General features: G+C 72.0%; 53 protein-coding genes (1 of these 53 running past the window's edge). 31 read left to right on the top strand and 22 right to left on the bottom strand.

Annotation, left to right across the window (positions count from 1 at the left end):
- Together DEJ00_RS02845 and DEJ00_RS02840 are read left to right on the top strand one after the other, a co-directional pair.
- Positions 1-878 carry the 3' portion of a M1 family metallopeptidase gene (locus tag DEJ00_RS02845; RefSeq protein ID WP_258373507.1) on the top strand. It extends 451 nt beyond the left edge of the window, so the window shows 878 of its 1,329 coding nt (coding positions 452-1,329); its start codon lies off the left edge, out of view; its stop codon occupies positions 876-878.
- A 92-nt stretch (positions 879-970) separates the two neighbouring features.
- Complete coding sequence (locus DEJ00_RS02840; protein WP_258373506.1) at positions 971-4,087, top strand: DEAD/DEAH box helicase; 3,117 nt, start codon at positions 971-973, stop codon at positions 4,085-4,087.
- Positions 4,088-4,091: 4 nt separating this feature from the next.
- Here the strand turns inward: DEJ00_RS02840 and DEJ00_RS02835 are convergent, their stop codons facing one another.
- Complete coding sequence (locus DEJ00_RS02835) at positions 4,092-4,361, bottom strand: helix-turn-helix domain-containing protein (protein ID WP_111056453.1); 270 nt, start codon at positions 4,359-4,361, stop codon at positions 4,092-4,094.
- Positions 4,362-4,393: 32 nt separating this feature from the next.
- Between DEJ00_RS02835 and map the strand changes: the two genes are divergently transcribed.
- A complete protein-coding gene (gene map / locus DEJ00_RS02830; RefSeq protein ID WP_111056452.1) occupies positions 4,394-5,161 on the top strand; it encodes a type I methionyl aminopeptidase in 768 nt (255 codons plus the stop codon).
- On the opposite strand, the gene DEJ00_RS02825 is transcribed toward map, so the two are convergent.
- Together DEJ00_RS02825 and DEJ00_RS02820 are read right to left on the bottom strand one after the other, a co-directional pair.
- Positions 5,145-5,699 (bottom strand): 4'-phosphopantetheinyl transferase superfamily protein, encoded by a 555-nt coding sequence (locus DEJ00_RS02825; RefSeq protein WP_181440073.1) that lies wholly within the window; start codon positions 5,697-5,699, stop codon positions 5,145-5,147. The genes map and DEJ00_RS02825 overlap by 17 nt on opposite strands.
- Before the next feature lie 72 nt (positions 5,700-5,771).
- Positions 5,772-5,975 (bottom strand): hypothetical protein, encoded by a 204-nt coding sequence (locus tag DEJ00_RS02820; RefSeq protein ID WP_017885770.1) that lies wholly within the window; start codon positions 5,973-5,975, stop codon positions 5,772-5,774.
- Positions 5,976-6,258: 283 nt separating this feature from the next.
- Here DEJ00_RS02820 and DEJ00_RS02815 point away from each other — a divergent pair, with 283 nt between their 5' ends.
- The 5 genes from DEJ00_RS02815 (at position 6,259) to DEJ00_RS02795 (ending at position 11,629) form a co-directional block, all read left to right on the top strand.
- Positions 6,259-8,097: a TPM domain-containing protein gene (locus tag DEJ00_RS02815; protein WP_181440072.1), complete on the top strand. Its 1,839-nt coding sequence runs from the start codon at positions 6,259-6,261 to the stop codon at positions 8,095-8,097.
- Between the two features lie 122 nt (positions 8,098-8,219).
- Complete coding sequence (locus tag DEJ00_RS02810; protein WP_027465798.1) at positions 8,220-8,945, top strand: PspA/IM30 family protein; 726 nt, start codon at positions 8,220-8,222, stop codon at positions 8,943-8,945.
- Between the two features lie 44 nt (positions 8,946-8,989).
- Complete coding sequence (locus DEJ00_RS02805) at positions 8,990-9,811, top strand: arginase family protein (RefSeq protein ID WP_027465799.1); 822 nt, start codon at positions 8,990-8,992, stop codon at positions 9,809-9,811.
- Positions 9,812-9,866: 55 nt separating this feature from the next.
- Positions 9,867-11,270 (top strand): NAD(P)/FAD-dependent oxidoreductase, encoded by a 1,404-nt coding sequence (locus DEJ00_RS02800; protein WP_027465800.1) that lies wholly within the window; start codon positions 9,867-9,869, stop codon positions 11,268-11,270.
- A gap of 2 nt (positions 11,271-11,272) precedes the next feature.
- Positions 11,273-11,629: a Fe-S oxidoreductase gene (locus DEJ00_RS02795; protein WP_175330772.1), complete on the top strand. Its 357-nt coding sequence runs from the start codon at positions 11,273-11,275 to the stop codon at positions 11,627-11,629.
- 275 nt (positions 11,630-11,904) lie between these two features.
- Here the strand turns inward: DEJ00_RS02795 and DEJ00_RS02790 are convergent, their stop codons facing one another.
- Positions 11,905-12,723 (bottom strand): ABC transporter ATP-binding protein, encoded by an 819-nt coding sequence (locus tag DEJ00_RS02790; protein WP_111056362.1) that lies wholly within the window; start codon positions 12,721-12,723, stop codon positions 11,905-11,907.
- Positions 12,723-13,628: a siderophore-interacting protein gene (locus DEJ00_RS02785; protein WP_258373504.1), complete on the bottom strand. Its 906-nt coding sequence runs from the start codon at positions 13,626-13,628 to the stop codon at positions 12,723-12,725. Before DEJ00_RS02785 ends, DEJ00_RS02790 begins: the two co-directional genes overlap by 1 nt.
- Positions 13,629-13,694: 66 nt before the next feature.
- On the opposite strand from DEJ00_RS02785, the gene DEJ00_RS02780 reads away from it, so the two are divergent.
- The 6 genes from DEJ00_RS02780 to DEJ00_RS02755 are packed head-to-tail and all read left to right on the top strand — an operon-like array spanning position 13,695 to position 19,778.
- A complete protein-coding gene (locus DEJ00_RS02780; protein WP_181440071.1) occupies positions 13,695-14,705 on the top strand; it encodes an alpha/beta fold hydrolase in 1,011 nt (336 codons plus the stop codon).
- On the top strand, positions 14,702-16,246 hold the full coding sequence (locus DEJ00_RS02775) for an ABC transporter substrate-binding protein (protein WP_111056359.1): 1,545 nt from the start codon (positions 14,702-14,704) through the stop codon (positions 16,244-16,246). Before DEJ00_RS02780 ends, DEJ00_RS02775 begins: the two co-directional genes overlap by 4 nt.
- A 46-nt stretch (positions 16,247-16,292) precedes the next feature.
- Positions 16,293-17,246: an ABC transporter permease gene (locus DEJ00_RS02770; RefSeq protein WP_071404591.1), complete on the top strand. Its 954-nt coding sequence runs from the start codon at positions 16,293-16,295 to the stop codon at positions 17,244-17,246.
- Complete coding sequence (locus DEJ00_RS02765) at positions 17,243-18,160, top strand: ABC transporter permease (protein ID WP_111056358.1); 918 nt, start codon at positions 17,243-17,245, stop codon at positions 18,158-18,160. The genes DEJ00_RS02770 and DEJ00_RS02765 overlap by 4 nt, the downstream gene beginning before the upstream one ends.
- On the top strand, positions 18,157-18,996 hold the full coding sequence (locus tag DEJ00_RS02760; RefSeq protein ID WP_181440070.1) for an ABC transporter ATP-binding protein: 840 nt from the start codon (positions 18,157-18,159) through the stop codon (positions 18,994-18,996). The genes DEJ00_RS02765 and DEJ00_RS02760 overlap by 4 nt, the downstream gene beginning before the upstream one ends.
- On the top strand, positions 18,993-19,778 hold the full coding sequence (locus tag DEJ00_RS02755) for an ABC transporter ATP-binding protein (protein WP_111056357.1): 786 nt from the start codon (positions 18,993-18,995) through the stop codon (positions 19,776-19,778). The genes DEJ00_RS02760 and DEJ00_RS02755 overlap by 4 nt, the downstream gene beginning before the upstream one ends.
- Positions 19,779-20,003: 225 nt before the next feature.
- Here DEJ00_RS02755 and DEJ00_RS02750 read toward each other — a convergent pair whose 3' ends face one another.
- Positions 20,004-21,449: an amidase gene (locus tag DEJ00_RS02750; protein WP_111056356.1), complete on the bottom strand. Its 1,446-nt coding sequence runs from the start codon at positions 21,447-21,449 to the stop codon at positions 20,004-20,006.
- A 40-nt stretch (positions 21,450-21,489) separates the two neighbouring features.
- On the opposite strand from DEJ00_RS02750, the gene DEJ00_RS02745 reads away from it, so the two are divergent.
- On the top strand, positions 21,490-21,789 hold the full coding sequence (locus tag DEJ00_RS02745) for a hypothetical protein (RefSeq protein ID WP_027465808.1): 300 nt from the start codon (positions 21,490-21,492) through the stop codon (positions 21,787-21,789).
- Between the two features lie 36 nt (positions 21,790-21,825).
- On the opposite strand, the gene DEJ00_RS02740 is transcribed toward DEJ00_RS02745, so the two are convergent.
- A complete protein-coding gene (locus tag DEJ00_RS02740; protein ID WP_110864029.1) occupies positions 21,826-22,242 on the bottom strand; it encodes an HIT family protein in 417 nt (138 codons plus the stop codon).
- A 52-nt stretch (positions 22,243-22,294) separates the two neighbouring features.
- On the opposite strand from DEJ00_RS02740, the gene DEJ00_RS02735 reads away from it, so the two are divergent.
- Both DEJ00_RS02735 and DEJ00_RS02730 read left to right on the top strand, forming a co-directional pair.
- On the top strand, positions 22,295-23,968 hold the full coding sequence (locus DEJ00_RS02735) for an ABC-F family ATP-binding cassette domain-containing protein (protein WP_111056355.1): 1,674 nt from the start codon (positions 22,295-22,297) through the stop codon (positions 23,966-23,968).
- Positions 23,969-23,992: 24 nt separating this feature from the next.
- Positions 23,993-24,904: a L,D-transpeptidase gene (locus tag DEJ00_RS02730; protein ID WP_111056354.1), complete on the top strand. Its 912-nt coding sequence runs from the start codon at positions 23,993-23,995 to the stop codon at positions 24,902-24,904.
- Between the two features lie 22 nt (positions 24,905-24,926).
- On the opposite strand, the gene DEJ00_RS02725 is transcribed toward DEJ00_RS02730, so the two are convergent.
- From DEJ00_RS02725 to DEJ00_RS02715, 3 genes are read right to left on the bottom strand one after another with little or no spacing between them, the layout of a single operon-like run.
- A complete protein-coding gene (locus tag DEJ00_RS02725) occupies positions 24,927-26,222 on the bottom strand; it encodes a cytochrome P450 (RefSeq protein ID WP_111056353.1) in 1,296 nt (431 codons plus the stop codon).
- Positions 26,223-26,249: 27 nt separating this feature from the next.
- Positions 26,250-26,822: a gluconokinase gene (locus DEJ00_RS02720; RefSeq protein ID WP_111056352.1), complete on the bottom strand. Its 573-nt coding sequence runs from the start codon at positions 26,820-26,822 to the stop codon at positions 26,250-26,252.
- Positions 26,819-28,375: a GntP family permease gene (locus DEJ00_RS02715; RefSeq protein ID WP_220038835.1), complete on the bottom strand. Its 1,557-nt coding sequence runs from the start codon at positions 28,373-28,375 to the stop codon at positions 26,819-26,821. Before DEJ00_RS02715 ends, DEJ00_RS02720 begins: the two co-directional genes overlap by 4 nt.
- A 207-nt stretch (positions 28,376-28,582) precedes the next feature.
- On the opposite strand from DEJ00_RS02715, the gene DEJ00_RS02710 reads away from it, so the two are divergent.
- Positions 28,583-29,281 (top strand): FadR/GntR family transcriptional regulator, encoded by a 699-nt coding sequence (locus DEJ00_RS02710; RefSeq protein ID WP_181440069.1) that lies wholly within the window; start codon positions 28,583-28,585, stop codon positions 29,279-29,281.
- A gap of 133 nt (positions 29,282-29,414) precedes the next feature.
- Here DEJ00_RS02710 and DEJ00_RS02705 read toward each other — a convergent pair whose 3' ends face one another.
- The 5 genes from DEJ00_RS02705 to DEJ00_RS02685 all read right to left on the bottom strand — a co-directional run bounded on the left by DEJ00_RS02705 (position 29,415) and on the right by DEJ00_RS02685 (position 32,951).
- On the bottom strand, positions 29,415-30,020 hold the full coding sequence (locus DEJ00_RS02705; RefSeq protein WP_027465815.1) for a GNAT family N-acetyltransferase: 606 nt from the start codon (positions 30,018-30,020) through the stop codon (positions 29,415-29,417).
- Between the two features lie 9 nt (positions 30,021-30,029).
- A complete protein-coding gene (locus DEJ00_RS02700; protein WP_111056350.1) occupies positions 30,030-30,713 on the bottom strand; it encodes a uracil-DNA glycosylase in 684 nt (227 codons plus the stop codon).
- 5 nt (positions 30,714-30,718) lie between these two features.
- Positions 30,719-31,438, bottom strand: a complete 720-nt coding sequence (locus tag DEJ00_RS02695; RefSeq protein ID WP_111056349.1) for a Type 1 glutamine amidotransferase-like domain-containing protein — start codon at positions 31,436-31,438, stop codon at positions 30,719-30,721.
- Entirely contained in the window at positions 31,435-31,962 is a 528-nt protein-coding gene (locus DEJ00_RS02690) for a phosphoribosyltransferase (protein ID WP_051596753.1), read from the bottom strand. The genes DEJ00_RS02695 and DEJ00_RS02690 overlap by 4 nt, the downstream gene beginning before the upstream one ends.
- 215 nt (positions 31,963-32,177) lie before the next feature.
- Positions 32,178-32,951, bottom strand: a complete 774-nt coding sequence (locus tag DEJ00_RS02685; protein WP_111056348.1) for an SDR family oxidoreductase — start codon at positions 32,949-32,951, stop codon at positions 32,178-32,180.
- Positions 32,952-33,073: 122 nt separating this feature from the next.
- Between DEJ00_RS02685 and DEJ00_RS02680 the strand changes: the two genes are divergently transcribed.
- The 6 genes from DEJ00_RS02680 (at position 33,074) to DEJ00_RS02655 (ending at position 40,640) form a co-directional block, all read left to right on the top strand.
- Positions 33,074-34,162 carry an acyltransferase family protein gene (locus DEJ00_RS02680; RefSeq protein ID WP_111056347.1) on the top strand — a complete coding sequence of 363 codons (1,089 nt, stop codon included), beginning with the start codon at positions 33,074-33,076 and terminating at the stop codon, positions 34,160-34,162.
- Positions 34,163-34,442: 280 nt separating this feature from the next.
- The gene (locus DEJ00_RS02675; protein ID WP_071244821.1) at positions 34,443-35,774 is read left to right on the top strand and encodes a bifunctional o-acetylhomoserine/o-acetylserine sulfhydrylase; all 1,332 of its coding nucleotides are present in this window, start codon (positions 34,443-34,445) and stop codon (positions 35,772-35,774) included.
- A gap of 294 nt (positions 35,775-36,068) precedes the next feature.
- Positions 36,069-37,271 (top strand): homoserine O-acetyltransferase, encoded by a 1,203-nt coding sequence (locus DEJ00_RS02670; protein WP_111056346.1) that lies wholly within the window; start codon positions 36,069-36,071, stop codon positions 37,269-37,271.
- A gap of 133 nt (positions 37,272-37,404) precedes the next feature.
- Positions 37,405-38,562 (top strand): ATP-binding protein, encoded by a 1,158-nt coding sequence (locus DEJ00_RS02665; RefSeq protein WP_111056345.1) that lies wholly within the window; start codon positions 37,405-37,407, stop codon positions 38,560-38,562.
- Positions 38,559-39,881, top strand: a complete 1,323-nt coding sequence (locus DEJ00_RS02660) for a hypothetical protein (protein WP_111056344.1) — start codon at positions 38,559-38,561, stop codon at positions 39,879-39,881. The genes DEJ00_RS02665 and DEJ00_RS02660 overlap by 4 nt, the downstream gene beginning before the upstream one ends.
- A gap of 87 nt (positions 39,882-39,968) precedes the next feature.
- The gene (locus DEJ00_RS02655; RefSeq protein ID WP_017888182.1) at positions 39,969-40,640 is read left to right on the top strand and encodes a response regulator transcription factor; all 672 of its coding nucleotides are present in this window, start codon (positions 39,969-39,971) and stop codon (positions 40,638-40,640) included.
- 176 nt (positions 40,641-40,816) lie between these two features.
- Here DEJ00_RS02655 and DEJ00_RS02650 read toward each other — a convergent pair whose 3' ends face one another.
- From DEJ00_RS02650 to DEJ00_RS02635, 4 genes are all read right to left on the bottom strand, one after another.
- Positions 40,817-42,082 carry an MFS transporter gene (locus DEJ00_RS02650; protein ID WP_071404571.1) on the bottom strand — a complete coding sequence of 422 codons (1,266 nt, stop codon included), beginning with the start codon at positions 42,080-42,082 and terminating at the stop codon, positions 40,817-40,819.
- 124 nt (positions 42,083-42,206) lie between these two features.
- Positions 42,207-42,386, bottom strand: coding sequence for a hypothetical protein (locus DEJ00_RS02645; RefSeq protein ID WP_111056343.1), 180 nt, complete (start codon positions 42,384-42,386; stop codon positions 42,207-42,209).
- Positions 42,387-42,500: 114 nt separating this feature from the next.
- Entirely contained in the window at positions 42,501-42,809 is a 309-nt protein-coding gene (locus DEJ00_RS02640) for a thiamine-binding protein (RefSeq protein ID WP_111056342.1), read from the bottom strand.
- The gene (locus tag DEJ00_RS02635) at positions 42,806-44,110 is read right to left on the bottom strand and encodes a glycosyltransferase 87 family protein (protein ID WP_111056341.1); all 1,305 of its coding nucleotides are present in this window, start codon (positions 44,108-44,110) and stop codon (positions 42,806-42,808) included. The genes DEJ00_RS02640 and DEJ00_RS02635 overlap by 4 nt, the downstream gene beginning before the upstream one ends.
- Before the next feature lie 83 nt (positions 44,111-44,193).
- Here DEJ00_RS02635 and DEJ00_RS02630 point away from each other — a divergent pair, with 83 nt between their 5' ends.
- Positions 44,194-44,904, top strand: coding sequence for a YceI family protein (locus DEJ00_RS02630; RefSeq protein WP_111056340.1), 711 nt, complete (start codon positions 44,194-44,196; stop codon positions 44,902-44,904).
- Positions 44,905-45,191: 287 nt separating this feature from the next.
- Here the strand turns inward: DEJ00_RS02630 and DEJ00_RS02625 are convergent, their stop codons facing one another.
- The gene (locus DEJ00_RS02625; protein ID WP_111056339.1) at positions 45,192-46,052 is read right to left on the bottom strand and encodes an ADP/ATP-dependent (S)-NAD(P)H-hydrate dehydratase; all 861 of its coding nucleotides are present in this window, start codon (positions 46,050-46,052) and stop codon (positions 45,192-45,194) included.
- 24 nt (positions 46,053-46,076) lie between these two features.
- On the opposite strand from DEJ00_RS02625, the gene DEJ00_RS02620 reads away from it, so the two are divergent.
- From DEJ00_RS02620 to DEJ00_RS02605, 4 genes are all read left to right on the top strand, one after another.
- Positions 46,077-46,709 carry an HAD family phosphatase gene (locus DEJ00_RS02620; protein WP_027465829.1) on the top strand — a complete coding sequence of 211 codons (633 nt, stop codon included), beginning with the start codon at positions 46,077-46,079 and terminating at the stop codon, positions 46,707-46,709.
- Between the two features lie 9 nt (positions 46,710-46,718).
- Positions 46,719-47,801 carry an NADH:flavin oxidoreductase/NADH oxidase gene (locus tag DEJ00_RS02615; RefSeq protein ID WP_111056338.1) on the top strand — a complete coding sequence of 361 codons (1,083 nt, stop codon included), beginning with the start codon at positions 46,719-46,721 and terminating at the stop codon, positions 47,799-47,801.
- Between the two features lie 156 nt (positions 47,802-47,957).
- Complete coding sequence (locus DEJ00_RS02610) at positions 47,958-49,340, top strand: hemolysin family protein (RefSeq protein ID WP_027465831.1); 1,383 nt, start codon at positions 47,958-47,960, stop codon at positions 49,338-49,340.
- Entirely contained in the window at positions 49,337-50,374 is a 1,038-nt protein-coding gene (locus DEJ00_RS02605) for a hemolysin family protein (RefSeq protein ID WP_027465832.1), read from the top strand. The genes DEJ00_RS02610 and DEJ00_RS02605 overlap by 4 nt, the downstream gene beginning before the upstream one ends.
- Positions 50,375-50,470: 96 nt before the next feature.
- Here DEJ00_RS02605 and DEJ00_RS02600 read toward each other — a convergent pair whose 3' ends face one another.
- Complete coding sequence (locus tag DEJ00_RS02600) at positions 50,471-51,910, bottom strand: GuaB1 family IMP dehydrogenase-related protein (RefSeq protein WP_071406349.1); 1,440 nt, start codon at positions 51,908-51,910, stop codon at positions 50,471-50,473.
- A gap of 177 nt (positions 51,911-52,087) precedes the next feature.
- On the opposite strand from DEJ00_RS02600, the gene DEJ00_RS02595 reads away from it, so the two are divergent.
- Positions 52,088-55,834: a multifunctional oxoglutarate decarboxylase/oxoglutarate dehydrogenase thiamine pyrophosphate-binding subunit/dihydrolipoyllysine-residue succinyltransferase subunit gene (locus DEJ00_RS02595; RefSeq protein WP_181440068.1), complete on the top strand. Its 3,747-nt coding sequence runs from the start codon at positions 52,088-52,090 to the stop codon at positions 55,832-55,834.
- Between the two features lie 76 nt (positions 55,835-55,910).
- Here DEJ00_RS02595 and DEJ00_RS02590 read toward each other — a convergent pair whose 3' ends face one another.
- Positions 55,911-56,351, bottom strand: coding sequence for a GNAT family N-acetyltransferase (locus DEJ00_RS02590; RefSeq protein WP_027465835.1), 441 nt, complete (start codon positions 56,349-56,351; stop codon positions 55,911-55,913).
- A gap of 114 nt (positions 56,352-56,465) precedes the next feature.
- Between DEJ00_RS02590 and DEJ00_RS02585 the strand changes: the two genes are divergently transcribed.
- Complete coding sequence (locus DEJ00_RS02585) at positions 56,466-56,999, top strand: hypothetical protein (protein ID WP_111056337.1); 534 nt, start codon at positions 56,466-56,468, stop codon at positions 56,997-56,999.
- Positions 57,000-57,082: the final 83 nt, after the last annotated feature.

The following is a 57,082-nucleotide window of genomic DNA, read 5'->3' as shown; positions in this document are numbered from 1 at the left end:
ACCGGATCGAGATCGCGGCCGAGGCGGCGTACGACGTCCTGGCGAACGGGGAGCTGCTCGCCAAGGAGCGCGACCGCGTCGGCACCCGCTGGACCTACGCCACCACCGAGCCGATGGCGACCTATCTGGCGACCGTCCAGATCGGCCGGTACCGCACCACGAAGCTGCGCACGAGCGGGGTCCCCGTCACGCTGCACCACCCCGCCGACCTCGCCGCCGCCGCGAAGACCGACTTCGGCCAGGTGCCGGAAATGCTCGCGCTGTTCGGTGACCGGTTCGGCCCGTACCCGTTCGCGGCGTACGGCGTCGTGGTGACCGACGACGACCTGGAGATCCCGCTCGAGGCCCACGGTCTGGCGGTGTTCGGCCGGAACCACGTCGACGGCGAACACGGCACCGACCGCCTCATCGCCCACGAGCTCGCCCACCAGTGGTTCGGCAACTCCGTCACGGTCACCCGGTGGCAGGACATCTGGCTGCACGAGGGGTTCGCCTGCTACGCGGAGTGGCTGTGGTCCGAGGACCGCGGCGACGACACCGCCGACCAGCTGGCCGAGCGGTACCGGCAGGGACTGCTCGAGCAGCCGGAGGACCTGGTGATCGGTGACCCGGGCGCGAAGGACATGTTCGACGACCGCGTCTACAAGCGCGGCGCCCTCGCCCTGCACGCCGTCCGCCGCACGATCGGCGACGACGCCTTCTTCACCGGGCTGCGGAGCATCACCGAGCGGCACCGGCACGGATCCGTCACCGTGCCCGACGTGCTCCGTGCGTTCGCGGACGCCACCGGCCGCTCCGCCGCGGACGTCCGGGCGATGACCGGACCCTGGATCGACGAGGCGTCCGTGCCGGCGCTGCCGGCGCCGCGCGTCGACTAGCGGGCTCCCGCCGCGCACGACGACCAGCTCGCCGTGCAATATCGTCGAACGGGGCGGCCGTTGGTGAGCGGCCGGTGAAGGGGGACACGCTCGTGAGGCAGACCAAGGCGGGACGGGCTGACAGCGTCGTCGAGTTCTGGCGGATGTTGGAGCTGTTCAGCCCGCAACCGATACCGAAACGCCGTGGCCCGGGTGTCTCGGAGTGGACTCCAGGCAAGCGTCTCCCGTGGGAGTCCCGCCCTGACGATGATCGGGACCTCGTCCAGCACCACGTCGTCTACCTCGGTCCCTACCCACTCGCAGGCATCTACGACTGGCTGCATCAGGCGTTCTCCGACGCTCAGGATGCCTTCGATTCACGGCCACCTGGGGAGAGCGCTTGCGCGGCACTCGTGGTCGACGAACACGGATCACTGGTACCAGGCTCGCCGACACTGTCGTCAGCGCTCTGGGCCGTCGGACGTATCAGGGCCGGCGACGATCGGCCATCGGAGTGGGTCGAGGCGTTCTCGCCGGCCGCGGAGCAGTTCACGGAACGCGTGACGGATCTCGTCGGCGAGGATGAGGACGACGGAACCACGCCGATCATCGGCGCCACGGCGATGCGCGAACTCCTCGAGGCCGCACATGCGAGTGCCGGCGTCACCGGACTCTCACGACTCGCAGGGCAGGACGTCCGTATCCGAAGTGTGCCGGTGAAGCGGGCAGCGCCGGACCAAACGGTCGACTCCGACTTCCTCAACAGTTTCTTCCTCGGAGACCTCACCGTCGTCCGGAATGCGGTGGACGCTGGTGACGTCGGGGCAGCGCTCAGGTCGTACCTCACACCAGACGGCGCAGTGGACGAGGAGTCGCGACACGACGTAGCGGCCGATGTCCAGGCCGAGAACGACATGCTGGGTCCCTCGAAGATCCCACTCGGCCGGTGGCCGGCGTCGGCGACACACCACCTTGCGCGCAGTCAGCAGTTCGCCGTCAACCATCTGTTCGACGCTCTCGGGGACACAGGCGGAACCCGCGGTGTGAACGGCCCGCCGGGCACCGGGAAGACCACGATGCTCAGGGACGTCCTGGCGGGCAACGTCGTCGAGCGGGCCCGCACGCTCTCCCGCTTGCCAGACCCGAGTGCTGCTTTCTCACCGACCACGCACAGGTGGACGGCAGACCAGTACACCATGAGCGTTCCCGCCCTGATCCCGAGTCTCACCGGGTACGAGATGGTCGTGACGTCCGCGAACAACGCCGCCGTCGAGAACGTCTCCGAAGAACTCCCGTCGAGCGATGCCCTCGGCGAAGAGTTCGGAGACGCTGAGTACTTCGCGGACATCGCCACTTCCCTGCTGGACAAGCGGAAGGCGCCCGACAAGGACCCGCAGGCGTGGGGCCTCGTCGCCGCGAAACTCGGGAACAAGAAGAACCGGGGGCGATTCCACTCTGCATTCTGGTTCGGCGCCCGTGACGGCTCACGTCCCGGGCTCCAGGACATCCTGAAAGCGGTCAAGAACGGTGAGCGTGAACCGGCCGACTGGGCTCGGGCTCGCGAGGAGTTCAAAGCCGCTGAAGGCCTCGTCCAACGGCTCCTCGAGGAACGAGCCGCGGCAGCCCGACGGATCGCCGATCTCGAGTCCACGACTGCTTCCCTCCGCAGCCTCCGCGACCAGGAAGAGCGATCGCTGCACCAGCTCCGGCGCGCGCGGACAGCAGTTGCGGAACGGCAAGCCGTTCTCGAAGCTGCGCAACGACGTCAGTCCGAAGTGCAGCAGCGTCTGTATTCAATCATCGCGTTGCGTCCCGGTTGGGTGGAGGCACTCCTGACTCTCGGAAGGGCACCACGCGAGTGGCGAAGTCAGGTCACTCCCGTGGTGGCGGAGCAGACGCAACGTCGACGGGAAGTGGGGTCCGCCGACGTTGAGCACGCAAGTGCACAGCACACCGCCACGGTCTCTGACGAGCAACTCGGGGCAGTCCGCACCGCCATGGCGGATACGCAGACGACCGCCGACTCCCTCGCCTCCCTCTGTTCCGAGGATCGCACCCGGTACGGAGACGCGTACCCGCTCGACGACACCTCCGTGGACCGCTTCCACACGCGAGCACCGTGGCTCGACCCCGAGCTCGACCGTGCACGCTCGATGCTCTTCCTCCAGGCTCTGCGGCTGCATCGGGCCTGGTTGGAGAACACTGTCGACAAGACGCTGCCAGGGTTGCGCGCCGCCGTGTCGGTCGTCGCCGGAAGCGCACCAGCGGGGCTTTCACCAGAAGCCGCGAAGGCTGCCTGGCAGCTCTTCTTCATGGTGGTCCCGATGGTGTCGACCACGTTCGCGTCGATCAGTCGGATGTTCGGTGCACTCGGATCGGAAGCCCTCGGCTGGCTGCTCATCGACGAAGCGGGACAGGCCTGTCCTCAGTACGCGGTCGGGGCCATCTGGCGTGCACGGCGAGTACTCGCAGTAGGCGATCCGTTGCAGCTCACGCCCGTGGTCACGATGCCGGCCAAGGCACAGCGTGACATCGCCACCGCGTTCGGCCTGACCTCCCTGTGGATCCCACCCGCAGCCTCGGTGCAGACGCTCGCAGATCGGGTCTCACCGTTCGGCACCACCTTGGCCGTCGGAGACGACGACAAATGGGTCGCGGCGCCCCTCCGCGTGCACCGGCGGTGTGACGACCCGATGTTCTCGTTGTGCAATCGGATCGCGTACGGCGGCCTCATGGTGAGCGCTGTCCACCGTTCACTCAAGGGTCCTAGCGGTCCCGATCGCTTCGACGGCACGGCCGGCCCGATCATCGCGAGCAGCTACTGGGCGGACACCCCCGCAGAGACTCCTGGTTCGCATCTGCAGGAGCGAGAGTTCGAGCGCCTCGGGCTTGCCATGGAGTACCTGCAGACGCACGGCGTCGCCGCACACGAAGTCATCGCGGTCTCACCCTTCCGCGCCGTCGCGAATCGTCTCGAGAGCTTTTCGAGGGACTACCCCGGTATGCATGGTGGGACCGTGCACACCGCCCAGGGCCGCGAGGCTGAGGTCGTGTTCCTCGTGCTCGGAGGCGATCCTGATGCACCCGGCGCGAAGGCGTGGGCATCGGAATCGGTGAACCTCGTGAACGTCGCCGTCAGCAGAGCAAAGCGGCGGCTGTACGTCATCGGTGATCGCACTGCGTGGGCCGAGTTCCCGTTCTTCCGCGACCTCGCCGCCTCGCTCGGCTAGCCCGTCAGGCGATGTCCGCGGAGTCCGCCGGGTCGCAGCTGACCTCGGACCACACCGCGTCGAGCGACAGTCCGACCACGCTCGCGACCGACGCGATCGTCGAGAACGCCGGCGTCGCGATGCGGCCGGTCTCGATCTTCCGGAGCGTCTCCGGCGAGATCCCCGCGGCCAGGGCGGTGTCCACGATCGATCGCGGACCACGGGCACGACGGAGCAGCGCACCGAGGCGACGACCGCGCGCGACCTCGTCGGGGCGGAGTGGGAGACGGACCATGACCACATAGTAATACCGGTATGATCATCCGCGTGATCGAGATCCTGACCCCCGCCGAGGTCGACAAGGGCCGCGCCACCGGAGCCCTCGTCGGCACGATCCTGCAGACCCTGCGCGAACGCACCCGCGTCGGCACGAACCTGCTCGAGATCGACCGGTGGGCGAAGCAGATGATCGAGGCCGCCGGTGCCGACTCCTGCTACGTCGACTACGCACCCTCGTTCGGCCGTGGTCCGTTCGGCCACCACATCTGCACGGCCGTGAACGACGCCGTGCTGCACGGGCTGCCGCACGATCAGGTGCTGCACGACGGGGACCTGCTCACCCTCGACCTCGCGGTGTCCCTGGACGGCATCGCCGCCGACGCCGCGATCAGCTTCGTCGTCGGCACCCCGCGCCCCGAGGACCTCGCCCTCATCGACGCCACCGAACGCGCGCTGGCCGCGGGCATCGCCGCCGCCGGACCGGGCGCCCGCATCGGTGACCTGTCCCACGCGATCGGCACCGTCCTCGAAGCCGCGGGCTACCCGGTGAACGTCGAGTTCGGCGGACACGGCATCGGCTCGACCATGCACCAGGACCCGCACGTGTCGAACACCGGGCGCCCCGGCCGCGGCTACACGCTGCGGCCCGGACTCCTGCTCGCGCTCGAACCGTGGGTGATGGCGGACACCGACGTCCTGGTCACCGACGCCGACGGGTGGACGCTGCGGAGTGCCACCGGAGCGCGGACCGCCCACACCGAGCACACCATCGCGATCACCGAGGACGGCGCCGAGGTGCTCACGCTCCCCCGCTGACCGTCCCGACGACCTCGACGGACAGGCCACCCGCCGCGACGACGAGCACCACGTCCGGCGCGGGGGACAGCACGGTGAGCGGTTGTCCGACACCCTCGAACACGGCGGTGCCGGCGGCCACGTCGACCTCCACCGCGAGCGGGTCGACGCGCAGCCCGCGACCGTCGCGTTTCAGCACGGCCTCCTTGGCCGCCCACGCGGTGGCGAGGATCGCCGGGTCCCCGTCGGCGCGACGGAGTTCGTCCGGGGTGAAGGCGTCGAGCGGTGCGGCGGCGACCCGCGACACCCGTTCGACGTCGACGCCGAGCGCCGACGGCCCCACCGCGAGGGCGACGACCCCCGGTGCGCGCGCCAGGCTCACGCCGACCACTGTGCCCGCGACGCTCGCCCACGGACGACCGTGGTCGGTCCCCGCGCAGTGCGGGCAGACGCGCCCCGCGCGCACCGCAACCGGCTCGACGCCGGTCGCCGACGCGACGGCGGCGACCAGGGCCTCCCGGTCGTCCGCGCGGTCAGCAGCCGGCGTCCGGAGCGTCACCGTGACGGTCTGGAGGCGCGACCCACCGGCCGGGGCAGCGCCCGTCGGTCGTGTGGTCGCGCCCAGAGCGGATCAGGCGTGCGTCAGCGCGATGAGCGCGACGTTCATGGTGCTGTACTGCCCCTCGGAGCGGGTCGCCTGGCGGACTCGTCCGCGCAGGACCTCGTAACGGCCGTCGTGCTCGCGCACGAAACCGATCACCCCCGTCGCCGGAGTCGACACCCGGTGGTAGCCGTCCTCGAGCGGGACGACCTCGGTGCTCGTGGTGCGTTCCATCGTTCTTCCCCTTCCGTTCATCCTCGAACAGTGGCGCCAGCATACCCCGGTACGGGGGACAAGACGTCCACAGGAAGCACGGTCCGGAGCGTTCCCCCAGAGTCTGGCGGTGCCCCTGCGTGGCCTGGATAGACTCCGGGCGACAGCGCCTCGTGGCGCGGTCCGGTGCGGTGCCACGGGGTACCGACCGGCGACGGACGGAGGACGGATGCGAGCGGTCCAGCACGGATCGGGCACGGACGGATCGAGCGGGCGAAGGGGGACAACGCGGCTGTGGAGCCGTGTGACGGCGGCCCTGGTCGCGATGCTCATCGTCCTGGCTCCGGCAGCGACCGCACACGCCACGGCGCCCGTCGACCTGGGCGGCGCGTACGTCCTCGACGAGGCCGACGCGCTGACCGCCTCCCAGCAGTCGAAGGTCGAGCAGGCCGTGCAGGACCTGTACTCCGAGACCCAGACGCAGCTGTTCGTCGTGTTCGTGCCGTCCTTCACCGACCCCACCGACCACACCGAGTGGGGCCGGGCCGTGATGGAGCAGAACCAGATCGACACCGACGGCATCCTGCTCTCGGTCGCGGTCGACGAGCGCAACTACGACGTCCAGCAGACGAACGAGACCGCGATCTCCTCGTCCGACGTGGAGAACGCCGTCAACGACGCGCTGCTCCCCGAGCTCAAGCAGGGCGACTGGTCCGGCGCCGCCGTGGCCTTCGCCGACGGGCTGACCCAGTCGCAGGCCCCGGCGGACCTCACCTGGCTGTGGATCCTGCTGCTCGTCGTGGTCGTCGGGCTCATCGTCGTGGTCCTGGTCATCCGGACCCGGAACAAGCGCCGCACCGCCGCAGCGACCGAGGCGCAGGAGGCCTCGCTCGCCGACCTCGAACGCACCGCCGGCGGCGCCCTCGTCACCATCGACGACGAACTCCGCACCGCCGAGCAAGAGGTCGGGTTCGCGAGCGCGCAGTTCGGCCCGGACGCCGCCAAGCCCTTCGCCGACGCCGTGCAGGCCGCCCAGCGCGAGGTCCGCAAGGCCTTCACGATCCGGCAGCAGCTCGACGACGAGATCCCCGACACCCCCCAGCAGCGCGCCGAGTGGGCGAACCAGATCATCGTGATCTGCGAACGGGCGCACGCCGCGATCGAGGAGCAGACCGAGGCGTTCGACCAGCTCCGGTCGCTCGAGGACGGCATCGAGGACGCGGCCGCGTCGCTCGCCCAGGCGGTGGCCGCCGCACCGGCTTCGGTCGGAGCCGCCGCCGCCGCACTCGACCGCGTCCGCGCCCGCTACACCGGCCGCACCCTCGCCACCGTGGCGAACAACGTCGACCAGGCCCACCAGGTGCTCGCCTTCGCCACCGAACGCTCGAACGCCGCCACCGCCTCCATCGCCGCCGGCGACAAGGGCGAGGCGGTCGTCGCCGTGCGCGACGCCCAGCACGCGCTCGCCCAGGTGCAGCAGCTCACCGACGGCGCACTCGCCGCCGAGCAGTCCTTCGACGAGGCCACCGCCCGCGCCGAGGCGATGCGCATCGACATCCAGGGCGACGTCGCCGCCGCCCGCAGCCTGCGCTCGGGCGGCCCGGACCTCGCCGCCGCGGTCACCCGCGCCGAGGCCGTGCTCCGCCAGGGGCTCGACCCGAAGGACCCCGTGGCCGCCGTCGACGCGCTGACCCGGGCGAACACCGAGATCGACCAGGCCATCGCCGCGGCACGGGGTGCCGAGGAACAGCGTCAGCGCGCCACCCAGGCGCTCGACGCGGCCCTGCGCGACGCCCGGAACCGGATCAGCCAGGCTCGCGACTACGTCTCCCTGCACCGCGGCGGCATCGGCCCGACCGCCCGGACCCGGCTGTCCGAGGCCCAGCGTGCCTACGACGACGCCGTCGAGCTCGCCCCGAGCAACCCCGGCCAGGCACTCAACGCCGCCCGCGCGGCCGAGCAGTACGCCGCCGCAGCGATGGACGCCGCCAACGACGACCTCGGCGGCTGGGGTGGCGGCCAGGGCGGTGGCGGTGGTGGTGCCCAGCTCGGTGGCCTGGTCACCGGACTCGTCCTCGGCGGCCTGCTCGGCGGTCGCGGCGGCAGCTACGGCGGCGGCTTCTTCGGCGGCGGCCGCTTCTGACGGGCACGCTCCCCCGCTCCCGACACGACCGGACCCGACCGGAGCTGACCCGGCCTCCGGCACCCAGAACCAGACACGACCCGACAACACCGTCCACAGGACTTCCACGAAAGGGAACAGCAATGGCCAAGCAGACCATCTTCGGACGCATCTCCACCCTCGTGCGCGCGAACATCAACCAGATCATCGACGACGCCGAGGACCCGCAGAAGATGCTGGACCAGCTCGTCCGCGACTACACGAACAACATCGCCGACGCGAAGACCGCGATCGCGCAGACCATCGGCAACGTGCGCCTGCTCGAGCAGGACCACGAAGAGGACAAGAAGGCCGCCCTCGAGTGGGGCCAGAAGGCCGCCAACGCCTCCGCCGCCGCCGACAAGTACCGCTCCGAGGGCAAGTCGGCCGAGGCGGACAAGTTCGACAACCTCGCCAAGATCGCGATCGGCAAGCAGATCGCCGCCGAGCAGGAGGTCAAGGACGCGGAGCCGAACCTGGCGTCGCAGAACGAGGCCGTCGAGAAGCTCAAGACCGGTCTCGCCGGCATGGAGCAGAAGCTCGAGCAGCTCCGCGCGAAGCGGGACAACCTCGTCGCCCGCTCGAAGACCGCCGAGGCGCAGTCCCGCGTCAACGACGCCCTCGGCAACATCGACGTGCTCGACCCGACGAGCGACCTCGGCCGCTTCGAGGAGAAGGTCCGCCGCGAAGAGGCGAAGGTGCTCGGCCAGCAGGAGCTGCAGTCGTCCAGCCTCGACGCCCAGTTCGAGAGCCTCGAGGACGTCGGCAAGGACGCCGAGGTCGAGGCACGGCTCGCCGCGCTGAAGTCCGGCGGATCCTCGAGCATCTGACGAACGCCCTGACGACGCCGGACCCCAGCTGACAGACTGAGACGATGCACTTCCTCGTGGTCGGTCAGTGGCAGGGTTCGGCGTCGTCGCGCGCGATGCGGCTCGGGGACGGCGCGTCGGCGATCGCGGCCGACCTCCCCCGGGCGTCCACCACCGTGGTCGACGTCCCGGCCGGAGCGGGTGACCGCCTCGAGACCGCCGTCGCCCGCTACACCTCGGTGCTCGCCGTCGCCGAACGCGTCGCCGAGGAAACCGCCGTCGCCACCGAACCGGTGCTCGTCGTCGGCGGTGACGGCGCCAGTGTCCTCGGCGCGACCGCCGCCCTCGCACCGGACACCGCGTTCGTCCGCATCTCCGGGTCCAGCGGGTACCGCGCGCTCAACCGAGCCCAGCCCGTCGCCGCCGAGACCGCCGCCCTGCGCCTGCTGGTCGACCGCCCCGACGACCTGTTCCCCGGCCTGCCCGTGGTGCCGGCGTCCTCGGTCGTCGTCGCCGGGGTCCGCGGGGTCGAGGACGCCGAACGGGCCGCCCTCGACAAGGCCGGGATCGTGCACCTCGACGTCGACGCCGCCACCCCGGACGCCCTCGCCGCAGCGGTCGAGCGGACCGGTGCCGCCTCGGTCTTCGTGCACGTCGACCTCGACGTCCTCGACCCGTCCGAGGTTGACGGACTCCTCGAACCCGTCCCGTTCGGCCTCGACGGTGCAGCGCTCGTCGAGCGCATCCAGGCCGCGACGCGCGGCCGCCGCCTCGTCGGCGCCGCACTCACCGGATTCGCCCCCGTCGACCCGGACCGGGCGGTGGACGACCTCGGCGTGATCCTGCGCGTCGTCGGAGCGGTGACCAGCGCCTCCCGGGTGGGCTGACCACGGGCACGACGCGACCGGCGGACCCCCTGCCGGTCCGCGTACGCTCGGCAGCATGACGGACTACGACCTCATCGTGATCGGAGCCGGCGCTGTCGGCGAGAACGTGGCGGACTACGCCAGGAAGCGCGACCTTTCGGTCGCGATCGTGGAGGCCGAGCTCGTCGGCGGCGAGTGCTCCTACTGGGCGTGCATGCCCTCGAAGGCGCTCCTGCGCAGTGGACACGCCCTGGCCGCCGCCAAGCGGCTCGACGGTGCGAAGCAGGCCGTGACCGGCACGCTCGACGCCGCACACGTGCTCGCCCGCCGCAACTCGTTCACCTCCGACTGGAAGGACGACAGCCAGGTCTCGTGGCTCGAGTCCGCCGGCATCGACCTGATCCGCGGGCACGCCCGCATCACCGGCCCGAAGACCATCGACGTCGACGGCGAGACGCACACCGCGCGCGCCGCCGTCGCGGTCGTCACCGGTTCCCTGCACACGCTGCCCCCGGTGCCCGGTCTCGCCGAGGCGAAGCCGTGGGGCACCCGCGAGGGCACCAGCGCCCAGCAGGTCCCCGAGAGCCTGCTCGTCATCGGCGGCGGCGTCTCCGGCTCCGAGCTCGCAACCGCGTGGGCATCCCTCGGCGCGAAGGTCACCCTCGTCGCCCGGCACGGTCTGCTCGGCGGCATGGAGCCCTTCGCCGGGGAACTCGTTGCCGACTCCCTGCGCGAACTCGGCGTCGACGTCCGCACCGGCGTCAACCCGGTCCGGGTCGACCGCGACGAGCACGGTCTCGTCACCACGGAGCTCGACGACGGCACCACGGTCATCACGAGTGAGGTGCTCGCCGCCACCGGCCGCGCCGCCCACACGCGTGACCTCGGGCTCGAGACCGTCGGCCTGACCGCGGGCGACTGGCTCGACGTCGACGACACCATGCTCGTGCACGGCACCGACTGGCTGTACGCCGTGGGTGACGTCAACCACCGTGTCCTGCTCACCCACCAGGGCAAGTACCAGGCGCGCGCCGCCGGCGAGGCGATCGCCGCCCGGTACCAGGGCACGCCGCTGCACACCGAGCCGTGGGGTGCACACGTCGCCACCGCCGACCACGCCGCCTCGCCGCAGGTCACCTTCACCGATCCCGAGGTCGCGAGCGTCGGCCTGACCGAGGCGAAGGCCCGCGAGCAGGGGCTGAACGTCCGCGCGGTCGAGTACGACCTCGGTGCGATCGCCGGGTCCTCCCTGCAGGCCGACGGTTACACGGGCCGCGCGAAGATGGTCGTCGACGAGGACCGCGGGGTCGTCGTGGGCGTCACGTTCGTCGGCCAGGACGTCGCCGAGATGCTGCACGGCGCCACCGTCGCCGTCGTGGGCGAGGTCCCGATCGACCGCCTGTGGCACGCGGTGCCGGCCTACCCGACGATGAACGAGATCTGGCTCCGCCTGCTCGAGACGTACGGCCGCCCGGCCTGAGCGTGCGCAACCCGCTGCTCGACTCCCCCGTGTCCCGTGCGGGGTGGGTGTTCGCGACCGCCGTCGGGCTCGCCGTGGGCGTCCCCCTGTCGACCGGGCGGATCCGGGTGGAGGACGGGCTCGTGGTCTGCACGGGGCTGCCGCGCTGGGTCTTCCGGCGCGGCGGCACCTGCGTCGGTTCGGTGTACCTGACCCGCGACAACGACGGCCCGCGGGTGCTCCGGCACGAGCGGGTGCACGTCGAGCAGTGGCGCCGGTACGGCATGCTCATGCCGCTGCTCTACGCCGTCGCCGGGCGGGATCCCCTGCGGAACCGGTTCGAGGTCGAGGCTGGCCTGGAGGACGGCGGCTACCGCTGACGGGTGCGGCGGGTGCGGTGCGGGTGCGGGGGCGGCGTGGGTGCGGGTGCGGGTGCGACCTCGGCGGACGTGTCGGCCGGCGGCTCGGTCGGTCACAACACCCCGCCGGGAGCGCGGCGAGCGGTCGCAGACGGTCGCCTGCGGCGCCGCCAACCGACAGTTTGTGACCACTCGGCGCCCGGGCCACGACGTGTCGTGACCACTCGGCGGCAGGCCCGCCAAACGGTGGCGGGCCCAGCCCAGCCCAGCCAGGCGGCGGCAGCGCCGCCCGCGCGTCAGGCCGCGCGCCGCCGCGGCACCACGAGCGGCGTGCCGGTCTCGGGGTCGGGGACGACGACGCACGGCAGGCCGAAGACGTCCTCGACGAGGTCCGCGGTGAGCACCGACGCCGGCTTCCCCGCCGAGACGATCGCCCCGTCGCGCATCGCGATGACGTGGGTGGCGTAGCGCGCAGCCTGGTTCAGGTCGTGCAGCACCGCGACGACCGTGCGACCGGCGGCGTGCAGCGTGGAGGCCAGTTCGAGCACGTCGTACTGGTGCGCGATGTCGAGGAACGTCGTCGGCTCGTCGAGCAGCACGATGTCGGTCTGCTGCGCGAGGACCATCGCGATCCACACCCGCTGCCGCTGCCCGCCGGAGAGCTCGTCGACGCTCCGGTCCGCCAGTTCCACCGTCTCGGTCTGCTCGAGTGCGGCCTGCACGGCCTGCCGGTCGGACCCGGACGAGGGGTGCAGCAGGTCCTGGTGCGGGAACCGGCCCCGGGACACGAGGTCACGCACGGTGATGCCGTCGGGGGCGATCGGGGTCTGCGGGAGCATCCCGACCCGCCGGGCGACGGCCTTCGGGCGGTACGAGTCGATCGGCGCCCCGTCGAGGAACACCGTGCCGGCTCGCGGCTTCAGGGTGCGGGCGAAGGACTTCAGCAGCGTCGACTTGCCGCAGGCGTTCGGCCCGACGATGACCGTCAGCTCGCCGTCGGGGATGTCGACGTCGAGCGTGTCCACCACGACCCGGTCGTCGTAGGCCAGGGTCAGCCCGCGGGCCCCGAGCGCGGTGGTCGGGACCGGCCCGAGCGCGGTGCCCGCGTCCGACATCAGTGCTCGGCCTTGCCGTGCCGCCAGTACCCCATGAACGCGACCTGCTTGCGGTCGATGCCGACGCCGCGCACCAGGTGGCGGCGGAGTTCCTTGACACAGCCGGCCTCACCAGCGATCCAGGCGTACACGGGGCGCTCGTCGACCGGGGCGGGGACGTCCCACAGCACCTGCTCGTCGACGTCGACGTCGGTGAGCTCGGCGGCCGGCTCGCACGCGGCGGCGGAGGACGACGGCGCGACGGTGGAGGCCCAGGCGTGCACCTGGTCGGTCATCCGGACCCCGTGGGTGGCGCCGTTGCGGGCGATCCAGCGGACCTCGACCCCGGCGGGCGCGGTGACCGGCAACCGGTCGGCGTCGGTGGGCACCTCGATGAAGACGTGGCCGACGGTCGAGACGTCGAGGGCTTCGAGGATGGCGCAGATGGCCGGTGCGGCGGTCTCGTCCCCGGCGAGCAGGATCCGGTTCGCGTGCCCGGGAGCGAACTCGGCGGCCCCGGTCGGCAGGTCCTCCGGCGACTCGGGGACCCGCGGCCCGACGATGCGCAGCTCGTCACCGACGCGGCAGGCCGACACCCAGCGCGACGCCGGGCCGGTGTCGCCGTGCGCGACGAAGTCGATGTCGAGCTCGCGGGCGTCCGGCCGGAACGAGCGGACCGTGTACGTGCGGAGCGGGTTGCGGGTCTCGTCCGGCAGCGCGCGCCAGGCGGCGTACCAGTCCTCGTCCTCCGGCAGTTCGGAGAAGCCGATGCCGGGCAGCGGCAGCACGATCTTGATCCGCTGGTCGAGACCGACCGAGGAGAAGTCGGCGAGCGCGTCGCCCGTCAGCGTCACCCGGACGAAGTTCGGGGTGAGCGACGTGACGGCGGCCACGCGGACGGAGAAGACGCGATACCGGGTTGCCACGGAATCGAGTATGGCATGCCTTACCTAACGTCTCCAGGCCCCCGGAACGGTGCGAGGATCGTCCCCGTGTCCGAAGCCCCCGACGACGAATTCGCCGACCTGCCCGCCCTCGCCAGCGCGAGCGGCGTGCACGCGCCGCTCCGCGCCTCCAGGCAGGTGGTCCGCACCGCGGACGGGCAGGAGATCTCCGCCATCCGGTGGGGCGATGACGGCCAGGAGGCCCGGATCACCTACCTGCACGGGCTCGGCATCGACGCCCACAGCTTCGACACCACGGCACTCGCCGTGGGCGAGCCGGCGGTCGCCCTCGACCTGCCCGGCCACGGCCGGTCGTCGTGGCGGGAGGACGCGGACTACGCGGCGACCGCGACGGCGCCGAGCGTGCTCGCCGCGCTCGACGCGCTCGCGGTGCCGCCGGGCATCGTCGTCGGCCACTCGCTCGGCGCCATCCTGTCCGCTCGACTCGCGGCCACCGCGCCGGAGCGGGTGACCGGACTCGTGCTCGTCGACATGTCGCCGGACTTCGCGCAGCGTGCGGTGGACCGGATCGCCCGCGCGCTCGAGGCCGAGGAGCCGTTCGAATCGCTGGAGCAGGTCGTCGACCGGGCGATCGAGGCACGGGTCGGCGACGACCGGCAGGTGCTGCTGCGCGAGGCCCGGCACACGACGGCCCTCGGTGCGGACGGGCGGCTCGTGCGCCGCCACCACTTCCCGCACCTGCCCGCCGGGCGGACGTCGTCGGTGGGGCGCTTCGCCGATGCGTGGCCGGACCTCGAGGCACTGCGCGTGCCGATCCTGCTCGTCCGGGGTGACCGCGGGTACGTCTCCCCGAAGCTGCACGCCGGGTTCGCCGAACGCCTGCCGGACGCCGAGATCGTGACGGTCACCTCGCGGCACGCGGTGCAGAACCAGGCGCCCCTCGAACTGGCTTCGGCGATCCGGGCATGGGCCGAGCGGCACGGATTGTTGCACCCGATCGAAGAACCGTCGCCGGACGGCGCCAGCCGCCGGTACCCTCGTGCGAGCGCGAGGCCCGATCCCAGCCCTCGTGCCCGGAAGGAACCCACCACCCCATGAGTCCGCTCCTGCCCCGTCGCACCGCGCGCACCTCGCGCATCGGGCGCGCTGCCCTCGCCGCCACCGCGGTCGCCGTCGTCTCCGCCCTGGCACTGGCCGGCTGCTCCGGCTCGTCCGACACCACTGGCGGCAAGGACGCCACGGTGCGCGTCGGGCTGGTGCTCGAGCCGACGAGTCTCGACATCCGCACCCAGTCCGGGGCGGCGCTCGACCAGGTGCTCATCGACAACGTGTACCAGGGGCTCGTCGGCCGGACCGCCGACGGCGAGATCCGTGACGTGCTGGCCTCGTCGCACGAGGTCTCGGACGACGGCCTGACCTACACGTTCACGCTGCGGGACGGCACGACGTTCCAGGACGGCAAGCCGGTCACCGCGGCCGACGTCGTGTGGTCGCTCGAGCAGGTCAAGTCGAACGACTCGTACGTCGACTCCGCCAAGCTCGCGGGCGTCACGTCGATCACCTCGCCGTCGGACGACTCCGTCGTGCTGAAACTCGCGAAGCCGGACTCCGACCTGCTCTGGAACCTGACCGGCCGCTCCGGCCTGGTGCTCGAGAAGGCCGCGGACAACGACCTGTCCGACAGCGCGAACGGCACCGGTCCGTTCGAGGTGGCCGGCTGGAAGCAGGGCGACTCTCTGACCTTCGACCGCAACGAGGACTACTGGGGCACGAAGGCGAAGGTCGCGAAGATCGTCTTCCGGTACATCACGGACCCGTCGACCGCCGTCAACGCGATGGCGAACGGTGACCTCGACGTCCTGAACCCGGTCGACGGCACGCTCAAGAGCCAGCTGCAGGGCAACGCCGACATCGCACTGCACAGCGGCAAGACGACCGACAAGTACACGCTGGCGTTCAACAACCGCAAGGAACCGTTCACGGACGAGCGCGTGCGCCGGGCCATCCGGCAGGCGATCGACGCGAAGGCGCTCATCAAGGCGATCGGCGGCACCGGCGTGGAGCAGGGCGGCCCGATCCCGGAGCTCGACCCCGGCTACGAGGACCTCACCGACATCGACGCGTACGACCCCGCGAACGCCAAGAAGCTCCTGGCCGCCGCCGGCCAGCAGGACCTGAAGCTGACACTCACCTACGCGAACATCTACCCGACCACGATCGGCGACGTGCTGAAGTCGCAGCTCGCCGACGTCGGGATCACCCTGACGGTCAAGCGTGTCGACTTCGCCACCTGGCTGTCCTCGGTGTTCCAGGCACCGAAGTCCGGCGAGCGGGACTTCGACCTGTCGATGGTCGACCACGTCGAGGCCCGTGACTTCGGCAACTGGGCGAACCCGGACTACTACTTCGGCTACGACAACGCGGAGGTGCAGGCGCTCTACGCCCAGTCGATCGCGGCGACCGACGAGGCCACGAAGACCGAGGCACTCCGCAAGGCTGCACGCATCGTCAGCGAGGACGCGGCCGGCGAGTGGCTCTACACGGCGACCGAGATCACCGCGGTGCGCTCCGGCGTGACGGGCTTCCCGGTCGACGGCGGGAACTCGCGCCTCGACCTGGCGAAGCTCGCGGTCAAGTGAACCGGAGCGGCCGCGGCGGGGTGTCCGTCCCCGTAGCATCGGTGTCGTGACCCGGTTCCTCATCGGGCGGGTGCTCCTGCTCGTCGTCGGCCTGCTCGTGGCGAGCGTCATCATCTTCGCCACGCTCCGCGTGCTGCCCGGTGACGTCGCCCAGGTCGTCGCCGGCACGCAGTCGACCCCCGCACAGGTGGAACAGCTCCGGCAGCAGCTCGGACTCGACCGGCCCGTCGTGGTGCAGTACCTCGACTGGATCGGTGGGGTGTTCCGTGGTGACCTCGGCCGCTCCCTGGTGACGAACGGTGCCGTCGCGCCGGAGATCGCGCAGAAGCTCGCGATCACCCTGCCGCTCGCCGCGATGTCGCTGGCGACCGCACTGGTGATCGGCGTCCCGCTCGGGGTGGTCGCCGCGGTGCTCCGTCGCCGCCCGGGTGGTGCGGTGATCGGGTTCGCGGCGCAGGCGGTCGCCGCCGTGCCCGTCGTGTGGGCCGGCATGCTCCTCGTCGCCCTGTTCGCGGTGACGCTGCACTGGCTGCCGACGCAGGGCTTCCCGCTCGACGGCTGGTCGGAACCCGGGCGGGCGTTCGCGTCGCTCGTGCTGCCCGCGCTGACGATCGGTGCGGTCGAGGGCGCCGTGATCCTCCGGTTCACCCGGTCCGCCACGCTCTCCGTCCTCGACGCCGACCACCTGCGCACCGCCGCCGCCGTCGGACTCACCCGCACGCAGGCGCTGCTCCGCCACGGTCTGCCGAGCGTCGCCCTCACGGTGCTCGCCGTGCTCGGTGTCCAGATCGCCGGGCTGCTCGTCGGTGCCGTCGTCGTGGAGCAGCTGTTCTCCCTGCCCGGGGTGGGCCGGATGCTCGTGACCGACGTCGGCCGCCGCGACATCACGAAGGTGCAGTCGGAACTGCTCGTGCTCACCGGACTCGTGCTGCTCGTCGGGTTCGCCGTCGACGTCGTGCACCGCACCCTCGACCCCCGACAGCGCGAGGTGCAGGGATGATCCGCCGCCTGGTGTCCCGACCGACCGGGGTCTTCGCCGTCGTCGTGCTCGGCCTGCTGCTCGTGCTCGCCGCCGTGTCGCTCGTCTGGACACCGCAGAACCCGTTCCGCGCCGACCCGTTCCACCAGTGGGAGGGGCCGAGCGCCGCGCACTGGTTCGGCACCGACGCCGCCGGCCGCGACATCGCGAGCTACCTGCTCGCCGGCACCCGCACCACCGTGCTCGTCGCCGTCGGCTCCGGGGTGATCGCGAGCGTCGTCGGCATCGTCCTCACCGCGATCGGTTCGCTCACCGCCCGCTGGGTGCGCGAGGGCACCGCGGTCCTGCTCGACATCCTGGTGGCGTTCCCGACCCTGCTCACCGCGATGCTCCTGACCGCGGTGTTCGGCGGGTCGCTCGGCGTCGTGATCGTCAGCGTCGGGCTGTCCTTCGGCGTGACGATCGCCCGCGTGGCCCGCGGTGAGATCCGGCGGATCGCCCGCAGCGACTACGTGACCGCAGCGCGGGCGTCCGGCGTCGGCGGTGCCGGGGTGCTCTTCCGCCACCTGGTGCCGAACGCGGCGCCGCTGTTCACCGTGCAGCTGTCGCTCGCGATGGCCACGGCCGTGCTCGCCGAGGCCGGGCTGTCCTACCTGGGCTACGGCGCCGGGTCGGACACCGCGTCGTGGGGCAGCCTGCTGTCCGACCTGCAGACCTACATCGGGGTCCACCCCTGGAGTGCGACCTGGCCGGGAGCCGCCATCGCCCTCGTCGTCGCGGCACTGTCGTTGCTCGGCGACGCGGTGCGTGACGCCTCGGACCCGCGGCTGACGACGAGCGACCGCACGACGACGAGCGACCCCACGACGGCCGACGTCACCGCGAGCGACCGGAGCGCCGACCCGGCGACGACCACGCCGGGGGTGACCGCATGACCGACCACGCAGCCGGCCCCGCCGACACCGACCACGCCACCGGCCCCGCCCACGCCACCGCAGCCTCCGGGCTCGAGGTGCGCGGGTTGTCGGTCCGCATCACGGGGCGGACGATCCTCGACGACGTCAGCTTCACCGTGCCTCCCGGCCAGCGCGTCGGCGTGATCGGCGCGAGCGGATCCGGCAAGTCGATGACCTCGCTCGCCCTGATGGGCCTGGCGCCCACCGGCGCCGTCGTGACGGGCAGCGTCCGCCTGGACGGCACCGAACTCGTCGGCCTGCCCGACCGCGACCGCGCGCGGCACCGCGGCACGGGCATCGCGATGGTGTTCCAGGAGCCGGGGACGGCGCTCGACCCGCTGCGCCGGGTCGGCGCGCAGATCGCGGAGCCGCTCCGGCTGCACCGCGGGCTCGACCGGCGTGCGGCCCGCGCGGCGGCCGTCGACCTGGCGGCGTCCGTGGGCCTGCCCGACCCGGAGTCGCTGCTGCGGCAGTACCCGCACCAGTTGTCCGGCGGGCAGCGGCAGCGGATCTGCATCGCGATGGCGATGGCGGGCGAGCCGTCGTACCTGGTGGCCGACGAACCGACCACGGCGCTCGACGTCACCACCGAGGCCCGCATCCTCGACCTCTTCGAGCACCTGCCGGCGGGCATGGTGTTCGTCACCCACGACCTCGCCGTGCTCGCGCGCATCGCCGACACCGCCGTGGTGCTCGACGCCGGCCGAGTGGTCGAGCAGGGCCGCGTCGCGGACCTGCTCGCCGCACCGCAGCACCCCGCCACCGCCGCGCTCGTCGACGCCGCACGTGCCACCGCCAGGAGGACCGCCCCGTGACCCTCCCCGTCCTCGAGGCCACCGGTCTCCACCGCACCTACCGACTCCCCCGCCGCGGCCCGTTCGAGCCCGGTCCGGTCCGCACCGCCGTCGACGGTGTCGACCTGACGGTCGCCCCCGGCGCACGGCTCGGCATCGTCGGCGAATCGGGATCCGGCAAGTCCACGCTGGTCCGGCTGCTCGCCGGCCTGGAGGCCCCTTCCGCAGGCACCGTCGCCGCCTCCGGCCGTCCGGTGGTCGCGTCCCGGTCCGCGCGTGCGTTGCGCTGGTTCCGTCGCGAGACCGGGGTGGTGTTCCAGGACCCGTACGCGTCCCTCGACCCGCGGATGCGCGTCGGCGCGATCGTCGCCGAGCCGCTGCGGGCCCTGCGGGTCCCGGGCTCGCACGACGACCTGGTCCGTGCCGTGCTGGAGCGCGTCGACCTGCCCGCGGACACGGTCGACCGGTACCCGCACGAGTTCTCCGGCGGGCAGCGGCAGCGGATCGCGATCGCCCGGGCCGTGGTGCACTCGCCGCGGATCCTGTTCGGCGACGAGCCGATGAGCGCCCTCGACGTGGTGGTCCGCGCTCGGGTCATCGACCTGTTCCGGTCGCTCGCCGACGACCTCGGGCTGACGCTCGTACTGGTGTCGCACGACATCGGCGTCGTGCAGCGGCTGTGCGACACGGTCGCGGTGATGTCCGACGGCCGGATCGTCGAGCACGGGCCGGTGTCGCTCCTCGACGCGCCGCAGCACCCGGTGACGCGGGCGTTGGTGGAGGCGGCGCCGACGCTGCCGTAGGCGGGCTGCGCGGGGGTCGCGCGGGGACGGGTGCGGCGCCGGGTGCAGACGTGGAACGACACCGTCGACGTCGTACGACACCGACATCGTCGCCCGCACGCGCGTGCAACCGTTGCGGACGCGCTGGTGCGACAGGGTCGCTGTCGTACGACGACGACTTCGTCGCACCGGCTCGACGCACCCGACGCACCTCGACGCACCTGACGCACGAGCGCGCCGCGTGCGTCAGGCGGTCCAGGCAGCCGGGTGCCGCCGCTGCCAGCGCAACCGGCGCTCGAGCTGCGCGCCGATCGCGAGCAGGACGCGCTCGCCGCCGGGGCGTCCGATCAGCTGCACACCCATCGGCAGCCCGCCACCGTCGGGGTGGTCGTCCTCGGTCACGCCGACCGGCAGGGTGATCGCGGGGAGCCCGGACACGTTCGCCATCGACGTCCACGGTGAGTACGCGCACTGGCGGCGGAAGTCCTCGTCCGGGTCGTCGCCGTACCAACCGAGGGGCCGCGGCGTCATCGCGAGGGTCGGCGTGAGCACCGCGTCGAACCGGTCGAACGCGCCGATGAGCGTCGTCGAGAAGGTGTCGAGCGTCGTCATCGCGTCGAGGACCTGCGTGCCGGACAGTGCCCGTCCGCGTGCCACGAGCCACGCCACGAGGGGGGTCAGCGACGACAGGTCGATGCCGGGTACCTGCGGCAGGCGGGCGGCCGAGCTCTCCCACGCCACCCGGAACGCGTCGGCGTACGGCACACGGGGCATCCGGACGTCCTCGACGCCGTGCCCGACCTCGCCGAGCACCCGCACGGCGGTCTCCACGGCGGCCCGGGCCGCGGGGTCGACGACCACGTCGACGGTGTCGTCCCACGGTGAACCCTCGAGCACCCCGACGACGAACCGGCCCTCGCCGCGGACGGCGGCCGCGGTGAACGGCCCCTCGCCGACGTCGGGGGTGACGAGCGCGTAGGGCGACGGCTCGGGCAGCCCGGTCGGCGCGACCAGCGCGTCGAGGAGCATGCCCGCATCGGCGACGGACCGGGTGAGCGGCCCGGCGACGGACAGACCGCCGACGCCGGAGCGGCCGGGCATCGACGGCACGCGGCCGCGGCTCGGCTTCAGCCCGACCAGGCCGGTCGCCGCGGCGGGGATCCGCACCGATCCGCCGCCGTCCGAACCGACCGCGGCCGGCAACAGTCCGGCGGCGACGGCGACGGCCGCACCGCTCGACGACCCGCCCGGCGCGCGCGTGGTGTCGTAGGGGTTCCGCGTCACGCCGAGCCGGGTCTCGGACGACGAGGACATGCCGAACTCCGGTGACGCGGTCTTGCCGAGGCTGACGGTGCCGGCCGCGTCGAGCGCGGCGACGAGCGGGTGGTCGGCCGACGCGGGACGCTCCGGCAGGCTCGCGGTGCCGTTCCGCGTGGGGACGCCGGCGCGGTCGTACAGGTCCTTGTCGGCGGACGGGAGGCCCCACAACGGTCTCGACGTCGGCACCAGGTGGCCGAGGCGATCGGCTCGGGCCCGGGCAGCGTCCGCGGTGACCGTCACGAAGGCGCCGAGTCCGGCGTCCAGGCGTTCCACGCGGGACAGGTAGTGCTCGGTGACCTCGAGGGCGGTCGCCTCGCCCCGGCGGATCCAGTCCCAGAGTTCCTGTGCGGAGAGGTGGTGGAGTTCGAACACGGCTCCGAGCCTAGGCGGCGGTGGCCCGTATCCTTCGACGGTGGACACCACTCTCCCCTCCGGCACGACGAAGCGCCGGATCGAACTCCGGCTCGTCCGGCCCCTGTTCGCCTGGTTCGCCCGGCCGACCGTCACCGTCGACGGGGTGGGGCACCCGGCCCAGTGGGGCACCGGCACGTGGGCGGTGCCGGACGACGGCGACACGGTGATCGGCGTGTACCTGTTCAACCGCGCGTGGCGGTTCGGAGCGGCCTCGGTGTCGGTCGGCGGCGCGACGGCGCTGGACTACCGGGGCGGGCTGCTGCCGGTGGGTGCGGGTCGGCTGACGCCGCGGGGCTGAGGGTCGCGGCGGGCCGGGCAGGGTCTGCTCGGGCGACTACTCGAACATCTCGGCGAGGAGCGCGTGCGGGTCACCGTCGACCACGTGCGCCGATCGTCGCTCCGGCCAGTGCGTCGTGGCGTCGTCCGGCCAGCACGGCACGACGTGGAGGTGCAGGTGCGGCACGCTCTGGCCGGCGTCTGCACCCGATGCCTGCAGCACGACGGTCCCCGTCGCGCCGAGGGCACCCTTCATCGCACGGGCGACGCGCTGCGCCAGTGCCGTGGTGGCGGCGAGCGCCGTGGGTCCTGCACTGAGCAGGTCGGCGGTGTGCTCGACCGGCACGACCAGGGTGTGGCCGGGAGCCAGTGCCGAGTCGGGCAGGGGTGCGAAGGCGACGGCGTGCTCCTCGCGTTCGACCCACACGGCGGGTTCGTCACCGGCGATCACGGCACAGAAGACGCAGGAGTCCATCGGCCCAGTCTGCTGCACCCGGGGTGCCCGCTCCGCGTGGGACGATGGGCGCATGACCGCCACGCTCGTCGCCAAGGGCCTGTCCGGCGGGTACGCCGCTCGCACGCTGTTCGACTCCCTCGACCTGACGGTGGCGCCGGGCGACGTGATCGGGGTCGTCGGCGTGAACGGTGCCGGCAAGTCCACGCTGCTCCGGCTGCTGGCCGGGGTCGACGAGCCGCTGGCGGGCACGGTGTCCCTGGCGCCGACGGACGCGTTCGTGGGGTGGCTCCCCCAGGAGCACGAGCGCATCGCTGGCGAGACCGTCGCGGCGTACCTCGGGCGGCGGACCGGCTGCACCGAGGCGACCGTGGCGATGGACGCAGCGGCGGCGGCGCTCGGCGACCCCGATGCCGGCGACGCCGCGGCCGACCGGTACTCGGCGGCGCTCGACCGCTGGCTCGCCGCGGGGGCCGCGGATCTGGAGGACCGGATCCCGGCGGTGCTCGCCGACCTCGGCCTCGAACCCGGCACCGGCGACTCCGGTGCGGACGGCGTCGGCCCGGACTCCCTGATGACCGCGCTGTCCGGCGGGCAGGTCGCCCGCGTCGGGCTCGCCGCGCTGCTGCTCTCGCGGTTCGACATCGTCCTGCTCGACGAACCGACCAACGACCTCGACCTGGACGGCCTCGACCGGCTCGAGGCGTTCGTGCGCGGGCTGCGCGGCGGGGTGGTGCTCGTCAGCCACGACCGTGAGTTCCTGGCGCGCTCGGTGACCTCGGTGCTCGAGCTCGACCTGGCGCAGTCGTCGAACCGGCTGTTCGGCGGCGGGTACGACTCGTTCCTCGAGGAGCGCGAGATCGCCCGGCAGCACAAGCGTGACGCGTACGACGAGTTCGCGTCGACGAAGGCCGACCTGGTGTCGCGGGCACGGACGCAGCGCGAGTGGTCGAGCCAGGGTGTCCGGAACGCCATGAAGAAGAGCCCGGACAATGACAAGATCCGCCGCCGTGCCGCCTCGGAGTCGAGTGAGAAGCAGGCGCAGAAGGTCCGGCAGATGGAGTCCCGCATCGCCCGGCTCGACGAGGTCGAGGAGCCCCGTAAGGAGTGGCAGCTCGGGTTCACGATCGGCAGTGCACCCCGGTCGTCGGCCGTCGTCGCGACGCTGTCGGACGCCACGTTCACCCAGGGCGACTTCACCCTCGGCCCGGTCTCGCTGCAGGTCGACGGCGGTGACCGGATCGGCATCACCGGTCCGAACGGCGCCGGCAAGTCGACCCTGCTGCGGGCGCTGCTCGGCAAGCAGGCGCCGACGACGGGAACGGCCTCACTCGGCTCGAGCGTGGCGGTCGGCGAGGTCGACCAGGCGCGTGCGGCGTTCACCGGCGACCAGCCCCTGGCAGCGGCGTTCGAGGCGATCGTGCCCGAGTACACCACCGCCGACGTCCGGACGCTGCTCGCGAAGTTCGGGCTGAAGGCGGACCACGTCGGCCGACCGGCCTCGGCGCTCTCCCCCGGCGAGCGCACGCGGGCCGGGCTCGCACTGCTGCAGGCCCGCGGGGTGAACGTGCTCGTGCTCGACGAGCCGACCAACCACCTCGACCTGACCGCGATCGAGCAGCTCGAGCAGGCGCTGGAGTCCTACGACGGGACCCTGCTGCTCGTCACACACGACCGGCGCATGCTGGAGACCGTCCGACTCGACCGGCAGTGGCGGGTCGAGGGCGGCACCGTCACCGAACGCTGACGGATCGACCGAGGGGGACGCACCATGCGACGCAGGACCTGGATCGCGACGACCGCCGGGGTGGTGGTGCTCGCCGTCGCCGCCGTCGTGGTGGGGGTGACCGTCGGGTCGCCGGCACCGGAGCCGACCCGGGCGGCGCGGGCGACGACGACTCCGACCCCGAGCGCCACGCCGACCCCGACGCTCGCGGCCGTCCCCGCCGCTCCGTCCGACGCGACCCTGGCCGCGCTGCCGTTGGCGTTCCACGACGCCGTCGTGCCGCAGTTGCTCGACGGCGGGGACGTGGAGCCCGAGGACACCTGGCAGATCGCGACCCCGCGCACGCCGCTCGTCGCCCTGTACGCGAGCCCGTCCGGCGGTGCCCGACCGGTGGCGACCCTGTCCCACCTGGTGTCGACGATCAACCGGCCCGCGGCGACCGCGGTGTGGGGTCGCTCCCCCGGCCGGGACGGCGGGATGCTCCTGGTGTCGACGCCGTCCCGCAACCGCACCCCCGGTGACGGCGGCGACCCGGACGCGCCGAGCGCGACGTTCGCCTGGGCCCGGGCGGCCGACTTCACCGTGACGGGGACCGACCGGATGATCCGGGTCGACGTCGCCGCCAGCACGGTGTCCGTCGTCACCCGGTCGGGCAAGGTCACCGCGACCGAGGCCGCCCGGCTCGGGACGCCGGAGGACCCCACACCGGCCGACACCGCCACCTACGTCGAGGCGGCGTACGTCGACACCCGCGTCGCGTACACGCAGGGCAACCCGATCATCCTGACCGGGGCGCACTCGTCCCGGATCCCGTCGTACGGCGGCAACGCTGCGCTGACCGCGTTGCACTACTACCCGGACCCGACCGGCAGCTCGCACGGCTGCGTCCGGATCTCGGCGGAGATGACCCGCACCCTGGCGGCGCTGCCCGTCGGCACCCCGATCCGGTTTGACTGAGAGGGGGTCGACCGAGACCGGGTCAGTGGAAGGGGCAGCGGCCCCGGACCTCGCCACCCGAGGCCGGCTTCGTCGGCAGCCGGCGGCGGTCCACCTGCAGCCCGTCGTCGAGGATCGTCAGCCGCGGGTCACTCAGCACCGAGACCGCGGCCGCGAGTGCGGCGACGGCGACCTTCTCGCCGGGGCACCGGTGTCCCGTGGCGACGTCGGCGCCGCCGTGCGGGACGAACGTCGTGATCGCCTCGAAGTCGTCCACGCCGAGGAACCGCGACGGGTCGAAGTCGCCCGCACGGTCCCACGAGCGCTCGTCGGTGTCCGTCCCGGTGATGTCGAGCACCACGCGCCCGCCGGCGGGCAGGTGCTGGCCGTCCAGTTCGACGTCCGTGGTGGCCCAGGCGGGCAGCATCGGCACGAACGGCGCCGTCCGGCGGATCTCCTGCGCGAAGGCCACGGCGAGCGGGCCGTCGACGCGCGGATCCTCGACGCGCGACCCGTCAGCGGTGTCGGCCGCCGCGCTCTCGGCGGCGATCCGTGCCCGCCACTCCGGCCGGTCGTGCAGTTCCTTCGCCGCGAATGCCACGAACCGGGCCACCGCGATGGCCGGCCGGATGCTGTTCTGCAGTTCGATGCCGGCCAGCCGCGCCGGCAGCAGCACCCCGGAGCGGTCCCGGTGCCACGCCCACTCGTGCAGGGCGGTGTGCGGCTCGGGGGTCAAGCGGCCACCGCGCACGGCCTCGACCAGCCGCCGGGCATGCCGGTCCGACCAGTGCCGGTTCAGGACGGCCTGCAGGTACTCGGGTGAGTACGGCACCCCGAAGCCGTCGACGACCTGGGCGAGCCGTGCCGCCCACCGGGTCTTCGCCGACGGCGTCCCCGGTAGTCCGGCCCAGCGCATGACCGCGCGGCCGATCGCGCCGACGGCCGCGTCGTACGCCGACCGGGTGCCGCCGGCGAGCCAGGCGTCGCGTTCGGTCGCCCACTCCCGGGTCAGCAGGGGCGCGAGCCGCCGGACCTGCTCGTCCTCGTACGCGACGTCGACGAAGGTCGCCTTGCGGTGGTGGTGCTCCGCCCCGTCGAGGCTGTGCACCGACCCGACACCGAACAGCGTCCGCTGCACGATGGCCGGCATCGCGCCGTGGCGTGCCGTGCGGTCGCCGTCGTAGAACAGCGCGACGCCCTCGGCACCACGCACGAGCAGCGCCGGACGTCCGAGCAGTCGGAAGCCCACGGCCCGTGCCCCCGACCGGGTCCGGCGCCACAGGTGGGCACCGAACCCGTAGCCGCGGGTCAGGAGCGAGAGGGAGTCGTCGATCGCCATTCGGCCATGCTGCCGAGCGCCGCCCGATCAGGCTCTCGGGATCCTGACCAGTCCGAGCCGCGCCACGACCTCGGCGCTCTCCTCTTCGGGGGTGCGGTCGGCGGCGATCGTCAGGTGGGCCTCGTCGGGCTGCGGCGGCTCGAGCGTGGCGAGCTGCGACTGCAGCAGCGACGTCGGCATGAAGTGCCCGGAACGCTGCGACATCCGCTCCTCGATGAGCGCGCCGTCACCGGCCACGTGCACGAACACCACCCCGGGGGCCCGCAGCACGTCGCGGTACGAGCGCTTCAGGGCCGAGCAGGTCACGACGCCGTTCGTGCCGGCGTCCAGGTGTCCGCGGATCCAGCCGGCGACGACGTCGAGCCACGGCCAGCGGTCCTCGTCGGTGAGCGGGGTGCCGGCGTGCATCTTGTCGACGTTCGCCGGCGGGTGCATGGCGTCGCCCTCGGCGAACTCCCACCCCACCTGCTCCGCCACCATGGCGGCGACGGTCGACTTGCCGGACCCGGAGACCCCCATCACCACCAGGACACGTGCGTCCAGCCCGGCGTCGGCCGCCCCGGCAGCTGCGGCCGCACCGAGGTCTGCTGCGCCGCTCATCGGATGAACACCCCGGCCAGCAGGACCCCGAGCAGACCGAACACCGAGATGAGGCACTCGAGCACCGTCCACGTCTTGAACGTCTGCCCCACCGTGGTGCCGAGGTACCCCTTCACCAGCCAGAACCCGGCGTCGTTCACGTGCGACAGGAACACGGAGCCTGCACCGATCGCGAGCACGAGCAGCGACGTCATCGGCGTCGACAGGTCGGCGGCGATCGGCGCCATGATGCCGGCGGCGGTCACGGTGGCGACCGTGGCCGACCCGGTCGCCACGCGGACCAGTGCCGAGACGACCCAGGCGACGAGCAGCACCGAGACGCCGGAGTCCTTGACGGCGTCGGCGATCACGCCGCCGATGCCGGTGTCGATGAGCACCTGCTTGAAGCCACCGCCGGCACCGACGATGAGCAGCACCCCGGCGATCGGGGGCAGCGCGCTCTCGAGCGACTTCGACACCGCCGAGCGGTCCATGCCACCGCCGATCGCGAAGAAGACCATCGCGTAGACGGCCGCTATGCCGATGGCGATCATCGGCGAGCCGAGGAAGTCGAGCAGGCTCACCCACGAGCCGGCGGCGTCGGGGGCGGTGGCCTCACGGATCGCCTGGGCGAGCATGAGCACGACCGGCAGCAGGATGCCGATCAGGGCGACGGTGAACGACGGGCTGCGCGGCTCGCTGATGACGCGCGTGAAGTCGCTCTTGCCGTTGGGCAGGGACGCGGTGTCCTGCGTGGCGGGGCCGCGCCGGGCCTCCCGTCCGGGGTGTGCCGGGTCGTCGGCGAAGGAGGCGGACCCGGAACCCGACCCCGAACCCGGGCCGGCGGTGGCGACCGCCCCACGCGACCCGAACATGTCGGGGACGGGGATGTCGACCCAGCGGGCCGCGAACCGGGCGAAGAGCGGGCCGGCCAGGATGATCACCGGGATCGCCAGCACGATGCCGAAGGCGAGCGTGGTGCCGAGGTTCGCACCGACGGTGGAGATCGCGACGAGCGGCCCGGGGTGCGGCGGGACGAACGCGTGCATCGTCGACAGGCCGACCAGTGCGGGGACGGCGATCCTCATGATCGGCACCTCGCTCCGCTTGGCGACCAGCACGATGATCGGGATGAGCAGGACGAGCCCGACCTCGAAGAACATCGGCAGCCCGATGAGCGCCCCGATCAGGGCCATCGTCCACGGCAGCGCCGCCTTCGACGACTTGCGCACCAGGGTGTCCACGACGCGGTCCGCTGCGCCGGAGTCGACAAGCATCTTGCCGAACATCGCCCCGAGCCCGACCAGGATGCCGACACTCGTCATGGTCGCGCCGAAGCCGTCGCCGAAGCTCGTGACCGCCTTGTCCGGCGCCAGGCCCGCGCCGATCCCGACGCCGAGCGCGCCGATCGTGAGCGCGATGAACGGGTGCACCTTGAGCCAGGTGATGAGCGCGATGATCACCACGATGCCGACGAGCGCCGCGATGATCAGCTGCGGGATCGAACCGGACGGGTCGACCGTCTCGGTGGTGCCACCCGCGGCGAGCAGGTGGTTCGGGAGAGCGTGAGGCATCAGCGCCCCTTCCTGGAGTCGCTGCTGCGCGGCTCCGTCGCCTTCGTGTCGAGGGTGGACTGGCGCGACGAACGCCGACCCTCAATAATCTGATTAATCAGACTATACGACGTCGTCCCGCGCGCCAACCGCCCGTCTCCGGAGTCTGCCGCTTCGATGGGACCGGCGTCACGACGACCGCGTGACCCGTACTGCACGGAGGAAACGATGCCCACCGCACGCGGACTGCACGCCCACGTGCTCGACACCCTGGGCCAGCGGATCGTCGACGGCGACCTGGCCACAGGTGCCGTCGTCCGACCCGAACTGGTGGCCGACGAGTTCGGGGTGTCCCGCTCGGTCGTCCGCGAGGCCCTGCGCGTCCTGCAGTCCCTCGGCCTGGTCGAGCCCCGGCAGCGCGTCGGCACGCTCGTCCGCGACATCACCGCGTGGGAGCTGCTCGCCCCCACCGTGATCCGGTGGCGCGGTACCTCACCGGCGTACTTCGTGCAGCAGCGGGAGCTCGTCGAGCTCCGGCTCGGCGTCGAACCGGTCGCGGCGTCCCTGACCGCCGGCTCCGAGGGCGCGGACGCGGTGCTCGCCGCCGCCGAGGACATGCTCGACGCCTGCGGGCGCGAGGACAGCCGCGCTTACCTGGAGGCCGACGTCCGCTTCCACCGTGCACTGCTCACCGGGTCGGGGAACGCCGTGTTCGCTCACTTCGCCGGCACGGTCGAGGCCCTGCTCCGCACCCGCACGTCGGAGTCGCGCGACCCCATCACGCGCTGGACGCGCGAGGCGGCGCTCCGGCACCAGGCCGTCGGACGCGCAGCGGTCGCCGGCGACGCGGACGCCGCGGCGGCGGCGGCCACCGCGCTGCTCCGCGTGACGCGCGACGAGTTCATCACCGAGGCGCCGGCAGGCTGACCCGGCCACGGCGGTCCGGCGCGACCAGGGGACGGCCTGGAGGCGCGTGCCGGGCCCGCCACGGGCCTCCCGTCCGCCCTGCCCGCGTTCGCCTGCGTGACGCGCGTCGACCGCGTCGGCCGCGTCGGCTCCGTCAGCGTCGTCGCGCGAACAGCCGCGGGCCGCGCAGGCGCAGCCGCATCGTGACGGTGCCGAGCCAGCGGTCGTACTTGTAGCCGACCTTGCCCATCCGGCCGACCTCCTCGAAGCCGAGCCGCTCGTGCAGCCGGATCGACGCCTCGGCCTGGCGGTCCGCGATGACGGCGACGACCTCGCGCACGCCGGCCGACCGGCACTCGTCGAGCAGCGCCTCCATCAGCGCGCGGCCGAGCCCCTTGCCACCGGACGCGGCACCGAGGTAGATCGAGTCCTCGACCACGTGGTTCGAGCGGTCGCGCGGGTTCCACGCGTCGACCAGGGCGTACCCGAGGATCTGCCCGGCGGGGTTCTCCGCCACCAGGAACGGCAGCCGGCGCTTCCGGATGTCGTCGTAGCGCTTCTTCCACGCGGCGTACGTGAACGCCGCCGGGTCGAAGGTCACCGACGAGTTGCGGACGTAGTGCGTGTGGATCTCGCGCACGTGGGGCAGGTCCCCCACCTCGGCCGCTCGGATGCGGTACTCGAAGGCCGTCTCGGTCGCCGCCGGGGCACGCAGGTGTCGCGGCAGGACCCGCCGTCGCTGGTATTCCTCCTCGAGCACGTGCCGAGCCTACTGAGCGGGCAGCGTCCAGTCGACGGGCGGTGCGCCCTGCGACTCGAGCAGCGCGTTCACCTGCGAGAACGGGCGGCTGCCGAAGAACCCGCGCGATGCGCTGAGCGGGCTCGGGTGGGCCGACGCGACGACCGGGGTGTCGCCGAGGAGCGGTCGCACCGATCCGGCCTGGGCACCCCAGAGCACGGCGACGAGCGGGGTGCCACGGGCGACCAGCGCGCGGACGGCCTGGTCGGTCACCGCCTCCCAGCCCTTGCCGCGGTGGCTGCCGGCCTCGCCCGCCTGCACGGTGAGCACCCGGTTGAGCAGCAGGACGCCCTGGTCGGACCAGGCCCGCAGGTCACCGTGCTGCGGCGGGGTCACCCCGAGGTCGTCGGCGAGCTCGCGGTAGATGTTCGCCAGGCTGCGCGGCACCGGACGGACGGCGGGGTCGACCGCGAACGACAGGCCGATCGGGTGGCCGGGCGTCGGGTACGGGTCCTGTCCGACGACCAGCACCTTGACGGCGTCGAACGGGGTCGTGAACGCGCGCAGGACGTCACTGCCGGCGGGGAGGTAGTGGCGACCGGCCGCGGTCTCGTCTCGGAGCCACGCGCCGATCCGGTGCACGTCGGCTTCGACCGGTGCGAGCGCCGTCGCCCAGCCGGGGTCGACCAGGTCGGCGAGCGGCCGTGGTTCCACGTCGGCTACGCGCCCATGGTGGCGACGGCCACCGACTCCTCGCCGGCCATCACGCGCCAGACGCTGCCGGTTCCCCGGACCTCGAGCGCGCCCTCGCCGACGACGAGCGTGGTGTCCTCGTCGATCGCGAGTCCGGCGGTGACGAACTCGGCCTCGGCGCTGGCGATGAGCCGCGCGAGGGTGCCGGCCTGCACCGCGTGCACGTCGATGGTCAGGTCGACCAGGCCGAGGCCCTCGCGGAGCTCGACCTCGTCCAGCCCCTCGGACGCCGCCTCGGGGCAGATCTCGACGCCGCCGATGCGCCAGCCGCCCACCAGGGCACGGTCGGCGGCGATCATCGCACCGGCCGAGTAGCCGAGGTAGGGCAGACCGTCGGAGACGAGCAGCCGGAGCTGGTCGACGAGCGGGGCGATCGCCGCCAGGTAGTCGGGGGTGACACCGCCACCGACCACCAGGGCATCGACGTCGCTCAGCACGGTGGTGTCGAAGACCTGACCGGCCGCGACCTCGGTGACGAGCACCTCGGCCGTGCGCGGGCCGCCGAGGACCTCGGCGATGTCGGCGGTCGATGACGGGCTGCCGCCGTCCGGGCCCGCCACCGAGAGCAGGGCGATGCGCGGGACGCTCCGGCCGACCGCTGCCGAACGGGCGGTGGCCTCGGCGAGGAACGGCGCTGCGGCGTCCGAGGCGGCGAACAGACCGCCGCCGACCAGGTGGATGCTCACGACTCGGCCGTCACGGGGGCGAGGGCGCTCCACGGGAACGTGATCCAGCCGTCGACCCGACGCCAGACGTGGTCGGGCTCGAGGACGGTGCCGGGCTTCGAGTACAGGCAGGCACTCCGGACGTCGGCACCGGCGTTCCGGATGATGTCGACCACCAGGCGCAGGGTGCGGCCGGAGTCCGACACGTCGTCGACGACGAGGACCCGCTTGCCCGCCAGGCTCGGGGCGTCGAGGGCGGGGGCGAGCACGACGGGCTCCTCCAGCCGCTGCTCGACGTCGGTGTAGAACTCGACGTTGATCGAGCCGCACTCCTTGGTGCCGAGCGCGTACGCCACGGCGCCGGCGATGATCAGTCCGCCGCGGGCGACGGCGACGACGACCTCGGGCTCGAAGCCGCTGGACAGGACGTCCTTGGCGAGCAGGCGTGCGGCGTCACCGAACTCCAGCCAGCCGAGTACCTCGGGCCCGCTCGTCACGGTCACGGTGGACGGAGCCGCGGGCTCGGGTTCGCTGCTGATCGGCATCCGACCACGGTACCGGCAGGGAGCCCACGCCCGCGACCCGCGGCCGCCGCCCGGGCGCTGCGCGGGTCCGGCGCGGCCGCCGCCCGGGCGCTGCGCGGGTCCGGCGCGGCCGCCGCCCGGGCGCTGCGCGGGTCCGGCGCGGGCGCCGCGCGGGTCCGGCGCGGGTACTGCGCGGGTCCGGCGCGGGTACTGCGCAGGTCCGGCGTGGGGCCCGCTCAGCGGGGCGTCAGCGGGCCGCGTGCGAGCTTGTGCTGCGCCGACTGCGCCACCGGCCGGATCGTCACGAGGTCGAGGTTCACGTGCGCCGGCAGCTCCACGGCGTGCACGATCGCCTCGGCGACGTCGTCGGCCACGAGCGGCTCCGGCACGTCGTCGTACACCGCGGCGGCCTTCTGCTCGTCCCCGCGGAACCGGGTGAGCGCGAACTCGTCGGTCTTCACCATGCCCGGCGCGATCTCGACGACGCGGATCGGCTCGCCGTTCAGCTCGAGCCGGAGTGCGCCCACCAGGGCGTGCTCGGCGAACTTCGCGGCGTTGTAGCCGCCACCGTTCTCGTACGCGACGAACCCGGCGGTGCTGGTCACCGTGACGATGTCCGCTCCCCCGGACATGCGAGCACGGTCGCGCAGGTGCGGCAGCAGCGCGGAGACGACGCGCTTCGTGCCGATCACGTTGACCTCGAACATGGCGCGCCAGTCGTCGACGTCGGACTCCTCGACACTCGCCGAACCGAACGCCCCACCGGCGTTGTTCACGAGCACGTCGGCACCGCCGAGGTCCGCGACCCGCGCGGCGAGCGCCGCCACGTCGTCGGCGTCCGTGATGTCGGCGACCAGGGTGTCGGCCCCGGTCTCCGCGGCGAGCGCCTCGAGCTTCGCGGCGCGGCGGGCCACGGCGAGCACGTCCCAGCCCCGTGACCGGAACAGCCGGACCGTGGCCGCCCCGATGCCCGAGCTCGCTCCGGTGACGACTGCGCGCCGTGCTGCCATGTGATCTGCCTCCTGCGTCGGTGACCGGGCGCGTGGTGGCCCGGTCCGACCACCGTACCGAGCGGGACGGTTCCGGCACCGCACCGGGCCGTCCAGATCACGATCCGGTAACGTGACCGGCGATGACGACGGATGCCGCCCCTCCCGCCCCCTCGGCCCCGGCGACGCAGCTCGAGCCCGGTCGAGCTCCGCGCCGGATCCCGATGTGGGACACCGCGCGGTTCGTCGCGGTCACGCTCGTGGTCATCGGGCACGCGATCCAGCGGCAGACGCCGGCGAGCGAGCACGCCCTGGCGCTCTACACGTTCATCTACGCGTTCCACATGCCGGCGTTCGGCGTGATCAGCGGGTACTTCTCGTCGGCGGACACCCCGACGGCGAAGCGGATGCGCCGGACGATCACGGACATCGTGGTGCCGTACATCATCATGCAGACGATCTGGACCGTGGTGCAGGGCATCGTCGAGGGCGGCAAGGACTTCAACCCGACGAAGCCGACGTGGACCCTGTGGTTCCTGCTGGCCCTGGGCATCTTCAAGCTGATCCTGCCGTACCTGGCGCAGCTGCGGTGGCCGCTGTTCTGGGCGGTCGTGTTCAGCATCGGCGTCGGCTACTTCGACAACGTCGACTCCACGCTCTCGCTGTCCCGCGCGATCAGCCTGCTGCCGTTCTTCCTGCTCGGGTGGCAGGTCAAGCAGTGGGGCGTCTTCGACCGCTGGTACCAGGCGTCCCGTCGCACGGTCGTCCGGGTGCGGATCGCCGCCGTCGTGGTGTTCGCCGCGTGGGCGGTGTCGTGCGCGGTCTGGATCCCGCAGTTCAAGGAGTTCGACCTGCACCACTGGTTCTTCTACGACGACTCCTACTCGGGGCTCGGCGAGGACGCCTGGTGGGCGGGTGCGGTGCGCTTCGGCCTGATGCTGCTCGCGACCCTGCTGACGGCGTCGTTCCTGGTGCTCATCCCCCGTCGGAGCGTCTGGATCACGCAGTTCGGCGCCGCGACGATGTACGTCTACCTGCTCCACACGTTCGTCCTCTACCCGATCCGGGAGTCCGGCGTGCTGGCCGGCGAGCACTCGGCCTGGCCGTTCGTGCTCCTCATGGTCGTCATCGCCTGCGTCGTGAGCCTTTTCCTGGCGCAGCCCTTCGTGCGGCGCGGGATGCGGTGGCTGCTCGAACCGAAGGTCGACTGGCTGTTCCGCCGCGACGCGTGACATCTCCGCGCAAGCAGTCGTCTTCGCTGCGCTCAGTCGGCAGCGCGCGATGTCGCGGCAGGCCGCGACGGATCCCCCGTGGTCGCCGCCGTCAGCCCCGGGCACCATCCTGGCCGGGAGGCCCGTGGCGCGTCGGGCGGGCGCGTTACGTCCCGAGGCGGGTGCGGTGGTGCGGGCCCGACCACCTGCGTACCGTGACACCCGACGCACAGCCGCGCCGAGCCTCCGGGCCGAGCGCAGGGCGACCCGACGACCAGCCGCACCGGACAGGAGCACCAAGATGACCGAGCACGACGCCGCGAAGTGGCAGTTCGAGACCACCCAGGTCCACGCCGGCGCACAGCCGGACCCGACCACGGGCGCCCGAGCGACGCCGATCTACAAGACGACCTCGTACGTCTTCGCGAACTCGGACGAAGCACGCGACCTGTTCGCGCTCGCCAAGCCGGGCAACATCTACTCCCGGATCATGAACCCGACGAACGACGTCGTCGAGCAGCGGATCGCCGCACTCGAGGGCGGGTCCGGTGCCCTGCTCGTCGCGTCCGGCCAGGCTGCCGAGACCTACGCGGTGCTCAACATCGCGGGGGCGGGTGACCACATCGTGTCGTCGTCGTCGATCTACGGCGGCACGTACAACCTGTTCAAGTACACGCTGGCGAAGCTCGGCATCGAGACGACGTTCGTCGAGGACCAGGACGACCTCGAGGAGTGGCGCCGCGCGGTCCGCCCGAACACGAAGCTGTTCTTCGCCGAGACCATCGGCAACCCGAAGATCAACGTCCTCGACATCACGGGCGTCAGCGACGTGGCCCACGAGTCCGGCGTCCCGCTGATCGTCGACAACACGATCGCGACGCCGTACCTGATCCGTCCGTTCGAGCACGGCGCCGACATCGTGGTGCACTCGGCCACGAAGTTCCTCGGTGGGCACGGCACGGTCATCGGCGGGATCATCGTCGACGGCGGGAAGTTCGCCTGGTCGCAGCACGCCGACCGGTTCCCGGAGTTCAACACGCCCGACCCGTCGTACCACGGTGCGGTCTTCGCCGAGGCCGTCGGCAACGAGCTCGCGTACATCGTGAAGGCCCGCGTGCAGCTGCTCCGCGACCTCGGTGCGTCGAACTCGGCGGACACGGCGTTCGCGCTGCTGCAGGGCATCGAAACCCTGTCGCTCCGCATCGAGCGGCACGTGTCCAACGCGCAGGAGATCGCGGAGTGGCTCGACCAGCACCCCGACGTCGCCACCGTCGCCTACGCCGGCCTGCCGACGTCGCCCTGGTACGCCGCCGCGAACCGGTACGCGCCGAAGGGCGTCGGCGCCGTGCTGTCGTTCGAGCTGAAGGGCGGGGTCACCGCGGGCAAGGCGTTCGTCGACAACCTGCAGCTCTTCTCGCACCTGGCGAACATCGGCGACGTCCGCTCGCTCGTCATCCACCCGGCGTCGACAACGCATTCGCAGCTCACCCCCGAGCAGCAGCTCACCACCGGGGTCACGCCCGGCCTGGTGCGCCTGTCGGTCGGCATCGAGAACATCGCCGACCTGAAGGCCGACCTCGAGGCCGGGCTCGCCGCGGCCCGGGCGATCGCGCAGGAGAGCCAGCGCGCGTAGGGCCCGCGCGGCCTGCTTGCCTGGCTGGCTTCCTGCCTGCCCGGCTGGCTGGCTGGCTGCCGATGCGCATGCATGTTGCGACGTCCCACGTGTCGATCGACGCGTGGGACGTCGCTCGTTGCACACGCATCCGGTTCGTGCGCATGGTGCGACGATCCACGAGTCGAACAACGCGCACGATGTCGGAACGTGCGCACGCACGGAACGGCGAGCGCGGCCCGAAGGCCGGCCACGCGCCGGGCGTGACGTAACACGGCGGCGGCGACCCGCGCCTCCCGGCAGACTGGACGCACGATGGACTGGCAGACGACCCCCGAGGACTCCGTGCCGTCCACCCTGGTGCCCGGCACCGAGCTCGGCACCCTCGGCAAGCCGCCCGTGACCGGTGCCTGGCGTCCCGGTGACCACCCGGGTGCACGCCACTTCGAGTCCCTCGGCGAGCAATGGGTGCGCGGCGGCCGCCTGCCGTCCGTGCGCGTGGCGTACGAGACGTGGGGCACGCTCAACGCCGCCCGTGACAACGCGGTGCTCGTCCTGCACGCGCTGACCGGTGACTCGCACGTCGCGGGTGCCCCCGGCCCGGGCCACCGCACCGCCGGCTGGTGGGGCGACGTCGTCGGGCCCGGGCGGGCGATCGACACCGACCGGTGGTTCGTGATCGCGCCGAACATGCTCGGCGGCTGCCAGGGCACCACCGGGCCGTCGTCGGTGTCGCCCACGGGCGCCGAGTGGGGCGCACGGTTCCCGTTCGTGACGGTGCGCGACCAGGTCGAGGTGCAGGCGCAGCTCGCCGACCGGCTCGGCATCGAGTCCTTCGCGGCCGTCGTCGGCGGGTCGATGGGCGGCATGCACGCCCTCGAGTTCGCGGTCTCGCACCCCGCGCGCGTGCAGCGGCTGGCGGTCCTCGCGTCGACGGCGCAGACCACCGCGGACCAGATCGCGGCGAACTCGCTGCAGCGGGCGGCGATCCAGATGGACCCGGCGTTCGCCGGCGGCGACTACTTCGAGGCCGAGGCCGGCGAGGGACCGCACCGAGGCCTGTCGCTGGCCCGACGGATGGCGCTCATGACGTACCGCGCGTCGGACGAGCTGAACAGCCGCTTTGCGCGGTCCTGGCAGAGCGACGTCTCCCCGCTCGGCGACGACGGCCGGTTCTCGGTGGAAAGCTACCTCGACTTCCACGGCAACAAGTTCACGCGGCGGTTCGACGCCTCGAGCTACGTCACGCTGACGTACGCGATGGACTCGCACGACGTCGGTGCCGGTCGCGGCGGGGTGTCGGCCGCCCTCGGGCTGGTGACCGCACGGACCCTGGTGGTGGGGATCTCGAGCGACCGGCTGTTCCCCGTCGAGGACCAGCACCGGATCGCCGCGGGCGTGCCGGACGCGCTCGACGGGGACACCGCAGCGGTGATCGAGAGCGAGTTCGGACACGACGGGTTCCTCATCGAGCACGAGCAGGTCGGGGCGCACCTGCGGCGGTTGCTGGAGTCCTGAGCGGGCCCTGCCGCCACCGCGGCGCGCCGAAGACCCCCCAACGGGTGGCGCGCGTGGAATGATGGCGTGGAGCCCGGCACTGACCGACGCTCGGTTTCCCGCACCACCCAGATCGTCACCAACCAGGACATCGATGGACTTCATCGCACAGGAACGCGACCGCTTGCTGCGGTCGGCGACCCGTGTCGTGGGCATCGTCTGCGCGCTCGTCAGCGTCGTGGGCATCCTCTCCGCCGCCGCCGTGCCCACGCCGCCCCTCATCGGCGCACTCCTCTGCATCGCCGCGATGATCACCGCCCTCGTGTGCTTCGGTCGCGGCGGCGAGGTGTGGTGGACCGCCGCCATCGTCGTCGCCGGGCTCGCCACGATGGTGCTGCTCTTCACCGGCGTCGAGGACTCGGCCAGACCCCTGGTCGCCAGCGCCGTCATGCCCCTGGCCGCCGGCGGGCTCTCGGCACCGCTGATGGCACAGCGCGGGCACCCGGTCGGTCTCGGCATCACCATCGCCGGGGGCGGTGCCGTCGTGGTGCTCATGGTGTGGGGGTCGGGCTCGCTCCTGTCGACCCCGGTCAGCGGCGCACTGCTCGGGTGGATCCTGATGGCCTTCGTGGCGATCTGGATCTCGCGCAGCATCCCCCGCGTCGCCCGCCGCATCTACAGCATCGGCACCGCCCACCGCGCCGAACGGCAGGCCAGCGAGACCGAGGCGCAGCGCCGCCAGGGTGCCCGCCTGCTGCACGACACCGTGCTCGCGACCCTGACGCTGCTGGCGCACTCCGGCGTCGGCGTCTCCGAGCAGGCGATGCGCGAGCAGGCCGCCGAGGACGCCCGACTGCTGCGGCACCTGCGCCTCGGTGCGACCCCGCAGCCCTCGCAGTCCGGTGACTACTCGCTCACCCGCGAAGAGGAGTCACCGCTCGGGCAGACCCTCGAGTCGGTCAAGCAGCGCTTCGGCCGGATGGGGCTCGAGGTCAGCTGGCACGGCACCGGGCAGGTCCTGCTGCCGTCGAACGTGCTCGACGCGTTCCTGCTCGCGCTCGGCGAGTGCCTCGAGAACGTCCGTCGGCACGCCGGCGTCGGCGAGGCCCACGTCACGATCGTCCACGACAACGAGGTCGTCCGCGCGATGGTCACCGACTCCGGCGTCGGCTTCGACCTCACCACCGTCAGTGCCGAGCGACTCGGCTTCAAGGAGAGCGTCGTGAACCGCCTGCGCGAGGTCGGCGGCGACGCGAAGCTCTTCTCCGCGCCGGGCTCCGGCACCACCGTCGTCCTGGAGGCACCGCGATGACCCGGGTCCCCGAGGACACCATCGGCCGCCGTCTGCCCGGCGAGACCGCACCACCAGCACCCCGCACCCGCCGCGAGGCACGCGAGCGGTACCGGACGAGCGAACGTCGCCAGGCCCGAGGGCTCCCGTCGACGTCCACCGGTGCCCGGTCCCTGCGGCAGGCCGCGAAGCCCGGCGCCTCGCTCGGTGCCGGCTACCTCGGCCTCGGCGCCGCGGTCCTCACCGCGATCGAGGCCGTCGCCGGCATCGCGTTCTTCCTGGTGCGCTGGAACGAGTACTCCGACCCGTGGTTGCCCGCCGTCGCCTGGGGGCTCTACGTCGTCGCCGCCGTCGGGGTCGGACTCAGTGTCCTGACCTACGGCGAACGACTGACGGGTCCGGCCTTCGCGTTGATCTGCGTCGTGCTGGCCTGCGTCGTCACGCTCGACTTCATCGGCATCTGGCCCGAGCACGACATCGCGCACACCGCCACGGCGTCGATGGCCGCGGGCTTCGCGCTGCTGCCGATCGCCACGCTCCGACCCGCCCGCGAGGTCGCCGTCGCCATCGGCGTGCTCGGCATCGCGTTCATCGTCATGGCGGTCGCGTCGACGCCGATCACCAACGACACCATGCCCGGCATCGTGTCCCTGCTGTCGCTCGTCGTCGTGCCACCGGCGCTCGCGCTGTACGTCGTGCAGCGGTTCCGGCAGCTCGTGCAGCGCGAGCTCGACCGGGTGCTCGTGCAGAGCAACGTGCAGGCACCGCAGTTCGCCGTCGGCATGCTCGCCTCGGACGAGCTCGCCCGGCTCGACCTGGCCGCCGAGAAGCTGCTCGACGCCGTCGCGAACGGCACCGACCCGCTGCCGTTGTCCGACGCCTCGAGCTCCGTCGCCGCGTCACTCGCCACCGAGCTCCGCCTGCACCTGATCGAGGGCCGTCGCGAGACCTGGCTGTACCACGCCATCACCGAGTCCGACCACCTCGGTCGCTCGGTGAGCGTCGCCGACCCGACGGCCCTGGCGGGGCACCTCTCCCCCGCCCAGCGCGACGGGCTGCTGCAGGCCATCTGGCAGATGGTCGGCGACGGCCGCACCGCCCAGCCCGGCATGCCCGTCGTCTCCGTCACGCTCGGCCCGATCGGCTCCGACGGCCATCCGGTCAGCGACGACACCATGGACGTGCCCGTCGTCATCGAGTCCCGCGGGGTGCCCCGGCGCAGCCTCGGCCCGACGGCCTGGAGTGCCCTGCAGCGCATCGGCCCGTACACCGAGACCGTCCGTGACGGCGCGCTGCACATCGTCGCGCACTGCGTCGTGAACCGACATCCGTCGATGTAGCCGCCGGACACCCGCACGCCTGACCGACTTCCGGCCCGGATCCTCCTAGGATCGGCCGAGCAATCCGCACCGAGAAAGGACGCCAGCATGGCGACTCCAGAGGAACCGATCCGACTCGCACTGGTCGACGACCACAGGATGCTCCTCGGCGCGCTCACGGAGTGGATCCGGAACGCGGCCGACGACATCACCCTGGTGGCCGCCGTCACGACCTGGCCCGAGCTCCTGACGAGCCCGGCGTTCCCGGTCGACGTGGTGCTGCTGGACCTGGACCTCAAGGACTCCATCCCGGTGTCGCTGAAGATCTCGACGCTCAAGACCGCGGGCGTCAAGACCGTCGTGATGAGCACGTACTCGGAGCCGAACGTCGTGCGCGAGGCCCTCGGTGCCGGCGCCCTCGGGTACCTCGTCAAGAGCGAGGACGCCGACATGATCGTCGAGGCGATCCGCTCCGCCCAGCGCGGCGAGCAGTACGTCTCGGCCGAGCTCGACCTCGCCATCAACAGCGGCGACGTCGGCGGTGTGCCGAAGCTCAGCGCGCAGGAGCGTCGCGTGATGGCCCTGTACGGCGGTGGTGAGCCCGTCAAGAGCGTCGCCTACCAGCTCGGCATCTCCGAGGAGACGGCGAAGAGCTACCTCAAGCGCATCCGCGAGAAGTACCGCGTCGCCGGCTTCGACGTGGGCACGAAGGTGGCGCTCCGGAAGCGTGCGATCACCGACGGCATCATCGTGCAGGACGGCAGCCCCCTGGGGCTCTAGCGCGCGTGGCGCGTTGCGCTTCGTGAGCAGCAATGGTCGGGTCCCGTCACGGGACCCGACCATTGCTGCTCACCATGTGCGGTGGCCGCACCACACGACGGACGGGAGGCCCGTGGCGGCGTCGCCACGGGCCTCCCGTCCGGTGGGTGGGTGCGTGCGTGCGTGCACCCCGCGTGTCAGGCCGTCGGGACCGGTGCGGTGATCGGGCCGGTGGACGGTGACGAGGAGCGGACCGCGGCACGACGGGTGCTCCGCCGCTCGACCGCGTAGCTGACCATCGTCACCAGGACGCCGAGCAGCGCCAGGCCGATGCCGAGCCAGCCCGGTGCGAGGAACCCGAAGCCGGCGGCGATGACCGCGCCGCCCAGGGCCGCGCCGATCGAGTTGCCGATGTTGAACGCCGAGTGGTTCAGCGCCGCCGCGATCGTGCGGGCATCCCCGGCGACGTCCATCAGGCGCGACTGCACCGCCGGCGGGATCGCCGACGAGGTCGCCCCGAGCAGGAACGCGCCGAGCAACATGCCCCAGAGCCACTGCGCCGTCAGGACGGTGATGAGCAGGGCGCCGATGAGCGCGAACATGCCGACGTAGATCGTGCGCTTCACGCTGTGGTCGGCCAGGTGTCCGCCGAGCACCCCGCCGACGACCATGCCGATGCCCACGACGACGAGCACGATCGGCACGAACGACTCGGGCATCCCGGTGACGTTCTGCACGAGCGGCGAGATGTACGAGTACACCGCGAAGAACCCGCCGAACCCGACGGCGCCGAGGCCCATGACGATCCACACCTGCGGCACGCGGAACGCCCGGAGCTCACGGCCGATCGTGGCGTGCTCGTCGCGGGCGCTCTTCGGCACGAAGGCCGCGACGGCCAGGAACGTCAGGGCGAACAGCGCGGCGACGACGCCGTAGGCGACCCGCCACCCGGCCACCTGTCCGACCCACGTGATCGCCGGCACCCCGACGACGTTCGCGACCGACAGGCCGAGCAGCACCATCGCGATGCCCTTGCCGCGCTTGCCCGGGCCCATCATGTCCCCGGCGACGATCGACGCGATGCCGAAGTAGGCACCGTGCGGCAGACCCGCGACGAAGCGGGCGACGAGCACCAGACCGAACGAGGGCAGCAGCGCGCTCGCGATCGTCGCGACGACGAACCCGACGAGCAGCACGAGGATCAGGCCCTTGCGCGGGAACCGGGCGGACATCGCCGCGATGGTCGGCGCACCGACGACGACCCCGAGGGCGTACGCGCTGACGAGCCAGCCGGCGTGGGCGATCCCGGCGTCGGGGTCGATGCCGTACTGCTCGGGGAGCAGGGCCTGCGCGATGTTCGGCAGCAGGCCCATCGCGACGAACTCGGTCGAGCCGATGGCGAAGCCGCCGAGGGCGAGCGAGATGAGCGCGAGGGTGCGACGCGCAGGCGTGAGCTGTGACATGGGGCCTGTTCTCGTGCGGGCGGAGCGGGACGACGGTGCAGCACCCCACCGGACGGGGCGGCCGTGATGTCCTGGTCCGTCGAGTGTAGACCGCTCCAACGGACCAGCGAAAGCCCGCCGGAGTTCAGGCCGCCTGGCGCTCCGGCGTGCGGGTCCGTGCCGAGGTCTGCTCGGGCAGCTCGTCGCGGTGCACCCATCCGGTGCCGCACTCCGCGCAGGTCGCCCAGGCGTTGTCGCCGTGTTCGTCCGTGTCGATGACGACCGTTCGCAGGTCGCAGTCGGGGCACCAGCCGTCGTGCATCATCACGCGCTCCTCATCGTCTCGCAGGCCACCCGATGTGGCTCGATGCAGACCATGAGACACCCGGCCACCGACATCCGAGGGACCGCTCCGGCGTGTCGTCCGTGCCGCCGCGGGCTACTCGCCGAGCGCGGCCTCGAGCCGTTCGAGCTTGCCGTCGATCTCGCCGGTGTGCCCGGGGCGGATGTCGGCCTTGAGCACGAGCGACACCCGCGTGCCGTACGCACCGACGGCCTCGGTGGCGCGCCTGACGACGTCCATGACCTCGTCCCACTCGCCCTCGACCTCGGTGAACATCGACGAGGTGCGGTTCGACAACCCGCTCTCGCGCACCACGCGCACGGCGGCCGCGACGGCGTCGTGCACGGACCCGTCGGACGTTGCAGCGGGACCACCGGACGGAGCGACGGAGAAGGCGACGATCATGCGTCCATCCTGCCCGGCTCGGGCTGGTCGTGCACGGACGGCGACGAGCGCGCCGACACCCGTCCGGACCCCGCGCGACGCCCCATCCGCACCAGCACGACGACGCTCCACACCAGGATCGCCACCTCGAGCACGTTCCGCACCGTGAGCACCACGAGGATCCACGGCTGCACGCCGAGCAACTGGTCGTAGTAGCCCGGGTAGATCACCTGCGTGAGCAGGGCCATCGGCAGCGCGAGCACCGCGATGGGCACGAACCGACGCGCACTCGGGGTGCCCGCCGCGAGCCCCCACACGATCGGCACCGCGAGCCAGCCGATGTACTGCGGCGACCCGACCTTGTTCGTCGCGATGAGCGCCGCCACGAACAGGAGCGCGAGGACCGGTGCGAGCTCGGCCCGACGGGCACCGCGGTGTGCGGCCCAGAGCGCGAGCACGACCCCGGCCACCACGACGACGGCCATCAGCGGCGTCGACACCGCGGCGGCGACCGACGTGCCGGCACCGGACACCTCGAAGGTCAGGATCTCCTGGTCGTAGAAGACCGCCGCTCCGGGGACGCCGAACGCCGCGGCCCACATGAAGGGTGTTGCGAGCGGCGACTCGATCTGCAGGGCACGACCGGTCTGCTCACCGACGAAGGACAGCAGGTACGGCGCACCGCCCCACAGCACGTCGACGAGCACGATCAGGGCGCTCAGCACCAGGGCTCCGGCGAGCACACCCCGGCGGTGTCCGCGACGCAGGAGCAGCAGCACCGCGACGAGCGCCGCGGGCCACACCTTCGTCCACGCGCCGGCGGTGAAGAGCGCGGAGGCGACAGCCGGCCTCGAGGCGACGAACGCCACGCCCACCAGCGCGAACACCGTCGCGACGGTGTCGATCCGACCGAGCGCGATCGGCCCGAGCGCGAGCAGGAACAGCAGCCACCACCAGACGACCCGCACGCCGAAGCGGTCGGACGACCCGACGCGGGCCCGGAACCGCCACAGGAACGCGCACGCCACGGCGTCGAGCAACACCATCAGCAGCAGCCAGCCGGTGCCGATGGACTCGACTCCCCCGAGCGCCGCGGCCGCCATCGGCACGATCGCCAGGATCGGGTACACCCAGGCGCCGTCGACGCCGACCCAGAAGTCCGCGGTCCGCCCGGTCTCGATCCAGCGGCTGTAGGTGATGGTCACGTCACCGAGCGGCAGGTTCGCCGACACGAGGGTCAGCCACCACAGGAACCCGTGCACGGCGACGAACGCCAGGACGAAGCCGGCGAGTTCGAGCCACCGGGTCGAGGTCCTCTGCACCGGACGAGCGTAGCGGCCGGACCGGGGGCGATCGCCGTCACGATCTCAGGCTCTCCCGAGCATGACGTGTCACCGTTCAGCTCGTGACCTCCGACACCCCGCGCAAGCGCCGCAAGGCCGTCATCTGGATCTCCGTCATCGCCGCCGTCGTCGTCCTCGGCGTCGTGGGTGCGGTGGTCTTCACGAACGTCTACACGAGCACCGAGAACGCGAAGGCCTCGGCCGCGCCGTCCGTCGCCGCCACCCGCGAGGCCTCCACCCTCGACGGCACGGACCTGTCCGGCGAGTGGACGGTCGGCGGCGATTCCGAGGCCGGGTACCGCGTCCACGAGGTCCTGAACGGCTCCGACGTCACCGTCACCGGCCGCACCGACAGCGTCGCCGGCACCGCGACCGTCGACGGCACGAGCATCACCGCCGCGAAGATCACGGTGCAGGTCGCCGACATCGCCACCGACTCCGACCAGCGCGACGCCTACTTCCGCGACTCCGCGATGGACGCGTCGGCCTTCCCCGAGGCCACCTTCGAACTCACCGCGCCGATCGCCGACGCGGTCCCGAGCGGTTCCGACACGACGACCGTGTCGGCTCCGGGGAAGCTCACCCTGCACGGCGTCACGAAGGACGTCACCGCGAAGCTGCAGGTCGGCCTGAACGGCGACGGCGTCGACATCTCCGGTTCGGTCCCGATCACCTTCTCGGACTACGGCGTGCCGGCCCCGAGCCTGGGGTTCGTCAAGGTCGACGACGCCGGTTCCGTCGAGTTCCTGGTGCACGCGACGCCCGCGAGCTGACGTCCGCGACGCGCGTCGCGCCCGTGACGTGCCCGCAATCGGACGGGAGGCCCGTGGCGACGCCGCCACGGGCCTCCCGTCCGTCCCACGCTCGCGTCGACAACAAGCGACACCACCGACGTCGTACGACACCGACACTGTCGTCACCCCGCGCCCGCAACGAACGACGAAGCCGATGTCGTACGACCTCGACGCTGTCGCTCCCGCGCACCCGCAACAGTCAGCGCCTGCAACGAACGACGAAGTCGATGTCGTACGACGTCGACACCGTCGTTCCACACCGACGACTACCCGCGCGCGTCCCCGTCGACGACCAGGTCCCGCACGACCCCCGGCAGCTCGGCGATGAGCGTCGTCATCGGGAACGGTCCGCCGCCGGACGCCCGCCGCGCCGCGAGTCCGTGCACCACCGCGGCCGACGCGGCCAGGTGGGCGAGGTCCGACGGGGTGAGCGACGACCCGGCCGCTTCGACGGAGCCCTGCCGCGCGGCGACGAGCGCTCCGAGCACGCCGCCCAGCACGTCCCCGGCGCCGGCCGCCGCGAGCCACGGCGTCGCGGACGCAGCCACGAGCCGCACCGACCCGTCCGGGGTGACCACGTGGGTCCGCTCCCCCTTGAGCAGCACGACGCTGCCGGTCTGCTCGGCCGCACGGAGCGCCGCGGCGGCCGGGTCCTGCTCGATCTCGGCGCGATCGGCCCCCAGGAACGAAGCGAGCTCACCGGCGTGCGGGGTGAGCACGGCGAGCGGCCCGAGGTCGACGAGCGGGATCGCCCCGGCGTCGACGACGACCGGGACGCCGTCGTCGGAGGCGTGCGAGAAGCCAGACGCCGTCGTCTCGTCCAGGTCACCGAGCGACGGCGCCGAGACCCCGGAGCCGACGAGCCAGGCCTGCACGCGGCCGACGCCGGACACGACCTCGGGGCGGCGGGTGAGCACGTGGTCGGTGGCGCGTGACGGTCCGACGTACCGGACCATGCCGACCCCGGTGTGCACGGCGGCATCGACCCCGAGCACCGCGGCGCCGGGGTACTGGTCGGACCCGGTGGCGACGCCGAGCACCCCGCGGCGGTACTTGGTGGACTCCCCCGTCGGCGCGGTGACCCACGCGGCGGCATCGGACGGTCGGACGGGCACGAAGTCGTTCACCGGTCCCACGTTACGGTGGAGCGCATGAGCCTGTTCCTGCCTGGTCGCGTGGTGGTCTTCGACTACGGCGAGGTGATCAGCCGGACGCCACACGCCTCGCGGGACGCCCTCGTGGCCGCCACCGGGGTCCCGGCGGACGAGCTGTTCCCGGTGTACCAGGAGCTCCGGCACGACCTGGACCGCGGCGACCTGTCCGTCGTGGCGTACTGGCGTGCGATCGCGGAACGGACCGGACGGACCTGGAGCATCTCGGAGATCCACCGGTTCTGGGCGATCGACTTCACCGGGTGGTTCGAGGTCGAGCCGGAGACCCTCGAGATCGTCGAGGAGCTGCACGACGCCGGCACCCGTTTGGCCCTGCTCTCGAACGCGGGCTTCGACTTCGGTGACCCGTACCGCCGCTCCCCGATGGGCTCGCTGTTCGAGACCGTCGTGGTGAGCGCCGAGGAGCACGTCCTGAAGCCCGCGGCATCCATCTACCGCGACACCTGTGCGCGCTTGGGAATCGACCCGGGTCAGATGGTGTTCGTGGACAACAGGGCCGAGAACGCCACCGGTGCGGAAGCGATCGGGGCGGTCGGCCACCACTACACGTCGCCGGCGTCGCTGCGGTCGTTCCTGACGGAACTGGCCGAGGCGCCGGCACCCGTCCTCTGAGGAGCCCGCGTGACGCACGCCCTGTTCGACCCGATCACCGTCCGTGACCTGACCGTCCGCAACCGCATCTGGGTCTCCCCGATGTGCCAGTACTCGGTGGACCAGCAGGACGGCGTCCCGACGCCGTGGCACCTCGTGCACCTGGGCGGGTTCGCCAAGGGCGGCGCCGGCGCGGTCGTGGTCGAGGCGACGGGTGTCGTGCCCGAGGGACGGATCACCCCGCAGGACCTCGGGCTGTGGAACGACCAGCAGCGCGACTCGTTCAAGCCGATCGTCGACTTCCTGCACGAGCAGGGCGCCGCGGCGGGCATCCAGCTGGCGCACGCCGGTCGCAAGGCGTCGACCTACCGCCCCTGGGACACCACACACGGCACCGTCCCCGCCGACCAGGGCGGCTGGACCACGGTCGCTCCGTCGGCCGTGGCCTTCGACGGCTACGACGTCCCGCGCGAGCTCGCGGTCGAGGACATCCGCGTCGTCGCCCTCGCCTTCGCGCAGTCCGCCCGCCGCGCGGTGGAGGCCGGGTTCGACCTGGTCGAGATCCACGCGGCCCACGGCTACCTGCTGCACCAGTTCCTCTCGCCGCTGAGCAACCAGCGCACCGACCAGTACGGCGGCTCGCTCGAGAACCGTGCCCGCGCGCTGCTCGAGGTCGTCGACGCCGTGCGCGCCGAAGTCGGCGAGGGCTTCCCGATCGTCGTCCGGTTCTCGGCCACCGACTGGGTCGACGGCGGGCTCACGCTCGACGAGACCACCGTGGTCGCCCGCTGGGCCGCTGAGCACGGTGCCGACCTGGCCGACGTGTCCACCGGCGGCAACGTCGCGAGCGCGCCGATCCCGGTCGGCCCCGGCTACCAGGTGCCGCACGCCGCGGCGATCAAGCGCGACGCCGGCATCCCGACGATCGCCGTGGGCATGATCTCCGAGGCGTTCCAGGCCGAGCAGATCGTCGCGACCGGCCTGGCCGACGTCGTGATGATCGGTCGCGAGATGCTCCGCGACCCGTCGTTCGCGCTCCGTGCCGCCGTCGAACTCCGCGTGCCGGTCGACTACGAGCCGCAGCAGTACCACCGCGCGCGGATCACGGCCTAGGCGCGGTCGGTTCTGTACGGATTCACGGTTCAGCGACCGCGCAGGCAGTACGATTGGCAGCACTGTGGACGATCCCCCGAATAGTTCTTCGCCTCACTCATCCGCCGCTCACTCGGTGAGCTGCACGTCATCCCTGTGCGCGAACGGGGGTGAATCATGAGTCCGATCGACATCGTCATGCTGATCGGCGGCATCCTGCTGACCCTCGGCACGGGTGTCTTCGTCGCGTCCGAGTTCGCGCTGGTCAACCTCGACCGCGCCGACGTCGAAGCGCGGCGCGACCGCGGTGAAGCCGGCCTCGCACCGGTCATCGGCGCGCTGAAGGTCACCTCGACGCACCTGTCCAGCGCACAGCTCGGCATCACGCTGACCACGCTGCTGACCGGCTACCTGCTCGAACCCTCGATCGCGAAGCTGCTCGAGGCGCCGTTCCTGGCGATGAACCTGCCAGAGGGCATCGTCGAGACCGTCGGCTCGATCGTGGCGCTCGTCATCGCGACCCTGCTGTCGATGATCCTCGGCGAACTGGTGCCGAAGAACTTCGCGCTCGCGCTGCCCCTGCAGACCGCCAGGCTCGTGGTCCCGCTGCAGATCGCGTTCACGACGGTCTTCAAGCCCGCCGTCGCGCTGCTGAACGGCACCGCGAACGCCGTGCTCCGGTCGCTGGGCATCGAGCCGCAGGAGGAACTCTCCGGTGCGCGCAGCGCCGAGGAACTCACCTCGCTGCTGCGCCGCTCGGCCTCCGAGGGCTCGCTCGAACAGGACACCGCGACGCTCCTCGAGCGCACCATCTCGTTCTCCGAGCTGAGCGCCAGCGACGTGATGACCCCGCGCCCGAGGCTCTCCACCATCCGCGTGTCCGAGTCCGCCGAGGACGTCATCGCCCTCGCCCGCAAGACCGGCTTCAGCCGCTTCCCCGTCATCGAGGAGGACGCGGACGACGTCGTCGGCATCGTGCACGTCAAGCAGGCCGTCGCCGTGCCGCGCGAGAAGCGTCCGGAGGTCCCCGTCGGGGCACTCATGACCGACGCCGAACGCGTGCCGGAGACCATGCCCGGCGACACCCTGCTCGCCGAGGTCCGCGGCCGCGGCTACCAGATGGTCATCGTCGTCGACGAGTACGGCGGCACCGCCGGGGTCGTCACGCTCGAGGACCTGATCGAGGAGATCGTCGGCGAGGTCTCCGACGAGCACGACCGCGCCCGCATCGACGTGGTCCGCTCCCGTGACTGGCTGACCTTCCCCGGTCTGCTGCGTCCCGACGAGCTCGAGGACCGCGCCGGCGTCAAGGTGCCCGAGGAGGGCCCGTACGAGACCGTCGGCGGGTTCGTCATGTCGACGCTGGGCCGTCTGCCCGTCGTCGGCGACGAGGTGCCCCTGGACGGCGGCGTGTTCCGCGTCGAGCGGCTGGACGGCCGTCGGATCGACCGCATCCGCTGGACCCCGACGCGGCCGTCGACCGACACGGCGGCGACCGCGATCATCATCCCGTCCACCAAGAGCACCCCGACCACCACGACGAAGGGCAGCACCCGATGAGCTCCGATTGGTGGGGCATCTTCTGGCTCGTCGTCCTGTTGATGGGCAACGCGTACTTCGTCGCGGCGGAGTTCGCGGTCATCTCCGCACGTCGCTCGCAGATCGAGCCCCGCGCCGAAGAGGGCTCGAAGGCCGCGCAGATGACGCTGTGGGCGATGGAGCACGCCACCCGCATGCTCGCGACGACCCAGCTCGGCATCACGGTCTGCTCGCTGCTCATCCTGAACGTGTCCGAGCCGGCGATCCACCACCTGCTCGAGGTCCCGCTGCACCTGACCGGCTGGAGCGCCGAGGTGATCGGCACCGTGGCCTTCGTGTTCACGCTGCTGCTCGTGTCGTTCCTGCACGTGGTGTTCGGCGAGATGGTGCCGAAGAACATCTCGTTCTCGATGCCGGACCGCGCCGCACTGCTGCTCGTGCCGACGCTCTGGTACATCGGTCACGGCCTGCACTGGGTCATCGTCGGCCTGAACGAGGTCGCGAACGCCGTGCTGCGGCTGTTCCGCGTCGAGCCCAAGGACGAAGCGGTGAGCGCCTTCACGGTGGAAGAGGTGCAGACCATCGTGGAGCAGTCCCGCCGCGAGGGCACCCTGACCGACGACGGCAAGCTCGCCCTGGCGTTCGAGTTCACCGAGAAGAAGGTCCGTGACGTCGCCGTGCCGATGGCCGAGCTGGTCACCCTGCCCGACGACGCCACCCCGGCCGACGTCGAGCACGCCGTGGCGCAGCGCGGGTTCTCCCGCTACGTGCTCGTCGGCGAGGACGGCTCCCCCACCGGCTACGTGCACGTGAAGGACGTCATCGACCTGCGGCCGGACGAGTTCGACGACCCGGTGCCGCCGAAGCGCATCCGCCAGCTCATCTCGCTCTACACCGAGATGGACCTCGAGGACGCGCTCGCGACCATGCGGGCCGCGGGCCGCCACGTGGCCCGCGCCTTCGACGCGGACGGCCGCACGATCGGTGTGCTGTTCCTCGAGGACATCCTCGAAGAACTGGTGGGCGAGGTCGAGGACGCGACCCGACGCCGGTAGACGCACCGGCAGACGGACGGGAGGCCCGTGGCGACACCGCCACGGGCCTCCCGTCCGTTCGTGGTCGCGACCAGGGCGACGCGCGCCCCGTCCGCGCTACCAGCTGACGGGCAGGGGCTTGCCCTCCTCGTACCCGGCGGCGGACTGGATGCCGACCAGAGCTCGCTCGGAGAACTCGGCGAGGGACGACGCGCCCGCGTAGGTGGCGGAGCTGCGGACGCCGGTGGTGATCATGTCGAGCAGGTCCTCGACGCTCGGACGCTCCGGGTCGAGGTAGATCGTCGACGACGAGATCCCCTCGGCGAAGAGCGCCTTGCGGGCTCGCTCGTACGGGTCGAGCCGCTCGAACCGCTCACGCACGGCCTTGGCCGAGGCCATGCCCCAGCTCTCCTTGTACGCCTTGCCGGCGGCGTCGCGACGCAGGACGCCCGGGGCCTCGAGCGTGCCGGCGAACCACGAGCCGATCATCACGGCGGACGCCCCGGCTGCCAGCGCGAGGGCGACGTCGCGCGGGTAGCGCACCCCGCCGTCCGCCCAGACGTGCGCGCCGAGCGAGCGGGCCGCCGCCGCGGTCTCGAGCACGGCGGAGAACTGCGGACGACCGACGGCCGTCATCATGCGGGTGGTGCACATGGCACCAGGGCCGACGCCGACCTTGATGATGTCCGCTCCCGCCCCGACCAGGTGCGCGACGGCGTCGGCGGTGACGACGTTGCCGGCGACGAGCGGGATGCCGAGCTGCAGGGACGCGACCGTGCGGAGTGCGCGGAGCATGCCGTCCTGGTGTCCGTGCGCGGTGTCGAGGACCAGGACGTCCACGCCCGCGGCTGCCAGCGCCTTCGCCTTGGCGGCGACGTCGCCGTTGATGCCGAGCGCCGCGGCGACCCGGAGCCGGCCGGAACCGTCGACGGCGGGCGTGTAGATGTCGGAGCGGATCGCGCTCGTCTGGCTCGTGGTGCCGACGACCCGGCCGTGCCGCATCACCGGCGCGAAGTCGACCTCGGCGGCCGCGAGCACGTCGTACACGTGCCGGGGCGTGCCGGCGTCCTCGGCGTCGATCGCGGTCGAGGCGCCGTGCAGCAGGTCACCGAGGACGGCGTCGGGGCCGGCGGTGCCGAGGCGTGTCGCGGGCACGCAGCCCAGGTACTCCCCGTCGGCGTCGCGGACGACCACACCACGGCCGGCCACCGGCAGGAGCTGCTCGAGGGCCTCGGCGACGGTGGTCTGCGCGCCCATGTCGTAGGCGGTGTCGAAGTCGACCGGCTGGTCCTTCACCCAGCGGATCGCGGCGTCGAGGTCCTGCAGGTGCATGTCCTGCGGCAGCACGCCCAGACCGCCGCGGCGGGCCAGGGTGGCGGCGAGCCGGGGGCCGGTGACGGAGTTCATGTTGGCGCTGACGATCGGGATCGTGGCACCGCTGCCGTCGTTCGCCGCGAGGTCGACGTCGAAGCGGCTCGTCACGCCGGAACGGCTCGGGACGAGGAAGACGTCGGAGTAGGTCAGGTCGTGCGTCGGCCGCGTCTCGTAGAACCTCATGCGCTCCACTGTACGGCTCCCGTCAGGGCCCCGACCGGGTGCTCGGGGGCTGCCGACTCGCGCCGCGGCTGACACGGAACGGACATGTCGGAGCGGCTAGGCTTGGCACCTGTGCGGCGCAGGGTTGCTCCGCACGACACACACGAGCATCTATCGACGGAGAGTGGGCGATCGGCTGTGTCGAGCCATCTGACCGGAACGGACGAGACCGCGGGCGAATTCGGGGCGAACGAGTGGCTCGTCGACGAGCTCTACGAGCAGTTCGTCGCGGACAAGGAGTCGGTCGACAAGTCCTGGTGGCCGGTCCTCGAGAGCTACCACCGCACGCAGGTCGGTGACGCTCCGGCTCCGGCGGGGTCCCCCGCACCGCAGGCGCCGACGCAGCAGCAGTCCTCGACGCAGCAGCCGGCCACCGGGGACACCCCCGGCGAGGCGAAGTCGGGTCCGATCCAGGCGAAGACCACCTCGCGCCAGCCGGCACCGCAGCCGATCCCGGCCGAGGCGAACGACGCCGCCGACGACCACGAGGAGACCCACGAGGACGTGGCGACCCCGCTCCGGGGCATGGCCAAGACGCTGGCGTCGAACATGGACGCCTCGCTGACGGTCCCGACCGCCACGAGCGTCCGGACCATCCCGGCGAAGCTGATGATCGACAACCGGATCGTCATCAACAACCACCTGCGACGCGCCCGCGGCGGCAAGATCTCCTTCACTCACCTGATCGGGTGGGCGATGGTGCAGGCGATCAAGGACTTCCCGAGCCAGAACGTCTTCTACGAGGAGCGCGACGGCAAGCCGTTCGTCGTCGCCCCGGCGCACGTCAACCTCGGCATCGCGATCGACGTCCCGAAGAAGGACGGCACCCGCTCGCTCCTGGTGCCGAGCATCAAGCGCGCCGAGACCCTGACGTTCGGGCAGTTCCTCTCCGCCTACGAAGACCTCGTCAAGCGGGCCCGTGAAAACAAGCTCACCCCGGCGGACTTCCAGGGCACGACGATCTCGCTCACCAACCCGGGTGGCATCGGCACCGTGCACTCGGTCCCGCGTCTGACGAAGGGGCAGGGCTCGATCATCGGCGCCGGTGCCCTCGAGTACCCGGCGCAGTTCCAGGGCTCGGCGTCGAAGACCCTGGTCGAGCTCGGCATCGGCAAGACCATCACCCTGACGAGCACCTACGACCACCGCGTCATCCAGGGCGCCGGTTCGGGTGAGTACCTCAAGCACGTGCACGAGCGCCTCATCGGCGAGCACGGCTTCTACGACGGCATCTTCGCCGCGCTCCGGATCCCCTACAAGCCGATCCAGTGGGCGAACGACATCAACGTCGACCTGGCGCACCGGGTGAACAAGACCGCCCGCGTGCAGGAGCTCATCAACAGCTTCCGCGTCCGTGGGCACCTGATGGCCGACATCGACCCGCTCGAGTACCGCCAGCGCACGCACCCCGACCTCGAGATCGAGAGCCACGGGCTGACCTTCTGGGACCTCGACCGCGAGTTCGTCACCGGTGGGCTCGCCGGCACCACTTCGGCACCGCTGCGCGACGTCCTCGGGATCCTGCGCGACGCCTACTGCCGCACGGTCGGCATCGAGTACATGCACATCCAGGACCCGGAACAGCGTCGCTGGGTGCAGGAGCGCATCGAGGTGCCGTACTCGAAGCCCTCGAAGGAAGAGCAGCTCCGCGTCCTCGGCAAGCTCAACGAGGCCGAGGCGTTCGAGACCTTCCTGCAGACCAAGTACGTCGGCCAGAAGCGCTTCTCGCTCGAGGGCGGCGAGTCCACCATCGCCTTCCTCGACACCCTCATCCAGCACGCCGCCGGAGCCGGACTGGCCGAGGTCGCGATCGGCATGGCCCACCGCGGCCGCCTGAACGTGCTGACGAACATCGCCGGCAAGACCTACGGGCAGATCTTCCGTGAGTTCGAGGGGTCCTCGCTGCCGGGCACGGTGTCCGGTCAGGGATCCGGCGACGTGAAGTACCACGTCGGCACCGAGGGCGTGTTCCGCACGTCCGACGGCTCGAGCATCCCGGTGACGATCGCCGCGAACCCGTCCCACCTCGAAGCCGTCGACGGCGTGCTCGAGGGCATCGTCCGCGCCAAGCAGGACCGCGAGGCCCCCGGCAGCTTCGGTGTGCTCCCCGTGCTCGTGCACGGCGACGCGGCGATGGCCGGTCAGGGTGTGGTCGTCGAGACGCTGCAGATGTCGCAGCTCCGCGGCTACCGCACCGGTGGCACGGTCCACCTCGTCATCAACAACCAGGTCGGGTTCACCACCCCGCCCGAGTCGGCGCGCAGCTCGGTGTACTCCACCGACGTCGCGAAGACGATCCAGGCGCCGATCTTCCACGTGAACGGTGACGACCCCGAGGCCGTCGCCCGGGTCGCCGAACTCGCCTTCGCGTACCGCGAGGAGTTCCACCGCGACGTCGTGATCGACCTGATCTGCTACCGCCGTCGTGGGCACAACGAGGGCGACGACCCCTCGATGACGCAGCCCCTGATGTACAACCTCATCGAGGCGAAGCGCTCCGTCCGCACGCTGTACACCGAGGCCCTCGTCGGCCGCGGTGACATCACGCAAGAGGAGTACGACGAGGCGCACCGCGACTTCCAGGACCGCCTGGAACGCGCCTTCGCCGAGACGCACGAGGCACAGACCGGCACCATCCCGGTCATCGACGTCGACGACGACGGTGCGGTGCAGGGGCTCGAACGCCCGGCCGCGCAGCGCGACGACTCCGAGGTCGAGGTGCACGAGACCGCCGTGTCCGAAGAGCTCGTCCGGGCGATCGGTGACGCGCACAGCAACCCGCCCGCCGGGTTCTCCATCCACCCGAAGCTGCAGCAGCTGCTGACCAAGCGGACCGAGATGACGCGCAACGGCGGCATCGACTGGGCGATGGCCGAGCTCATGGCGATCGGGTCGATCCTGGTCGAGGGCAAGCCCGTCCGCCTCGCCGGACAGGACGCCCGACGCGGCACGTTCGTCCAGCGCCAGTCGGTGTTCCACGACCGGGTGAACGGCCAGGAATGGCTGCCGCTGTCGAACCTCACCGAGGACCAGGCCCGGTTCTACGTGTACGACTCCCTGCTGAGCGAGTACGCGGCGATGGCGTTCGAGTACGGCTACTCGGTGGAGCGCCCCGAGTCCCTCGTGCTCTGGGAGGCACAGTTCGGCGACTTCGCGAACGGCGCCCAGATCGTCATCGACGAGTTCATCTCGTCCGCCGAGCAGAAGTGGGGGCAGCGCTCCGGCCTCGTCCTGCTGCTGCCGCACGGGTACGAGGGCCAGGGGCCGGACCACTCGTCGGCACGCATCGAGCGCTACCTGCAGCTGTGCGCCGAGGACAACATGATCGTCGCGCGCCCGTCGACCCCGGCGTCGTACTTCCACCTGCTCCGCCGTCAGGCGTGGGCCCGGCCGCAGAAGCCGCTCGTCGTGTTCTCCCCGAAGGCGATGCTCCGGCTCCGTCAGGCGACGAGCGCGGTCGAGGACTTCACGACGGGAACGTTCGAGCCCGTGCTGGACGACGCTCGGATCACCGACAAGGGTGCCGTGCGCCGCGTCGTGCTGCACTCCGGCAAGGTGCACCACGACCTGCGTGCCGAGGTCGACAAGCGCGGCATCACCGACGTCGCTCTCGTCCGGCTCGAGCAGCTCGCCCCGCTCCCCCTCGACCGCCTGCTCGAGGTCCTGGCGGGCTACCCGGACGCCGACGTCGTGTGGGCGCAGGAGGAACCGGAGAACCAGGGTGCCTGGCCGTTCGTCTGCATGAACCTGTCGCCGCACCTGGGCGGCCGACCGTTGTCCGTGGCGGCCCGCTCGGCGAGTGCCGCACCGGCCACGGGTTCCTCGAAGCGCTCCGCGCAAGAGGCCGCCGAGGTCATCAACACCGCGTTGAGCGCGTCGGCCTAGCCACCAGGAAGCGCCCCGTGCGGGAGTCCGAGGGACTCCGGCACGGGGCGCTTCGACGTTCGCGGGGAAGGCGGCGCTACGCGATCTTCGTGTACCGCACCCCGGCGTCGTGGTACCCGCGCTTCTGGTAGAAGCGGTGCGCGCTGTCCGTCGCGGCCGCGCTGACGGCACTGAGGCGACGCGCGCCCTGCTCGACCGCCCACGCTTCGAACGTGCCGATGAGCGCCGAACCGGTGCCGAGCCTCCTGGCCGTGTCGTCGACCACCAGCAACAGCAGCTGCGCCGTCGGCTCGTCGCTGGCGTACGCCCACGTGACCTGTGCGCCGGCGACGGCGACGACCCGTCCGTCGTCCCCCCGGACCACCCAGGTGCGGTGCCCGGCTTCGGGGGTGAGCCGGTCGAGGCGGGCGCGCATCGACGCGTCGTCGACGTCGTGACCGAGCAGGCGGACGAGGGCGGCGACGTCGGCGACGTCCGTGTCGGACCAGGTGGTGGTCGACTCGACGGAGAGGGTCATGTCGGCCAACCTACCCGGGCCGTCGGTCGTGTTGCGACGGGGTTCCATAACAACTGATATTCATATACGCTGCTGTCATATCACCCGCCGGGTGAACCGACCGACAGGACAGCCATGCACACCACCTCCCGCCACGGCCGCACCGCCGCCTGGATCGCCTTCCCGCTCGCCGTCGTCGCCAGCGGCGCACTCATCGCCACGGCCTCGTACGCCGCCTTCTCGAGCAGCACCGACAACGCCGCGAACAGCTGGCGTACCGGTGCCGTCTCCCTCACCGACGACGACCAGGGCGTCGCGATGTTCGACGTCGACGACCTGGTGCCCGGGTCCGACGGCTCGAACTGCATCACGGTGACGGCGAACACCACCAACGCCTCGACCGTGAAGCTCTACGCCGCGGACGCGGCCGACGCCGACGAACTGGCGCAGTACGTCGGCATGAAGGTCGAGCGCGGCGCCCTGGGTACCGCTGGGGACTGCAGCACCTTCACCACGGGGACGACCGTGCACGACGGGACCCTCGCCGACCTCATGGCGTCCGAGTCCTTCGGCACCGGCGTCGACGCGTGGAAGCCGGCGACGGGCACGGCGAGCACGACCTACCGCTTCAGCTACGACCTGGGCGAGGATGCGCCGAACACCGTGTAGTCGTCCGAGGCCGGCACCACGTTCGTGTGGGAAGCGCAGACCGACTGATCCCCGCCCCCATCCCGATCCGTCCCACCCGACCC

This window comes from Curtobacterium sp. MCLR17_039 (assembly GCF_003234745.1).
Lineage (GTDB): Bacteria > Actinomycetota > Actinomycetes > Actinomycetales > Microbacteriaceae > Curtobacterium > Curtobacterium flaccumfaciens.
Note: the sequence above shows the minus strand (reverse complement) of the source record. Positions and strands in the feature narration are given on the sequence as shown.

Coding starts and splice junctions, on each gene's coding strand:
- DEJ00_RS02800 (WP_027465800.1), top strand. CDS start 9,867: ATGACGGACTACGACCTCATCGTGATCGGAGCCGGCGCTGTCGGCGAG.
- DEJ00_RS02775 (WP_111056359.1), top strand. CDS start 14,702: ATGAGTCCGCTCCTGCCCCGTCGCACCGCGCGCACCTCGCGCATCGGG.
- DEJ00_RS02690 (WP_051596753.1), bottom strand. CDS start 31,962: ATGCCGATCAGCAGCGAACCCGAGCCCGCGGCTCCGTCCACCGTGACC.
- DEJ00_RS02675 (WP_071244821.1), top strand. CDS start 34,443: ATGACCGAGCACGACGCCGCGAAGTGGCAGTTCGAGACCACCCAGGTC.
- DEJ00_RS02610 (WP_027465831.1), top strand. CDS start 47,958: ATGAGTCCGATCGACATCGTCATGCTGATCGGCGGCATCCTGCTGACC.
- DEJ00_RS02730 (WP_111056354.1), top strand. CDS start 23,993: ATGCGACGCAGGACCTGGATCGCGACGACCGCCGGGGTGGTGGTGCTC.
- DEJ00_RS02835 (WP_111056453.1), bottom strand. CDS start 4,361: ATGGTCCGTCTCCCACTCCGCCCCGACGAGGTCGCGCGCGGTCGTCGC.
- DEJ00_RS02685 (WP_111056348.1), bottom strand. CDS start 32,951: ATGGCAGCACGGCGCGCAGTCGTCACCGGAGCGAGCTCGGGCATCGGG.
- DEJ00_RS02640 (WP_111056342.1), bottom strand. CDS start 42,809: ATGATCGTCGCCTTCTCCGTCGCTCCGTCCGGTGGTCCCGCTGCAACG.
- DEJ00_RS02735 (WP_111056355.1), top strand. CDS start 22,295: ATGACCGCCACGCTCGTCGCCAAGGGCCTGTCCGGCGGGTACGCCGCT.
- DEJ00_RS02765 (WP_111056358.1), top strand. CDS start 17,243: ATGATCCGCCGCCTGGTGTCCCGACCGACCGGGGTCTTCGCCGTCGTC.
- DEJ00_RS02620 (WP_027465829.1), top strand. CDS start 46,077: ATGAGCCTGTTCCTGCCTGGTCGCGTGGTGGTCTTCGACTACGGCGAG.
- DEJ00_RS02805 (WP_027465799.1), top strand. CDS start 8,990: ATGCACTTCCTCGTGGTCGGTCAGTGGCAGGGTTCGGCGTCGTCGCGC.
- DEJ00_RS02605 (WP_027465832.1), top strand. CDS start 49,337: ATGAGCTCCGATTGGTGGGGCATCTTCTGGCTCGTCGTCCTGTTGATG.
- DEJ00_RS02715 (WP_220038835.1), bottom strand. CDS start 28,375: ATGCCTCACGCTCTCCCGAACCACCTGCTCGCCGCGGGTGGCACCACC.
- DEJ00_RS02655 (WP_017888182.1), top strand. CDS start 39,969: ATGGCGACTCCAGAGGAACCGATCCGACTCGCACTGGTCGACGACCAC.
- DEJ00_RS02740 (WP_110864029.1), bottom strand. CDS start 22,242: ATGGACTCCTGCGTCTTCTGTGCCGTGATCGCCGGTGACGAACCCGCC.
- DEJ00_RS02680 (WP_111056347.1), top strand. CDS start 33,074: ATGACGACGGATGCCGCCCCTCCCGCCCCCTCGGCCCCGGCGACGCAG.
- DEJ00_RS02660 (WP_111056344.1), top strand. CDS start 38,559: ATGACCCGGGTCCCCGAGGACACCATCGGCCGCCGTCTGCCCGGCGAG.
- DEJ00_RS02585 (WP_111056337.1), top strand. CDS start 56,466: ATGCACACCACCTCCCGCCACGGCCGCACCGCCGCCTGGATCGCCTTC.
- DEJ00_RS02790 (WP_111056362.1), bottom strand. CDS start 12,723: ATGTCGGACGCGGGCACCGCGCTCGGGCCGGTCCCGACCACCGCGCTC.
- DEJ00_RS02590 (WP_027465835.1), bottom strand. CDS start 56,351: ATGACCCTCTCCGTCGAGTCGACCACCACCTGGTCCGACACGGACGTC.
- DEJ00_RS02645 (WP_111056343.1), bottom strand. CDS start 42,386: ATGATGCACGACGGCTGGTGCCCCGACTGCGACCTGCGAACGGTCGTC.
- DEJ00_RS02650 (WP_071404571.1), bottom strand. CDS start 42,082: ATGTCACAGCTCACGCCTGCGCGTCGCACCCTCGCGCTCATCTCGCTC.
- DEJ00_RS02820 (WP_017885770.1), bottom strand. CDS start 5,975: ATGGAACGCACCACGAGCACCGAGGTCGTCCCGCTCGAGGACGGCTAC.
- DEJ00_RS02710 (WP_181440069.1), top strand. CDS start 28,583: ATGCCCACCGCACGCGGACTGCACGCCCACGTGCTCGACACCCTGGGC.
- DEJ00_RS02725 (WP_111056353.1), bottom strand. CDS start 26,222: ATGGCGATCGACGACTCCCTCTCGCTCCTGACCCGCGGCTACGGGTTC.
- DEJ00_RS02810 (WP_027465798.1), top strand. CDS start 8,220: ATGGCCAAGCAGACCATCTTCGGACGCATCTCCACCCTCGTGCGCGCG.
- DEJ00_RS02670 (WP_111056346.1), top strand. CDS start 36,069: ATGGACTGGCAGACGACCCCCGAGGACTCCGTGCCGTCCACCCTGGTG.
- DEJ00_RS02720 (WP_111056352.1), bottom strand. CDS start 26,822: ATGAGCGGCGCAGCAGACCTCGGTGCGGCCGCAGCTGCCGGGGCGGCC.
- DEJ00_RS02760 (WP_181440070.1), top strand. CDS start 18,157: ATGACCGACCACGCAGCCGGCCCCGCCGACACCGACCACGCCACCGGC.
- DEJ00_RS02600 (WP_071406349.1), bottom strand. CDS start 51,910: ATGAGGTTCTACGAGACGCGGCCGACGCACGACCTGACCTACTCCGAC.
- DEJ00_RS02665 (WP_111056345.1), top strand. CDS start 37,405: ATGGACTTCATCGCACAGGAACGCGACCGCTTGCTGCGGTCGGCGACC.